Below are 57,671 nucleotides of genomic sequence, written 5' to 3'. Positions count from 1 at the left end.
GGTTCCGGACACGGGGTCTCGCGGCGGCGGGCACGGTCCTGACCCTCGGCATGCTGACCGCCTCGGTCGCGGGGGACGCGCCCCGCAACGCCGAGTACGGGGAGATCGAATGGCGTCCCACGGACGTCTCCCGGACGAACCAGGTGTACAAGCTCGGCGTCGGCCAGGGCGATCTCGACCTCACCGCGCTTCCGCTGGCCGCCGGGCAGCGCGTGACGATCGACGCCGAGGTCGTCCTCGGCGAGCTGGCGATCGTCGTGCCGTCGACCGCCCGGGTCCTTGTGGACGCGAAGCTGACGATCGGTGATCTGAGCGTCGAACGGCGGATGACCGGCGGTCCGCGGGCGAAGGTCGTCCAAGTTCTGGAGCCCGAAGGCGGACCGGGCGGCGACCCACCGGTGATCGAGCTGCGCATCCGCGGGAAGCTCGGCGATGTGAGCGTGCGCCGTGGCTGACGGGCGAGGGCCGGGCACGCCCGGACGGCGGCGATTCGACCCGGCCGGGCCGATCACCGGACTGTTCTTCCTCGCCCTCGCGGGCCTGTTCCTCGCGCGGGGCCTGTCGGACGGGGACGTGCCGGCCATCACGACGCTGGCCCCGATCGTGCTGATCGGCCTCGGTCTCGTCGGAACCGTCCGGGTCCTGACCCGTTCGCGCCGCCGCAACCTGCGCTGACGTTCGCCTTCTCAGTGGCCGTGGGAGGGTTCGTCCGGCCCTGACCAGTCGGCGTGCAGGCTGACCGCGTACGCGGGACCGGGGTTCGTCACCGTGCACGGCCCGCCGTGGACCCGCACCCGGTTGGCCCTCAGCGGCCGCTCGGTGACCCCGCAGTCCGCGAGGATCACCTCCGCCAGCTCCCCCGCGAGCAGCGTGCTGACCCGGCCGTGGACCGTCCCGCCATGGCCGGGCGGCCAGGTGGTGAGCCACAGCCGGTCGTCCAGCGGGACGCGTACCGGCGCGGCGGCGTCGAACACGACGAGCCGCCACCATTCCGCCGGACGCCGGGCGAGGTCGCCGACCCGGCTCGCGAGTTGACCGACAGTGGGCGGACGGACGGTGAGCGCGCGGCCGTGCGGATCGTCCTGGCCACGCATGGTGAGATCGGGGAACACGGAAGGTCCTTCGTGTGTGTACGTCAGCGGAACGAACGGATCTGGTTCAGCGACAACACGAAGGACACAGCGCGCTCGCCACGCGGCCCAGGGCCACGGGGCTGTGAAAGGAATCGCGCGCCGACATGCGTACCAGAAGACACTCGGTGGCCACGCTTGTCAAGCCGACGCGGACCGGAGCCCCGCGCGTCAACGACTGAGGATCAGGTACGCGATCGAGGTGAGGAGCAGGGTCACGATCAGTGAACCCAGACATCCCAGTCGAGACGAGAAGAAGAAGAACATACCGGAGCCCTACCCCGGAAGGCACAAAACTCGCACGAGTCCCCAGTCACTCCGCTGGTCAGGGGCATCGCGCTTACCCGGCGGAAAGGAAAATCGCTCGGATGGGTCTGTTTTAGGTCGAAAGCCGGAGAAGTAATGGCCGAACCTATTACGGTCGGCTAGGGGCCGCCTACAGAACGGGGCGGCCCACAGCGAAGGCCCAGGAGAGCGCCGTGACCCCCCAGGACAGAACAGACAGCGCAGAAGCCGCACATATGGACGAAGTGGACGTGCATCCGGACGTGCACCGCGCCACCGAGCCCGATGAGGAGGAGGTCCTCGCCGAGCTGTACGGCGACCCCGACACCGACGGGTTCTACCGCGGGGAGGAGACCGGTTGAGCGCCGCGGGGATGATCGCCGAGGCCCGGAAGACGATCGGGATGTCGGGCCGCCCGAACAAGATCACCAAGAGGTACGCGGCCAAGCACGGGGACGAGTTCCTCCAGGCCGACTGGTGCGACATGGCCGTCACCTTCTGGGCCCGGGAGAGCGGCAACGCCGAGGCCGTCCTGCCGGGCGGCGACCGCGCCTACACCGTCTGGCACGCCCAGGACTTCCAGAGGATCGGACGCTGGCACAGCGGGACCACCGCCAACGTCAACCGGGCGAAGCCCGGCGACATCGTGTTCTTCGACTGGGACGCCACCAACAGCGTCGGCGCGATCGACCACGTCGGCGTGGTGGAGAAGGTCCTCGGCGGCGGGCGGGTCCAGACCATCGAGGCCAACACCGACGACGCGGTCCGGCGTCGTGTACGGAGCTCCAGCGTCATCGCTGGCTATGGGCGGCCCGCTTACGGCGGGGGCCACTGGACGGAGGAGATCGTGAAGAAGCTGCCCCAGCTCAACAAGGGCGACTCGGGCGAGCACGTACAGAGCCTGCAAGGGCTGCTGATGGCCCGCAGCCACCCGGAGATCCGCATGACCGGGAGCTTCGACGACGCCACCGAGGCGGCCGTGAAGGCGGTTCAGCGGTGGGGCGGCGTCGCGGCCGACGGCATCGTCGGGCCGAAGACCTGGCCCGTGCTGCTCCGCGTCCACTAGCGGGCCTGCCGCCCCCCGCACCTCTCAGAAACCCGTACATATCAGGAAATAGCCCTCATGGAGGGCTAGTACCGGTTTTACCCGCGTCATACCTTCGTAGGGTCGCCTTCCACGGAGGTGGCCCGATGACGTGGCCCGACCCACGCGCCCCTCCCAGGGACGCCTCGCGCGAAGCCCGCTGTGAGACGTCCCTGGGAGGAAAGACATGCCACGTGTCCGTGTCGAGGTCGACGGCGCGACGTACGAGGACGACGTCGAGCCCCGCCTTCTTCTGGTCCACTATCTGCGCGAACGGCTGGGAAAGGTCGGAACCCCGGTCGGCTGCGACACCAGCAATTGCGGAGCCTGCACCGTCCTGCTGGACGGTATGAGCGTGAAGAGCTGCTCCGTGCTCACCGTCCAGGCGGACGGCTGCGACGTGACGACCATCGAGGGTCTCGGGAGTCCCGGCGGCCAGTCCCCACCCGCCACCGGCCGGTCGGTCCCCGCCGGGTCGCATCCTCTCCAGCGCGCGTTCCACGAGGAGCACGCGCTCCAGTGCGGCTACTGCACCCCCGGCATGATCATGGCGTCGCTGGACCTGCTGCGGGAGAACCCCGACCCGTCCGAGGAGGAGGTCCGGGCCGGGCTCGAAGGCAACCTGTGCCGCTGTACCGGCTACCAGAACATCGTCCGGGCCGTCCGCCGCGCCGCGAGGGAGATGCGGGAGCTCGCGGAGCGGGTGGTGACGCCGTGACCGTCCCCGAGATCGGCGCCCCCCGGAGGCGGACGGAGGACACCCGGCTCCTCACCGGCCGGACGAGATGGACCGAGAACCTCACCCCGGCGGGCACGCTGCACATGGCGTTCCTGCGTAGCCCCCACGCGCACGCGAAGCTCACACGGGTCGACACGTCCCAGGCCGCGACGCACCCCGGTGTGGTCGCCGTGTTCAGCGGAGCGGACCTCGCCGACGAGCAGGGGTCGTTGCCGTGCGCGTGGATCGTCACCGACGACATGAAGCATCCGGACCATCCGCCCATGGGGGTGCACGAGGTGCGGTACGTCGGTGAGCCCGTGGCGTGCGTCGTGGCCCGCGACAGGTACACGGCCGTCGACGCCCTGGAGAAGATCGACGTCGACTACGAACCGTTGCCCGCCGTCGTGGACATGGAGGCGGCCGTCGCCGAAGGGGCCGACCTCGTTCACCACGACCTGGGCACGAACAAGTCCTACACGTGGGTGTACGAGAACGGGGATGTGGAGGCCGCGCTCCGGGACGCCCCGGTCGTCATCGAACGCGAATACGTCCAGCAAAGGCTGATCCCGTCGGCGATGGAGCCGCGCTCGGTCCTGTGCGTGCCGGAGGGTGACGAGTTCACGCTGTACTCGGCCACGCAGATCCCGCACATCCTGCGGCTGATGCTGGCCGTGGTCACCGGCATCGCGGAGCATCGCCTCCGCGTGGTGGCCCCGGACGTCGGCGGCGGGTTCGGCTCCAAACTCCAGGTGTACGGCGAGGAGGTCATCGCGCTGCTGCTCGCCCGCAGGCTCGGCCGTCCCGTCAAGTGGACGGAGACCCGCAGCGAAGGGAACATGACCGTCCACCACGGCCGCGACCAGATCCAGCGCCTCACGCTCGCCGCCGAGCGGGACGGGCGGATCCGCGGTCTCAAGGTCGACCTGCTGGCCGACATGGGCGCGTACCTGATGATCGTCACTCCCGGCATCCCGCTGCTGGGCGCGTTCATGTTCAACGGCATCTACAAGATGGACGCGTACTCGTTCACGTGCACGGGCGTCTTCACGACGAAGACACCGACGGACGCGTACCGGGGCGCGGGCCGTCCTGAGGCGACGTACGCCATCGAGCGGTTGATGGACGAGCTGGCCAACGAACTCGGCATCGACCCCATCGAGGTACGACGACGCAACTGGATCGCGCACGAGGAGTTCCCCTACGAGACGATCGCGGGCCTCACCTACGACTCCGGCAACTACGAGGCCGCGACCGACAAGGCACTGGAGCTGTTCGAGTACGACAAGCTCCGCGCGGAGCAGGCCGACCGGCGTGACCGGCGAGACCCGGTTCAGTTGGGCATCGGGGTGTCGACGTTCACGGAGATGTGCGGGCTGGCTCCGTCCCGGGTGCTGGGTTCCCTGTCATATGGGGCGGGCGGCTGGGAGCACGCGTCCGTGCGCGTCCTGCCGACCGGCAAGGTCGAGGTGATCACCGGTTCGTCGCCGCACGGGCAGGGTCACGAGACGGCGTGGGCGCAGATCGCCGCCGACCGGCTCGGGGTTCCGTTCGAGGACGTGCGGGTCCTGCACGGTGACACGGTCATCGCGCCGAAGGGCATGGACACCTACGGTTCGCGGTCCCTCGCCGTGGGCGGGGTCGCGTTGTCGGCCGCGTGCGGCAAGGTGGTCGAGAAGGCACGCACGGTCGCGGCGCACCTGCTGGAGGCCGCCGAACAAGACCTGGAGTTCCGCGACGGACGGTTCAGCGTCCGGGGCGTGCATGAGGAGGGCACGACGCTTCAGGAGGTCGCGCAGGCCGCGTTCACCGCGCACGACCTTCCTGACGGTCTCGAACCGTCCCTGGACGCCGACGCCACCTTCGACCCGGACAACTTCTCCTTCCCGCACGGCACGCACCTGTGCGCCGCCGAGGTCGACACCGAGACGGGAATGGTGAAGCTCCGCAAGTACGTGGCCGTCGACGACGTCGGGAAGGTCGTCAACCCGCTCATCGTGGAGGGCCAGGTGCACGGCGGCCTCGCGCAGGGCATCGCGCAGGCGCTGTTCGAGGAGGCCGTGTACGACGCGGACGGCAACCTGACGACGACCACGCTCGCGGACTACCTCGTCCCGTCCGCCGCGGACCTGCCGACGTTCACGACCGACCGGACGGAGACGCCCGCGACGTCCAACCCGTTGGGCGTGAAGGGCGTCGGCGAGGCGGGCACGATCGCGTCCACCCCGGCGGTCGTCAACGCGATCGTGGACGCGCTCCGCCCCCACGGCGTGCGCGACGTGCCGATGCCGTGCACACCGGAACGGGTGTGGCGGGCCCTGCGCGGGGAGGCGGGTGCGCGATGATCCCGGCGACGTTCGACTACACACGGCCCGCGTCGGTGGACGACGCCGTCCGGGCGCTGTCCGACGCGGGCGAGGACGCCAAGCTGCTCGCCGGTGGGCAGAGCCTGATGCCGCTGCTGCGGCTGCGGCTGGCGTTCCCCGACGCGCTGATCGACCTCGGCCGGGTGGACGCGCTCCGCGAGATCCGGGACGAGGGCGACACGCTGCTCGTCGGCGCGATGGCGACGCACCACCAGGTGATCCGCGATCCGCTGGTGCGCGCCCACCTCCCGCTGCTCGCGCGGGCGGCGGAGACGGTCGCGGACCCGGCCGTCCGGCATCGCGGCACGTTCGGCGGGTCGCTGGTGCACGCCGACCCGGCGGGTGACCTCCCGGCGGTCGCGCTGGCGCTGGACGCGGTGTTCCTCGTCCGGTCGGTGCGCGGCGAACGGGAGATCCGTGCCTCGGAGTTCTTCGTCGACTGGATGACGTCGGCGATGGAACCGGACGAACTGCTCGTCGGAGTGCGGATGCCCAAACTGGGTTCCGGCTGGGGCGTGCACTACGAGAAGTTCCATCGGACGGCGCAGGCGTGGGCGATCGTCGGTGTGGCCTGCGCGGTGCGCCGCGACGGGGACGTCGTCGAGGACGCACGTGTCGCGCTGACCAACATGGGGCCGGTGCCGGTGCGGGCCGGTGGGGTGGAGAACGCGGTCAGAGGTCGGCCGGTTTCGGAGGGCACGTTCCGGTCCGCCGCCGAGCACGCCACCGAGGGCACCGAACCGCCGTCCGACCTGCACGGGTCGGCGGAGTACCGGTCGCATCTCGCGACGGTGCTCACCGCGCGGGCGCTGACGGCCTGCACCGCCTGATCATCCGTAGCCGTTTGATCTTTGGGGGCGGGGTACCCGGATCCGGGTGACCGCCCCCGACTGGCGACCGAATGGTCTGCCACCGTAAGGTCACGTCACGGGCAAATTCTCCGGACGATAAGGACACCGATCATGGAGCTCGACCACGATTTCACCGTCCCCGTGCCGGTGGATCAGGCCTGGCCGGTGCTGCTCGACGTGGAGCGCGTCGCGACGTGCATGCCGGGCGCGACCCTCGACTCCGCCGAAGGCGACGAGTACAAGGGCCGGTTGAAGGTGAAGGTCGGCGCGATGACCATCACCTATCGCGGGACCGCGCGGATCGTGTCCGCCGACGAGTCGTCCCGGACGGTGACGCTGGAGGCGTCCGGGAAAGAGGCGCGCGGTTCGGGGACGGCGTCGTCGACCGTCCAGGCGAAGCTGCACGAGGAGGACGGCACGACCCGCGTGACCGTCCACACGAAGCTGAACGTGACGGGACGGCCCGCGCAGTTCGGTCGCAACATCCTCGCCGAGGTCGGGGCCAAGCTCATCGCCCGGTTCGCGAAGGCCCTGGCGGAGGAACTCGAATCGTCCGAGGAATCCCCGGCGGGCAAGAAGTCGGACGGGAAGTCGGACGTTGAGAAGGACGCCCCCGCCAAGGCTTCCGCCCCGGCGAAGCAGAAGGACAAGCCCGCCAAGAAGGAAACGTCCAAGAAGCCCGCGAAGACGGAGACGTCCGAGAAGCCCGCGGAATCCAAGGCGTCCGAGAAGCCCGCCGGACCGAAGTCGTCCGAGAAGCCCGCGGAACCCGAGGCGTCCGAGGAGACCCCGAAGCCGGAGGCACGCGAGGAGTCAGCGAAGCCGAAAGCGCAGGACAAGCCCGCGAAGACCGAGAAGCGGGACGAGTCCGCGGAGCCGGTGAAGCGGGAGCGGCCGTTGCGGGTGGCGCGGGAGGAGGACGCGATCGACATGCTGGAGCTCGCGGGCCCGTCGGTGGCCAAGCGCGCCGCCCCCGCGGTCGGCGGTCTGGTCGCGGTGCTGGTCGCCATCCGGTTCGTCACCCGGCGGCGGCGCGGTCGCAGGAAGCGCTGAGGTCCGGCGCGGGGTCAAGCACCGGTCAATGATGCCCCGCCGGACGGCGATGCCGGTGGAACGTGCCACCGTCCGTGGCGTCGGCTGGTCCCGTGGACACCATCGAGCTCCGGCGGATCGCGCGGATCGAGAACGACAACTGGTGGTACCGGGAGCGCCGGGAGATCCTGTCCGCGGAGCTGCTGCGGTTCAGCGTGCCGGGCGCGGCCGTCGACATCGGCGCCGCGGCGGGCGGCGCCTCGCGGGTACTGGCCGAGCACGGCTGGGAGGCCACCGCGATCGACCTGAACCCGGCGGCGGTCGCGTTGGCGCGGGCGCGGGGCGTGGACGCGTACGAGGGTGACGCGCGCTACCTGCCGCTCCAGTCCTCCCGGTTCGACCTGGCGCTGGCCCTGGACGTCCTGGCGCACGTCGAGGACGACGAGCGCGCGGCCGCGGAGATCACCCGGGTGTTGCGGCCCGGCGGGACGGCGCTGGTGTCCGTTCCGTGCGACATGGCGCTGTGGTCGGCGCACGACGTGGCCCTCGGCCGGGTCCGCCGCTACACGCGCCGCGCGTTCGTGGAGCTGGTCGAGGGCGCGGGACTGGTGCTGGAACGGGTGTGGAGCAGGGGCGTGCTGCTGCGCCCGTTCCAGCGCCGTCTCCGGCACCGCACGGTCCGGCGCGAGGACCTCGCCCCGCTGCATCCGCTCGTCAACGAGGCGCTGCGCCTGACCGCCGTCCTCGAAAGGCGGTTGCCTATCTGTGGCGGTCGGCCGGGCACCACTCTGCTGGCGCGGGCCCGCCGCCCCGGCTGACGGGCGTCACGGGGCGGGGGCGTCCTCGGGATGGTCCGCGGGTTCGGCGACCCAACCGGCCAGCAGGACGAGACTGCTCGTCCGGTGCCAGACCAGGAAGCCGAACGGCCGGTCGAACGTGACGTTCAGGACCTGCGCCTCCGCCATCGGGGCGCCCGCGAGCACCGCCGTCAACGCCGTGACCGCCGACGCCCGGAACCCCTCCGCGGAGAACGTCGCGGTGACGTCCTGCGCCGCCGCGCCGACCGCCAGCGGCGTCCGGCTGATGCCCGGCAGGTGCCCGCGCCCGTCCATGGCGGAGACGGTCGCGAGCCCGAACACCTTCGCGCGGGCCAGCAGGTCGTGGTGAGCGGTGATGTCGAAGGCCGTGGTCGTGGCGCGCAGCGTGGTGTGCGGCTCGAACGAGGTGACCGTGTCGATCCGCAGGCCGGGCGCCTTGCTCGCGAGTGTCTTTTCGAGGAGCCGCTCACCGCGTCGGAGACGATGCTTGCCGTCGATGGCCTCGATCGCCGCGGCGAGCACGTCCCCGGGGGCGCGTTCGGGTTCGCCCAGGCAGAGGATGACGTCGACCTCGTCCTCACCCTGGGTGGTCAGCAGGGTGACCGGTCCCGCCGGTGTCTCCGGCGCGAGGGCGAGCCGGGTGACGTCCTGGCTGGCGTGGGTGAGGCCCGCCACCGGTTCGGCGCGTCCCGCCCATGGGCCCTCCTCGGGACGGAGCGGGACGGCGTCGAACGGTTCCCGCCACCGCGTGTCGACGCTCAGCGCGGTGGCGAGCACGAGCATGGTCTCGGGGCGGACCCGGACCGGCATCTCGGTGAACTCGCCGCCGGTGTTCCGCCGGGCCCACTCGTCCAGCGCGGCCTGGTCGGCGTCGGTCTCACCGGTCAGCTCGCCCCGGGCCTCGGCGGGAACGACCTTGCGCCACCACGGCTCCACGGGCAGTTCCGCGTGCGTCCACACGCCGAGCGCGGCCGCCTCCGTCGCGTTCTTGAGCAGGCTCACCGCCACGCGCGCCTGCCGGTCGGCCCCGGCCGCGTCGATGCCGATGGCCTCCTGCAACTCCGCCCGGCCCGGCTCGCGGGAGGCGGCGGCGAGGAACGCCAGCAGCGGCCACACCCCGGCGCCGGACAGGACGGTGGTCGTGCCGTCACAGGCCTCCCTGGCCCACCGTGCCGTTAAGGCGTTGGACGCGGGGACGAATTCTCCGCTCATGCGTTCACGCTCTCCTCTGCCATCGGCTGGGCGGAACGTTGAGCTTAGTGAAGATCGCTGCGAGATGTCCCGTTCTGTTTGTTGCGTTCTGTCAGCCCGCGCCGAGAAGGTCGCCGAAGATGTGGTCGACGGCCCTGGCCGACGCCTGGCCGTCGTCGTGCGGGCAGTACTTCACGAAGAAGCGGTCGTAGGCCTCGGCGTGGCGTTCCTCGGACTCGGGCGCCCGCTCGACCGCGTCGGCGACCTCCGCGGACGTCGTCACGATCGGGCCGGGCGCCTCCGCCTCCAGATCGAAGGTGAGGCCGCGCACGTGATCCCGGTAGGACGCCAGGTCGTAGGCGTAGACGACGATCGGCCTGCCCAGGATCGCGTAGTCGACCATGGCGGACGAGTAGTCGGTGACGAGCACGTCGGAGGCCAGGTAGAGGTCGGAGATGTCCGGGTATCGGGACACGTCGACCAGGAAATCGTCTGTGGCGGGACGGTCCTGTTCGGTGACGAGGTGATGCGCCCGGAACAGCAGAACGTGGTCGTCGCCGAGAGCGTTCCGCATGGTGTCGACGTTCAGTTCGAGGGAGAACCCGCACCTGCCGGGCGCGTGGAACCGGTCGTCCCGCCAGGTGGGCGCGTAGAGGACGACCTTCTTGCCGTCCGGGATCCCGAGCCGCTTGCGTACACCCGTTCCGATGCTCTCCCACTCGGGAGTGCTCAGGATGTCGTTGCGCGGGTACCCGGCTTCGAGGACCTCCCCCTCGTACCGGAACGCGCGGCGCATGACCTGTGTGGCGAAGGGGCTCGGGGACAGCAGCAGATCCCACCGGCCCACTTCCCGGTCCATCCAGTCGAACCGCGCCGTCCGGTGGTACGGCATGTCGCCGAGTTCGTGGCCGAGCCGTTTGAGCGGGGTGCCGTGCCATGTCTGGACGCAGGTCTGACCGTCCCGCTTGACGTACCACGGCGGCAGACCATGGTTGGTGACCACGTAACGGGCGCGTGCGAGGACGCGGTAGTGCTCGCGGCTTCCCGCCAGGACGGTTCGCGCGTTCCCGTCGACCGCGAACTGGCCGTCCTGGGAAATCCACACGCATTCCGCGTCGGGCACCCGGCGCGTCAGTTCCTCGTAGACGGCTCTGGGGTTGCAGCTGTACTGGGTGCCGCCGTGGCTGTCGAACACGACGACGTCCGAGAGCGGGCTCCGCAGATAGACGGGGTAGTCACGCTGCTGGAGAAGGAACTGTGCGTGTGGGCTGCGTTCGTCGTCGCCGAGGGCGGGACGGCTGCGAAGCCGTAGCGCGTCCGTCTGGTACACGCCGACCTCGAATTCGTGCGTTCCCACGTGCTGCCAGCCAGGAAGACTCGGGATCACGTCACGTTCGACGACGACGGCCACCTCTCCGGTACTCGCACGCGCCAGCAACTCCCATGTTCCGCTGCTGAGCGGCAGGTCCGTGCCGAACACGGCCATCGTCGCGGGCGTGAACGCGGCGGTGAACCGGCCGCGCTCCCAGGTGACGGTGACGCGGTGCTCGTCCCCTGAGCGGCGTCGCCGCAGGATGAAGTGGTCCGGTCGATCCACCGGGTCCGCGAAGTCGCCGACCAGGGTCAGGGCCCCGTTCGCGTCCCATTCCACCGCCGTCACCACCGGCCGGAAGCTGCGTTCCACACCGCGCAGGTTCCCGAACGCGGTCCGTGTGAGGACGAACTCCCGTCCGCGTTCCGGGATGGTCGGCAGGGCGTGGCGGGTCGAGGTGACGTTGCTCGCGACGGTGAGCCTCATGGGCCCGCCCTCGCCGGTCAGGCGGATGTCCCAGTCGATGGCGTCCCGCAGGTGCGGGCGGTGGCCCAGCGCGTGCTCGTGCCCGTCCGGGACGGAGATCAGGCTCCGCATGGGCAGTCTCGCGGTGAAGTCGAAGCCGGTGCCCGCCGCCATCCGCACCACGGTCGACTGGCGCAGCGTCACCTCGCCGCGGACCTCCGCGCCGCCGTGCCGCCGCGCGGCGACCACGGCGGCGCCCACGCCGAGGGCGCGGCGCGTCCATCCGGTCAGTTCGAGCATGTCGCCGTCCCCGCGGATGCCGGTGAGGACGGCCTTGGCGCGCTTGACGTGGACGACGAACACATCGTCGTCGCCCGCCGCCGGTTGGACGGCGACATGCTCGTCGACCTGCCGCGCGGCGGTCCATCGGACGGCCGGGTTCTCCGCCTCCAGCCGCCGGACGGCCTTGCGTCCCGCCGTCGACACCTCCACGAACAGTTCGTAGGTGGCGGTCCGCCACTCGTCGCCGTCCAGCAGGTAGTCGGGCTCCACCCGGACGGAGAAACCGGCCCATTCGTAGGAGACGGTCGACTGTTCGGCCTGGGCGGTGGCCTCCGGGTAACGGACGCGTTCCACCGGCAGGCGGATCTCCTTGCCCGTCCTGACGTCGCGCATCCAGACACGGATTCTGGAGTCCGTCGCCGACGCCACCTCGAACCGTTCGAAGTGGGCGTGCCCTTCGACGATGAGCGTGTCCACGTCCCATTCGACACGGTTCACCTCGGCGCGGAGGCGAACCTCGTCGGTGACGTCGTACACGTCTTCGGGGATGCCGCGTTCCACGTCGCCGTAGAAGGGGTAGCGGGCGTGCCAGCGTTGCCGGAGGCGACCCTGCTGGACGATCGGAACGTCCCGCAGTCCGACCTCCTCGAAGCGGAGCACCTCCAGGAGTTCGGGCAGCATCCGCGCACCGAGCAGATGGGTCTCCAGACGCCTGATCGACACGAGCGCGTCGGCGGCGGAACGGTCCATGGAGGCGACGACCTCGGCGCCCAGTTCGACGAGTCGTTCCCGCTCCTGCCAGGTGGCCCCGGGCAGGGCGAGGATCAGCGCGCGCACTTCGGTGTCCAGGGCGTACCCGTCGTGGACGGTGAGAAGCTCCGGCGCGTGGTCGGCGACGAGCCTACGGACGGTCGCCAGGGCGGCCATCCGGTCGGTGATGTCCGCCGGGTCGTGACGGAGCCGCGTCGCCGTTCCCGGACGGTCCCGCCAGTAGTAGACGGTCGTGTCGAGGACGTCCACGCCCTTCGCCAGGAGTTGGGTCTGCACGGCGACGAGCGCGTCCTGTGTGACTGTCGTCAGGGGAGCTTTGAAGCCGTGCGCGTCCCAGAAGGTGCGCCGGAACACCTTGTTGCGCACCGTCCTGTCCTGGAGGAGTGCGGCGTGGCCGGTCACGTGGGTCGATTGGACGGTCGTGGCGTAGGCCTGGGCGTGCATCGAGGACGGGTGCGTCTGCGTCCCGTCCAGACGCATGACGTTTCCGCCGACGAGGTCGGATCCGGTCGACTCAAGGGTGCCGACCATGAGTTCGTACGCGTACGGCGGCAGCGTGTCGTCACCGTCGACGAAGGCGAGGTACTGCCCCCTGGCCCGCTCGACGGCCGAGTCCAGCCCGCCGCTCCCCATCGCGGGCCGCGCGCAGCACGGCCGAAGGAGCGTGAAACGGTCGTCGTTGTCGGCGAACTCGGCGGCGACGGACGGAACGCCCCGCCCGTCCGCCGCTCGTCTGTCCGCCGGTCGCTCGTCAACCAGGAGCACCTCAAGGTCGCGCAGCGTCTGCCAGGCCAAGGATTGGAGGCATTCCGCCAGGTTTGTCCCGGTGTCGCGGATCGGGACGACGATACTGATCTGAGGTGACACGTGCGGCTCCGTGATGGGGTTGTCAGTGGGCGGGTCGGAGGATCCGGTCGAGCACTCGGGATGCGGCCTGACCGTCGTCGAGAGGGCAGTACCGCGCGGCGAACGCGGCCCGCGCGTCCCGGAACCCGGCGTCGAGCGCGGACGGCTCGCGCAGGGCGTCCACGACCTCCTGCGAGGTGCGCAGCAGCGGACCCGGGGCCTCGGCGTCGAAGTCGAAGTAGAAACCGCGCACATGGTCGCGGTATCGCTCCAGGTCGTAGGTGAAGAACACCATCGGGCGTCCGGTGACGGCGAAGTCGAACATGGCCGACGAGTAGTCCGTGACGAGGACGTCGCTGATGAGGAACAGCTCTGAGATGTCGGGGTAGACGGACACGTCGATGACGCAGTCACCGGCACGCAACTTCGGCCGGTCGGTGACGAGGTAGTGGGTGCGCAGGAGCAGGACATGGTCGCGACCCAGCGCCGTCCTGAACCGGTCGATGTCGAGTTCGAGGCGGAACGCCCGCTTGCCGATCGCCAGATGGAAGTCGTCCCGCCACGTCGGCGCGTACAGGACGACGCGTTTGCCTTCCGGGATGCCGAGGCGCCGCCGCACCGCCGCGCCGATCTCGGCCCGGTGGGGGCTGTTCAGGATGTCGTTGCGGGGATAGCCGCTGACGATGACGTCGCCGGTGTAACCGAACGCGCGCCGGAACAGCGGCACGGAGAACGTGTTCTGGGCGAGGAGCAGGTCCCATTGCGGGACGTCGTGCCGCATCCAGTCGACGCCCTCGGTGCGCTTGTACGGCATCTGCTTGACGTCGTATCCGAGTTTCTTCAACGGCGTCCCGTGCCAGCACTGCACATACGTCTGGTCTTCGTGTTTGGTGAACCACTCCTGCTGTGACCAGTTACCGAAGATGTAGCGGGCGCGGGCCAGTGCCTCGTAGTACTCGCGTGTACCGGTGAGAACGGTCCGGGCACCGGCGGGCTTGCCGAACTGGCCGTTCTCGGTGACCCACACGCATTCGAGGTCGGTTCCGCGTCGTCGAAGCTCGTCATAGATGCCGCGCGGGTTGCACGAGTACTGGCGTCCCTTGTAGGCGTCGAACACGGCCAGTTCGCGTACGGGCAGGTTCAGGTGACGCCGGTAGTGCCCGGACCGGAGACGGCTCTGCGCGTAGGCTCCGCGTTCGTCGTCGTCCAGGGCCGTCTCGATCAGGAGCTGCAACTGGTCGGTCTTCTGCGCGCGCACCGTGATCCTGTGCAGACCCGCCTCGAACGGCTCCGGCAGGTCGCGGAGCGTGTGGCGCCTGACGACGACCGGTCGTTCCTGTTCGCCGACGGTCGCGACGACGTCCCAGCGGCCCGCGACCAACGGACGGGAGAAGCCGAGCACCGGCATCCGCGCGGGACAGAACTTGGCGGTGAAGCGGTCACCGTTCCAGCGCAGCGTGACCGTGTGCTCCTCCGACGACCGCCGCCGCCGAACAACGAGCGCGCCCGGCCGTCCGGCGGGGTCGCTGCACGTCCCTCGTAGGTGCAGGTGACCGTCCGACGACCAGGACACCGCGTCCACGGCCAAGACCTGTTCCCGGGCCACCACGCGCAGCGTGCCGCGTCGCGTCCTGGCGAGCTCGACCTCTCCACCGGGGACACGGAACGCGGTACCGGCGGGGTCCTCGTCCAGGTAGGGCCGGACACCATCGGGCAGGGTGATCTCCCAGTCGCCCGGACGTCTCATCAGCTCGGCGACCGGCAGCCTGGCCCGGAACCCGCCGTCCCGGGCTTCGCCGTCCCGGGCACCGTCGTCCGGTGGGCCGTCCTCTTGGGCGCCGTCGTCCTGGGCGCGGGCGTCGCTGAGCGGTTCGACAGGGCCCGTCACGGTCGCCCGTCCGACCCTCGGCACCGCGACGATCGTCGGCTCGTCGCCGAGCGGGGCGTGGCTCCAGCCGTCCAGCCACAGCTCCCCGCGTTCCAACCGGCAGGACTCGACCGCCGCCGCCGTCCGCCGCACCTGGAAGACGAACCGCCTGCTTCCCGCGACGCCCTGGACGAGGACGCCGGGCGCGCACTCCCGGTCGTCCGGCCACTGTCGGCTGGTCAGCTTCGGACTAGAGAACGTGGTCCGTCGCCGCAGCCCCCGGTTGGTGATCTCGACGAACGGCACCCAGTCGACGTCTCGCCAGCGCCCGAACATCCGCAGCGACGACGGATCGATGTCGGCGACGAACCCGGACCAGTCATAGGACACCGCCGACTGCCGCGCCCGCGCGGTCACGTCCGGCCGCCGTACCCGCCGGACCGGAACGCGCACGAGGCCCCGCTTGTTCGACGCCACCAGCCACACGCGGATGCGGGAACCGTCCTCGGTCGAGGAGTCCAGATGCCGGATGTAGGCGTGGCCCTCGACGCGGAGCCGACCGTCCACCCACTCGGCCCGGTCGATCGCCGCGACCGGCCTGAGTTCGTCGGTCACGTCGTACACGTGCGGCGGGACGGCCAGTTCCTCGTCCTCGAAGAACGGGAACTCCGCGTACCAGCGGCGCCGCGGCCCCCGCCGCACCCTCGGCGCGTCCCCCGCCTTCCGGAGCTGCACGAAACGCAGCACCTCCAGCAGTTCCGGCAGCGTCCGCCTGCACAGCAGGTGCAGTTGCAGGCGCGTGATCGCCGGAAGCCGCTTCAGGACGCGCGGGCTGATGCGCCGCGCCAGATCCGCTCCGATTGCGACGAGTTCCTCACGCTGCGCGTCCTGGGTTCTGGGCAGCGCTTCAAGCAGGACGCGCAACTCGATTCCGACCAGGGCGTGCTCGTCGTAGGCGTTCAGAAGACGTGGCGCGTACTCGGCCATGCCGTCGCGCAGTGCGCGTGCGGAGGCCAGACGTTGCGTGATGTTGTCCCAGTCGTACCGTTCCTCGGTGATGGAACCGGGACGCTTGCGCCAGTAGTAGACCGTGTCGCTCAGCACGTCCACGGAACGGGCCAGGGCGTGTGCGCGCGCCGTGACCGGCGGGTCCTCGTAGTAGCCCTTCGGGAACTCCAGGCCGACCCGTTGCCAGAACTCCCGCCGGTACACCTTGTTCCATGGCGTCCGGTCACGCATGAGCAACGGCTTGGACGACACATGCGTCCTCGAACACGACACCGTGAACACACCGTCGTGCAGGTGCGACTGCCAGGTCCGGTCGGCGTCCATCCGCTGGACGTTCCCGGACGCGATGTCCGACCCCGTCCGCTCCAGCGACCCGACCAGCCGCGCGTAGGCCTCACGGTCGACCACGTCATCGGCGTCGGCGAAGGCCAGGTACTCCCCTCTCGCCTGCCGCACGCCCGCGTTCCGCGCGGGACCGGGCCCCTCGTGGTCCCGCGTCACCAGCCGGAACCGCGGGTCCCCGTCGCACATCTCCTTGGCGATCACGGCGCCGTTGTCGGTGGACCCGTCGTCCACCATGATCACCTCAAGGTCGCGCAGCGTCTGCCCGGCCAGCGATTCCAGGCATTCCCGGATGAACTCCTCGGTGTTGTGGAACGGCACGACGACGCTGAGCTTCGGGGACATGGGGCCTCCTCCTCGCCCCACGAGCATGGTGACCTTCCGCGACCATCTGAACTCGCATCGCGATTGCCAGGCCGTCCCCTGACACAGACTTGACCTCTCCTGGAGACCGTTGACCGCCGGGTGACCGTCCCGACGGACGGCTTCAGCGCGGGTTCAGGCCGGGCCGTCAGGCGAGCCGGACACCCGCCGGGAACCCCGTCTCGGCGACGGCGTCGCGGACGCTCTCGGCGAGCGTCTCGAACTCCCCGGCCCGCGGCGACGTCGACCGGAACCCGAGCCCGATCCGCCGGTGCGGGGCGGGCGCGGCGAACCGGTGCACCGACAGGTTCGGCGCGCGGCGGGTCTCCACGGGCAGCGCGGTCTCCGGGACGAGCGTCACCCCGAGCCCGCCCGACACGAGCTGCACCAGCGTCGCCAGACTCGTCGCGTAGGTGGCGGCCGCCCGAGCGCCGACCTCCCGGCAGACGTCCAGGGCCTGGTCGCGCAGGCAGTGCCCCTTGTTGAGCAGGATGACGTCCAGGTCGTTCAGCACGGCCCGCGAGACGCCCGCCGACCCGGGCGCCAGCTCGAACTCGGCGGGCGCCGCGAGCACGAAGTCCTCGTCGTAGAGGGGGATCTCGGTGACGCCCGACTCGGGCATGGGCAGCGCCAGCAGGACGACGTCGAGGCGTCCGGCGAGGAGTTCCGCGACGATCTGGTCGGTCTGCTCCTCGTGCACCGAAAGCTCCAGCTTCGGGTACTCCTTGGCGAGCCTCGGCAGGACGATCGGCAGCAGGTACGGCGCGACGGTCGGGATGACGCCCACGCTGAGCGGCCCCACCAGCGGCCCCCGGACGGCCCTGACCTCCTCGACCAGCCGGTCGAGCTCCGCCATGACCACCTCGGCCCGCCGCGCGACCCGCCGACCCGCCGGGGTGAGCAGGACCTTCCGGGTCGTCCGCTCGACGAGCCGGGTCTCCAGGGTGTCCTCCAGCGCGGCCACCGCCCCGGACAGCGCGGGCTGGCTCATCCGCAACGCGGCGGCGGCGTCCCCGAAATGCAGATGCTCGGCGAGCGCGAGGAACGCCCGCAACTGAGCCACCGTCGGTTTATTGATCGCCATCCCACCTCGAACTTTACCCGCGCCTCATCACGGAAAGTGACCCGCGCGGGTCGTTCGAGGGTGTCCGGACGAGTGACGTTCCCCACTCGGCCGCCACAGAGAGTGATGCCCACCGAGGCCGTCGCCACGAAGCCCCAGCTCACCACGCTGCGAGGTGTGATTGATAGGTAGCTCCTATGGCTGGTCGGAGACGGATCGATTTCTCTTCTCCAAGGAGCTACGGCACGCTGAGTGACATCGGCCGCCGAACCGGAGCACGGCGGCCCGCCGGCGCCTTCCTCGATGGAGGCGCATCCCTCAGCTACGACGAAGGAGCAACGTGCTTACTGTCGGTGACCAGTTCCCCGAGTACGAGCTCACCGCCTGCGTCTCGCTCGACCCGGACAACGCCTTCGAGAAGATCCACCACAAGTCCTACGAGGGCATGTGGCGCGTCGTGTTCTTCTGGCCGAAGGACTTCACGTTCGTGTGTCCGACGGAGATCGCCGAGTTCGGGCGTCTCAACGAGGACTTCGCCGACCGCGACGCCCAGGTGCTCGGCGCGTCCGTCGACAACGAGTTCGTCCACTTCGCCTGGCGTAAGGACCACCCGGACCTGCGGGACATACCGTTCCCGATGATGTCCGACCTGAACCGGGAGCTGTCGTCCGCCCTCGGCATCCTCACCGAGGACGGTGTGGCGCAGCGCGCGACGTTCATCGTCGACCCGAACAACGAGATCCAGTTCAGCATGGTGACCGCCGGTTCCGTCGGCCGGAACGTCAAGGAGGTCCTGCGGGTGCTGGACGCGTTGCAGAGCGACGAGCTGTGCCCCTGCAACTGGAACAAGGGCGAGGACACGCTCGACGCGGGCAAGCTGCTGGCCGGGGTCTGACATGGGAGTCGACGCGCTGAAGTCCGCCCTTCCGGGCTACGCCAAGGACACCAAGCTCAACCTGGGCTCGCTGACCTCGACCTCGCAGCTCACCGACCAGCAGCTGTGGGGGACTGTGCTGGCCTGCGCCTTCGCCACGCGCAGCGCCGTCGTCATCCGCGAACTGGCCGAGGACGCGGGCGACCACCTGTCCGCCGAGGCGTTCGAGGCGGCCAAGGGCGCCGCCTCGATCATGGCGATGAACAACGTGTACTACCGCGCCACCCACCTGATCGGGGACGAGACGTACGCGACGCTGCCCGCCAAGCTGCGGATGTCCATCATCGGCCGCCCCGGGGTGGACAAGGTGGACTTCGAGCTGTGGTGCCTGGCCGTGTCCGCCGTCAACGGGTGCGGACGGTGCCTGGAGTCGCACGAGAAGGTCCTCCGCGAGGCGGGGCTGTCGCGGGAACTCGTCCAGGAGGCGCTGCGCGTCGCCGCCGTCGTGAACGCGACCGCCGCGACCCTCGACGCCGAGGCCGTGCTGGCCCCGGCCGCCGTCTGACAACGCGACACGCGAAAGGCCCGGGTGCGAACCGCACCCGGGCCTTCTCACGCGTGGGGGATCACTCCCATTCGATGGTGCCCGGCGGCTTGGACGTGATGTCGACCGTGACCCGGTTGACCTCGCGGACCTCGTTGGTGATGCGGGTCGAGATCCGCCGCAGCAGGTCGTAGGGGAGTTTCGCCCAGTCGGCCGTCATCGCGTCCTCGCTCGTCACCGGGCGCAGCACGATCGGGTGGCCGTAGGTGCGGCTGTCGCCCTGGACGCCGACGGACCGGATGTCGGCCAGCAGCACGACGGGGAACTGCCAGATGTCGCGGTCGAGCCCGGCGGCGGTGAGTTCCTCGCGGGCGATCGCGTCCGCGTCGCGGAGGATGTCGAGACGCTCGCGGGTGACGGCGCCGATGATGCGGATGCCGAGGCCGGGGCCGGGGAACGGCTGGCGCCAGACGATCTCCGACGGCAGGCCGAGCTGCTCGCCGAGCGCGCGGACCTCGTCCTTGAACAGGCTCCGCAGCGGCTCGACCAGCGTGAACTGGAGATCGTCCGGAAGCCCGCCGACGTTGTGGTGCGACTTGATGTTGGCCGCGCCGGTGCCGCCGCCCGACTCGACGACGTCCGGGTAGAGGGTGCCCTGGACGAGGAACTCGACCGGTTCGGGCGCGTCCTCACCCACGATCTGCCGCGCGGCCTCCTCGAACACCCGGATGAACTCACGGCCGATGATCTTGCGCTTCTGCTCGGGGTCGGCGACGCCGTCGAGGGCCGCGAGGAAACGCTCCTGGGCGTCGACGACGTGCAGGTTCACCCCGGTCGCGGCCACGAAGTCCTTCTCGACCTGCTCGGGCTCGCCCTTGCGAAGCAGCCCGTGGTCGACGAACACGCAGGTCAGCTGGTCGCCGATGGCGCGCTGGACGAGCGCGGCGGCGACCGCGGAGTCCACTCCGCCGGACAGCCCGCAGATCGCCCGCTTCTGCCCCACCTGCTCCCGGACGGCCTCGATCGACTCGTCCGCGATGTTGACCATCGTCCAGTTCGGACGGCACCCGGCGCCCTCGTACAGGAACCGCCGCAGCACCTCCATGCCCTGTTCGGTGTGCAGCACCTCGGGATGGAACTGGACGCCGAAGAAGCCGCGTTCGCGGTCTTCCATGCCCGCGACCGGCGTCACGTCGGTACTGGCCGTCACGATGAACCCGGACGGCGCGCGGCTGACATGGTCGCGGTGCGACATCCACACCGGCTGCTCGTGCGGCAGCCCGGCGAACAGCATGCCGGGGGCCGCGACGGTGAGGGTCGCGCCACCGAACTCGGCGACGTCGGAGTTCTCCACCGTGCCGCCGAGGGCCTTCGCCATCACCTGGTGGCCGTAGCAGATCCCGAACGTCGGGACGCCGAGATCGAACAGCCCGTCCGGCGCGGCCGGGGCGCCCTCCTCGTACACCGACGCCGGGCCGCCCGACAGGATGATCGCCTTCGGTTTCCGGGCGAGCATCTCCGCCGCGGACATGGTGGACGGCACGATCTCGCTGAACACGTGGCACTCGCGGACACGCCGTGCGATGAGCTGCGCGTACTGCGCGCCGAAGTCGACGACGAGAACGGTGTCAAAGGACTGGTCTGCGACCACCAACAACGCCTTTCGCAAGGGCCGGAACGACCCCTTCAGTCTACGGGCCGCCCACCCGCGCCGACGCGCGCACCCTGTCGCCGCCGTCACAACATGCGATCCACCGATAACGGTCGGCATCCGTTTACCTTGATCACACTCGTGGGAAGACTTCGCTCTGATACCTGTTGATGACGCCCCGTGTTCACATGGTTCCCGTCCGCAAGCGTCCTCCCTAGGAGTGCCGTGAAGCTGCTCGCCGTCACCGCCCTGATCGCCGCCTTCGTCCCGGCCCTGCCGTCCGGTGCCGCGACGGGCGCCGCCGCGTCTCCGGACGACTGCGCGCACGCCGACGCGCGGCTCCGGCCGGGAACGCACGACCACCGGGAGCACAACGACCTGACTCCTCGGGAGGCCGCCGACGTCGAACAGCGCCTCGACCGGGTTCTGCGCGGGCTGGGCATCGACCCGGACCGTCAGTCGACCGGCGCCGCCCTGCGCGTCGCCGCTCCGCTCCACGTTCCCGTCTATTTCCACGTGCTCCACAACGGCGCGAAGGGCAACGTGTCCGCCGCGGCGATCGAACGTCAGATCAGCACGTTGAACGATTCCTACGCCGGACGGAACGGAGGCGCGGACACCCAGGTCTCCTTCGAACTCCGCGCCGTGACCCGCACCGACAACGCGGCCTGGTTCAACGACCCCGAACGGTACGAGCAGACGTACAAAGCCCGGCTGCGCAAGGGCGGCAAGAGCACACTGAATCTGTACAGCAGCCACATAGGCGGAGACCTGCTCGGCTGGTCGACGTTCCCGTGGAAGTACAAGACCGAGCCGAAGCTGGACGGTGTGACCATCCATTACGGCAGCATGCCGGGCGGTGCCATCGACAACTTCAACAAGGGGTTCAGCGCCACCCACGAGGTCGGCCACTGGCTGGGGCTCTACCACACGTTCCAGGACGGCTGCGGAGGCAAGGGCGACCGGGTCGCGGACACCCCCGCCGAACGCGACCCCACCAACGGCTGCCCGACCGGCAAGGACACCTGCCCCTCCCCCGGCGCGGACCCGGTGCACAACTACATGGACTACAGCTACGACACGTGCATGACGTCGTTCACCGCCGGTCAGGGCGCCCGCATCCACAAGGTGTGGAAGGCCTACCGCGCCTAGCCGCCTAGCCGCCTAGCCGCCTGCCGCCTGCCGCCTGTTCGTCCAGCCGTGCTGAGCGCGTCAGCGGTTGAGGATGAGGGCGGCGTCCTCCTCCGGAAGCCGGCGAGCGGCCTCCCGTAGCGTGACACCGGACAGGACACCGGTTCGGGGGAGGACCCAGGCCACCACCCATTCCGGGTCCTTCTTCGACAGTTCACGCAGGACCCAGCCGAGGGCCTTGCGGATGAAGAAGCCGGTCTCACCGAGCACGGCGTTCCCGAACCGGTCGAGTCTCTCCAGGTCGGGGTTGCCCGCCCGGACGCCCGCGAGGAGGGCCAGGACGGCCGTGCGCCGGATCCACATGTAGGGGTCGCGGACCCACGCGTCCAGGACGGCGCCCAGGTCCGGGTACCGGAGGACGAGCCCGCCGACGACCTTTTCCGCGAGAGCGTCCACGTACACCCAGCTCGCCGAGTCGCGGACGAACCGTTCCGCCAGCCGGACGTCCCGTGGCTCCAGCAGCGCGGCCCGCTTGACGAGGACCTCTATCGCGGCCATGCGCGCCTCATGCACCGGGCGCCCCTCGTCGGTCACGCCCCAGAGGGCTTCGGCAAGAGTGACCAACTCGTCCCGGGTCGGTTCGGTCCTTACCGCCGACAACGCCACCTTGCGCAGCGCCGGGACGGTCACGCCGATGTGGAACAGGTCGCTCTTCAGGTACCGCTTTTCCTTCTCGGCCCGAACCGGGTCCGCCTGTGCCCGCATCTCCGCCAGTACGCGCGCCACCTCGTGTCCCACGTCCATGCGGACACGCTACGCCGCGACGCTAGGGCGCCGTATTCAGCGTTGAGCGCCCCAATTCGTCCAGATTTGCCAAAGACGTAATGTTTACTCCGATCCACTCTGGTTCCAGCATTAACTCCGCTCCCCCGATGCGCGCGCCTCCACGCCCGCGCAAGCCCCCCGAGGAGTTCCATGAACCGCGCTGGAATCGTCAGCGTCGTCGGCATACTCGCCACCGCCACGGCGTACGCCCCCGCCGCCCTGGCCGCCCCCCTCGCCCCGGCCGCCTCGGCCGCACCGTCCGCCGCCTGCGCCGACCAGCCCGCGCAGGCCCGTGTTCGAGCCGGAGCCCACGTCACCGAACGCAACCAGCCCGGCCCGGCCCAGGTCGCGGCGATGGAGAAGGACTTCCGGTCCCGCCTCGGCAAGCTGCCGAAGAAGCGCACCAACGCGATCAACGTCCGCGTGCACTTCCAGGTCGTCTACGGCAGCGCAGGAAACGTGTCGGACGCGACGCTGAAGAAGCAGCTCGACGTCCTCAACGCCGCCTACGCCGGTAGTGGTGTGACGTTCACGCACGCCGCGACCAAGCGGACGCAGAACGCGGCCTGGTTCTCCGACCCCGAGCGCAACGAGCGGGCGATGAAGACCGCCCTGCGCCAGGGCAACGCGCAGGACCTCAACTTCTACACGGCCGACCTCGGCAACAGCCTCCTCGGCTGGGCCACGTTCCCGAGCAGCTACCGCAACTCGCCCGTGATGGACGGTGTCGTCGTCCACTACCAGAGCCTGCCGGGCGGCACGCTCGCCGAGTACAACGAGGGCGACACCGGTACCCACGAGGTGGGCCACTGGATGGGCCTCTACCACACGTTCCAGGGCGCCTGCTCCGGCGAGGGCGACCAGGTCGCCGACACCCCGGCCGAGGAGAGCCCCGCGTCCGGCTGCCCGACGGGCCGCGACACCTGCCCCTCCGCCGGAGTCGACCCGATCCACAACTACATGGACTACAGCTACGACGCCTGCATGACCGAGTTCACGCCCGGTCAGAACCAGCGCATGCAGTCCCAGTGGTCCACCTACCGCGCGCAGTGATGCGTGACGCGGCGGGAACCGTGAGGTTCTCGCCGCGTCCGTCCGCCGGGCGGTGGCCCGGTCAGGTGATGTCGACGATCGGAAGGCGCAACGCCCCCGGCGCACCGACCGGAACGACCGGGTTCTTCGGCGCCACGGGCCCGAGCCGCCGATAGGGGGCGCCGACGGCGGGACGCGGGTCGTCCTCACCCCGGTTCGGCCAGAACGCCATGGCCCGCTCGGCCTGCGCGGTGATGGTCAGCGAAGGGTTGACGCCCAGGTTGGCGGAGACGGCGGAGCCGTCCACGACGTGCAGGCCCGGATGCCCGTAGACCCGGTGGTAGGGGTCGATGACACCCGTCTCGGCGGAGTCGCCGATCGCGCATCCGCCGAGGAAGTGGGCCGTCATCGGAACGTCGAACAGGTCGCCCCACGTGCCGCCGGGGATGCCGCCGATCTCCTCCGCGACCAGCCGGGTCGCCTCGTGGCCCTCCGGAATCCAGGTCGGGTTGGGCTCGCCGTGCCCGGTGTCCGCGCGGACGTCCCACCCGAACGGTCCCCGCCTGGGCCTCAGCGTGATCGAGTTGTCGCGGGTCTGCATGACGAGCGCGATGACCGTCCGCTCCGACCAGCGCCGTACGTTGAGCATCTGGAGCATGTCACGGGGACGGCGCACCACCTGCCGGACGAACTTCACCAGGCGGGGCGTGTGCTTCTCGCCGGGCCGGTCACCGTCCACGAGCAGCGTCTGGAGACCGCCGAGGAGGTTGGAGCCGCGCCCGTACCGGACGGGTTCGATGTGCGTGTCCGGAGCCGGGTGGAACGACGACGTGATCGCGACGCCCGTGGAATAGTCGGGGCCCGGCCTGCCGCCCGCCCGGCCGCCGCCGAGGATCGCCTCCGAGTTGGTGCGGGTCAGGGCGCCGAGCCGGTCGGACAGGTTCGGGAGGCGGCCGGTCGCCTTCAGCTTGTGCAGGAGCTTCTGCGTCCCGTACGTCCCGGCGGCGAAGACGACCTGCCCGGCGGTGAACGTCTTGCGGTCACGTCCGAACGACCCGGTCCGCACGATCTCGACCTCGTAGCCGCCGTCCACCGGCCGCACGCTCGTCACGCGGCTGAGCGGCATCACCCGCGCCCCCGCCTTCTCCGCGAGGTACAGGTAGTTCTCCGTCAGCATGTTCTTCGCGCCGTGGCGGCAGCCCACCATGCACTCGCCGCATTCCGAACAGCCGCGCCGCCGCGGCCCCGCCCCGCCGAAGTACGGGTCGGCGCTCTCGACGCCAGGCCCCTCCCCGAAGTAGACCCCGACCGGCGTCGGAACGAACGTGTCGCCCCTGCCCATCCGGTCGGCGACCCGCCGCATCACCTTGTCGGCCTCGGTGGTCGTCGGGTTCTGGACGACGCCGAGCATTCTCCGCGCCTGCTCGTAGTAGGGCGTCAACTCGTCCTGCCAGTCGGTGATGTGCGCCCACTGCCGGTCCTTGAAGAACGGCTCCGGCGGGACGTACAGGGTGTTGGCGTAGTTCAGCGACCCGCCCCCGACCCCCGCGCCCGCCAGTACCATCACCCGGCTCGACTTCTTGCCGCGAATCAAATGGATGCGTTGGATTCCGGTGAGCCCGAGCGCCGGTGCCCACAGATACCGGCTGACGCGCCAGTTCGTCTTGGGCAGCTCCGGATACCGCGCCCCCGGCTCCCCGGTGTCGAACCGGCGACCCGCCTCGATCACCCCGACCCGGTACCCCTTCTCGACCAGCCGCAGCGCCGACACGCTGCCCCCGAACCCCGATCCGACGACGAGCACGTCGAAGTCCTGCCGCACGGCCGCCCCTACCTGATCCGCAGCTTCTTCATGACCTTGACCCCGTTCGCCATGAGGTCGGCGAACCGCTCGAAGCTCATGTCACCCGGAGGCGCGAGATCCAGAATGTGCTGGCTCGCCACGGTCTGCGCCTCGGTGAACTTCAGCAGGCCCTCCGCCCCGTGGCGGCGTCCCACACCGGACTGCTTCATCCCGCCCATCGGCGAGTCGTAGGACCCGTACGCGGCGCCGTACCCGTCGTTGATGTTGACCGTCCCCGCCTGGATCCGCGCCGCGAGCCGCCGACCCCGCGCCGGGTCGCTCGTCCACACCGACGCGTTCAACCCGTACGGCGTGTCGTTGGCTCGGGCGATGACGTCGTCCTCGTCCCGATACCGGTAGAGCGCGACGACCGGGCCGAACGTCTCGTCCGCCCAGACCTCCATCCCCTCGTCCACACCCTCAAGAACCGTGGGCTCATAGAACAACGGCCCGATGTCAGGACGGGGCTTACCCCCCACGAGCACGGTCGCGCCCTTCTCAACGGCCTGGTCGACCTGCCGAACCACCGCGTCCAACTGCCGCCGAAAAGTCAGCGACCCCATCTCGGCGTCGAAATCCAACCCGGTCCCGAGCCGCATCCCCTTGACCAGCTCGACGAACCTCGCCACGAACCGGTCATAGACGTCCTCGTGCACATACATCCGCTCCATCGAGACGCACAGCTGCCCGGCGTTGGTGAAGCACGCCCGGACGGCACCCCTCGCCGTGCGCTCCACATCGGCGTCCGCCATGACGATCATCGGGTTCTTGCCGCCGAGCTCCAGCGAGTAGCCGACGAGCCGCGGCGCGACCTTCTCCGCGATCGCCCTGCCACCCCGCGTCGAGCCGGTGAACGCCACATAGTCGGCGTTCTCCACCAGCGGGTCACCGATCTCGTCCGGTTCACCGACCACGACCTGCCACAGATCCCGGGGCAGCCCGAGCCCCACCAACAGATCCACGACCCACAAACCGGACAGACACGTCTGGGTGTCCGGCTTGTGGATCACCGCGTTGCCCGCCATCAGCGCGGGCACGACGTCCCCCGGCCCCAACGCGAACGGGTAGTTCCAGGGCGCGATCACCGCCACGACACCCTTCGGATGCCGCAGCTCCCGCACCCGCGTCAGCCCGGGCAGCGGCCCCTGCCTGCGCCGCGGCCTCAGCAGCCGCGCCGCCCGCCGCGCGTAGTACAGCGAGCACAACGCCACGTCGAGGAACTCCTCCATGGCATGGCGGCGCGCCTTGCCCGTCTCCAACTGGATCAGGTCGAGAATCTCGTCACGCCGGTCGACGAGCGCGTCCACGAACCTGAGGAACGGCTTGACCCGCTCCCCCACCGGCACCCGCGCCCACGCCGCCTGCGCCGCACGCCCACGCTCATAGGCCGCGAGAACGTCATCACTCGTCGAGACCGGAACGACCGCCAGCGCCTCCCCCGTGAACGGACGGGAGACCGTCGCCGTCTCCCCACCGCCCGAGGCGACATGCGACACCAGCCGATCGACCAACGTCTGGGGCAGCGCGCGCTCGACCGTCGGAGATGCCATGAACGCCAGCGTATGCCCCCCACCCACCCCTGGCTACCCGCTGGTAATGAGCCGCCTGGGCGATTTGCCAAGCTCCTCCCACTCCTTGGCCTCCCCCGTCCGAACGGAGCGTTCCAACCTAGGCGGACTTCCGCAACTCGCGGACTGACCATGCTCAACCGGTGTATTCCGAAGGAGGAGGAGATTCTCAGCGCGCGGCCCTCGAACGCGCGTGTCCGCACACGGAGGGGAGAACGCATGAGGGACACCCACGGCGGCCATCCCGAGGGTGACACGGCGCCCGCACGACCGTCCGACCGCCGCGAGCAGACCCGCACCGCGCTGCTCACCGCCGCCGAACGCCTCTGGGCCGAACGCGGCATCCACGGAGCCTCACTCGACGACATCGCCGCCGCCGCGGGCCTCACCAAGGGCGCCGTCTACTCCAATTTCACCGGGAAGACCGACCTCCTCCTGGCCCTGATGGAGCGTTTCACCAGCGACCCCACCCGCACCGACGTCTGCGACGAACTCCGCGCCGCCGAAAAGGACGGCGACGCCACGGGCCGCTCCTCGTCCCGCCACGAACCCGACGAACGCGCCCGCCAGCTCGCCCTGCTCCTCGTCGAGTTCTGGCTCTACGGCATGCGCGACTACGCCGCCGGTTGGCGCATCGCCGACTGGTACGCCGAACGCCGCGCCCGCCTGGCCAGCCAACTCGACCCCGACGACGCCATCGCCCCCCACGAACGCGCCACCCTCACCCTGGCCCTCGACTTCGGCTTAGCCTTCCAACACCTCCTGGACCCGGCCCGAGTCCCCGCCGACCTCTACAAAACTGGCAAAAACCTCATGCAAGGCCGCCCGAACTAGCCAATCTCCAGGTCAAATGCCGGTGAGCCGCTCAACGCCCGGCCGACCGACCGTCAACGCTGACCAGTGAGCCGTGGAACGGGAGGGTGGGCGTCCGGTGACAGAGCCCGAACCGGTGCTGATGGCACTGCACGAGCAGCACTACAAGCTGATGTGGCAGGGATTGAAGAAGCACGAGTTCCGCCGTCGCTACATGGAGGGGCGGCCGACCCGCTGGTTCGTGTACCTGACCGCGCCGCTGGCTCGGCTGACGGCGGTGATCGACCTGGGCCCGCCGGTGGTGGACGTCCCAGACCGGATCGCCGCCATCGCCGAGCAGGCCCAGGCCGGAAACGGAGCCAGGGTGCTGGAGTACCTCAAAGGGCTGGATCGGGGGTTCGCCATCCCGATCCTGCGCGTGAGCGAGTACCCCGGCCTGTCGATCGAGGACCTGCGCAACGAGCTGGGATCATTCCAGCCCCCACAGGCGTACATCCGGTTGCGCCGCCACGAACACCTGCTCGCGGTGTGCGAAAAGTTCGCGGCCGAGACTCCGACCCGCCAACTGTCGGTGCGTCATCGGTAGTCGGCGGTAGGCATCGGCCTCGACTGATCTCACCAGGCGTTGCCTGGAAACATGCGGTGTTTGAGGAGCTTGTCGATCTCCTCGGCCGCCGCCTTCACGTCCCCGCAGGGGGAGAGGTAGCCGCGCCTGCCGCGCCGGGCCTCGTGGTACGCCCACATCTGGTTCGCCACGGCACGGGCGTTCACGACGGTCCCCACGTGGCTGTGCGGGCTGGAGACGTACACCCAGAGCAGAGGCTCCCAGAGCATCGGCAGGGCGACCGGGGTCGGACACTCCTCGGGACGGTAGAGACGGACGGACCGATATCCCAACGGCTTGAGCGCGGCGCTGAGCGTGTCCAGATAACAGGCGGCCGTCGAACGTCCGAGGCGCGTGCGTAGCCTGAGCATGCGCCGTTCCATTCGAACGCTCAGCGGTCGAGTTTGGCCCATACGATCTTCCCTCCCTCACTGATCGGTCGGACGCCCCAGTCGCGCACCAGAAGCGACATTGCGAAGAGGCCGCGCCCCGACTCGGCGGAACCTTCGACCTCCTGAACGACGGGCATTTCCGCTCCCTGATCCCACACCTCCAAGACCACGGAGCCGTCCTGCCCGTCCTCGAAGATCCGGATAACGATCTGTCCGGTTCCGACGTGTTCGTAGGTATTGGTAACCAATTCGCTGAGAACGGTACGCCCCACATAGTCGTCTGCGATCCCTAGATCGCAGAAGCACTTGGCGAGGAAGTCCCTCGCGTACTTCGGCGCATTAACGGTGGGACTGAGGACCAGCGTGGACACCTCGGGAACCTGGGCGATTGCGGGCATCGGTACGACCTTTGCAGTCGATTCTTTGACTGCCCACATCAACGCACGGAAAGGCGTACCCTTAATGGTAGAAGCGCGAAGCAGCCGCAACTGACTAACAATTATTCAACGCCCAATCACCATGAAAGGAAGATCGACATGACATCTACCAGCGAAAACAGGATGCCGGTGGACCCCGAGCTGCTCGGATTCGCTAACGAGTTCAAGCGCAGGCGAGAAGCGGCCGGACTCAACCAGGCCCAACTCGCCCGGCTGGTCAGCGTCCAGCGCTCCTACATCAGCCACGTAGAGCGAGGACGCACCAAGTGCCGCAGGGACTTCACCATGCGAGTAGACCGGGCACTCAACGCGAACGGAGAGCTAGTCGAATCCTGGGACGAGCTAGTAGAAAAGATTAAATCAACGAAGTATCCGACATACTTCGTCAACTACCCGAAGGTCGAAGCGTCCAGCGCGCTTCTACGCGGGTACCAAACGATGCTCGTCGACGGCCTCTTCCAAACAGAGGCGTACGCGAGGTTCCTCCTCCCCCACGAGGAGGACTTTCAGAGCAGGATGCGGAGACAGGAAGTCCTCAAAAGGATCCCTCCACCGGTTATCTCCGTGGTAATGGACGAGAGCGTCCTCTACCGCGAAGTCGACTGCCCGAAGACCATGCGTGATCAGCTCGAGTACCTAATCGAGCTGTCACACCGCGATCGCATCAACATTCAGATAGCACCCATGGGGTATTACCGAGGCATCAGAACGTCGTTCGCCATCGCGACGCTGCCCGACCAGCGTCAGATCGTGTACACGCAGAAGGCGTACGGAGGCGAGACTACGACCAAGCCTCTCGAGGTTGAGCTAACGGTCGAGAGCTTCGTTACACTCCAAGCGGAGGCGCACTGCGTAAAGGAGACGCGAGCGCTAATTAGAAGGGTGATAGACGAGAGATGGACCTGAGCACCGCTACCTGGCACAAGTCCTCACGCAGCGGCGATGATGGAGATCACTGTGTCGAGGTCACCAGCGTCCCGAGCGTCGTTGCGCTCCGTGACAGCAAAGACCCGAACGGCGGCAACATCCTCTTGACCCACAAAGACTTCCGCCACCTCACCAACACCCTCAAAGACCTTTAGAACAACACCGCCAGAGACCGGGATAGACGAAATGAATGTGAGCACCGCCACCTGGCGCAAGGCTTCCCGGAGCAGTGACAAGGGCGACAACTGCGTTGAGGTTGCCAGCGTTCCGAACATCGTTGCACTCCGTGACAGCAAAGACCCAGACGGCGCCAACATCCTCCTGACCCACGAGGACTTCCGCCACCTCACCCACACCCTCAAAAACCTTTGATGTTCAAAGTCCCTGGGCCCGAAGCGGGTACCAGGGGCTTTCTGTTCGGTCAGGCGGTGGGGACGATGTCGGGGGCGCCTCGGCGGTGGGCGTTGGCTTCCTGGTCGTCTTCCTGGATCTGGGAGGCGCGTTCGGCCTCTACGCGCTTGCGGTAGTACTCGATTTCGCGGTCGCGTTGTTTCTTCGACCAGCCGAGGACGGGGGCGAGGAGGTCGGCGGCCTCCTGGGCGACGCCGACGCCGCGGTCCCAGGTCTCGATGGAGATGCGGGTGCGGCGGGCGAGGACGTCGTTGAGGTGGCGGGCGCCCTCGTGGCTGGCGGCGTAGACGATCTCGGCGCGGAGGTAGTCCTCGGCGTTGCCGAGGGGTTTGCTCAGGTCGGGCTTCTCGGCGATCAGTTCGAGGAGGTCGTCGACGAGCGTGCCGTGGCGGCGCAGGAGGTGTTCGATGCGGGCGACGTGCAGGCCGGAGCGGGACGCGAGGCGGTGGCGGGCGTTCCACATGGCCTGGAAGCCGTCGCCGCCGACGAGCGGGATCCGATCGGTGCAGGACTCGGGGATCTTGCCGTCGAGACCGTGGGCGACGGCGTCGATGGCGTCCTTGGCCATGACACGGTAGGTGGTGTACTTGCCGCCCGCGACGAGGACGAGGCCGGGGACGGGGTGGGCGACCACGTGTTCGCGGGAGAGCTTCGAGGTCTCTTCGGTCTCGCCGGTGAGGAGGGGCCGCAGGCCCGCGTAGACGCCTTCGACGTCGTCGTGGGTGAGCGGGGTGGACAGGAACGCGTTGACGTGGTCGAGGATGTAGTCGATGTCGGCCTTGGACGCGGCGGGGTGGGCCTTGTCGAGGTCCCAGGCGGTGTCGGTGGTGCCGATGATCCAGTGGCGGCCCCACGGGATCACGAAGAGGACCGACTTCTCGGTGCGCAGGAGGATGCCCGCCGCGGAGTGGATGCGGTCCTTCGGGACGACGAGGTGGATCCCCTTCGACGCCTTGACGTGGATCTGCCCACGACCACCGACCAGTTCCTGGATGTCGTCCGTCCACACGCCGGTGGCGTTCACGACCTGTTTGGCGCGGACCTCGCTGGTCGTGTTGCCCTCAAGGTCGCGAATGCGCAGGCCGGTGACGCGTTCCCCTTCGCGGAGGAAGCCGATGCACTGGGTGCGGGACGCGATCTGCGCGCCGTACTCGGCGGCGGTGCGGAGCGCCATCATGACGAAGCGGGAGTCGTCCACCTGGGCGTCCCAGAGCTGGATGGCACCGACGAAGGAGTCCTTGCGGAGGGACGGGGCGACGCGCAGGGCGCCGCGCCGCGTCAGGTGCCGGTGGTGCGGGACGCCTCGGGTGCTGCCCATCTGGAACGCCAGCGCGTCGTAAAGGGCCACCCCGGCGCCGAAGTACGCGCGTTCCCACACGCGGTGGGTCGTGGGCAGCAGGAACGGGACGGGCCGCACCAGATGCGGGGCGATCTGCTGGAGGAGGAGACCGCGTTCGGTGAGAGCTTCCCGGACGAGGTCGAAGTTGTACTGCTCCAGATAGCGCAGCCCACCATGGATCAGTTTCGACGAGCGGGAGGACGTGCCGGACGCGAAGTCACGCGCCTCGACGACCGCGACGGACAGGCCCCGGGTGGCCGCGTCGAGCGCCGCGCCCGCGCCGACGATGCCGCCGCCGACGACGACCACGTCGAACTCCTCACGGGCCATGCGGTCCAGCGCCGCGGCCCGTTCGGCCGGGCCCAGCCGGGAGCTACCCAGGCCCGTCACAGGTGATCCCGTCATCGCGATTCCCCCCATAGCGGTTCGGTTCCGAGCGGTTACCTACCCCAGAGTAGGGAGGGGGCCACACCGGGAAGCGCCGATTCCGCGTGGGTTCGGTCTCAGGGTGATCTCAGTCGGCGAACCGGCGGGGGGCCACCACGACCTGGACCCGCTGGAACTCCTTCAGCTCCGTGTACCCGGACGTCGCCATCGCGCGCCGCAGGGCCCCGATGAGGTTCATCGAACCGTCCGCGACATGGGACGGGCCGTGCAGGATCTGCTCCATCGTCCCGATCGTCCCGAGTTCCAGCCGGGTGCCGCGCGGGACGTCGCCGTGGTGGGCCTCGCTGCCCCAGTGGTAGCCGCGTCCCGGCGCCTCGGTGGACCGGGCGAACGGCGACCCGACCATGACGGCGTCGGAGCCGCACGCGAACGCCTTGGCGATGTCACCGCTGTTGACCATGCCGCCGTCGGCGATGACGTGCACGTAGCGCCCGCCGGACTCGTCCATGTAGTCGCGGCGGGCGGCGGCGACGTCCGCGACCGCGGTGGCCATGGGGACGGCGACACCGAGGACGGTCCGCGTGGTGTGCCCGGACCCGCCGCCGAACCCGACGAGCACCCCGGCCGCGCCGGTGCGCATCAGGTGCAGCGCGGCGGTGTACGTGGAGCAGCCGCCGACGATGACGGGGACGTCCAGGTCGTAGATGAACTGCTTCAGGTTCAGCGGTTCGGCGCGTCCCGACACGTGCTCGGCGGACACGGTCGTGCCACGGATGACGAACAGGTCGACGCCCGCGTCGATGACGGCCTTGTGGAACTGGGCGGTGCGCTGCGGCGACAACCGGGCCGCGACGGTGACCCCGGCCTCGCGGATCTCCTCGATCCGGCGACCGATCAGCTCCTCCTTGATCGGCTCGGTGTAGATCTCCTGGAGGCGCTGGGTGGCGCGCACGTCGTCCAGCGAGGCGATCTCGGCGAGCAACGGCTCGGGGTTCTCGTAGCGGGTCCACAGCCCTTCGAGATCGAGCACGGCGAGGCCGCCGAGCCGTCCGACGGCGATGGCGGTGGCGGGGCTGACCACACTGTCCATCGGCGCGACGACCAGCGGCATCTCGAACCGGTAGGCGTCGATCTGCCAGGCGACGCTGACCTCCTCGGGATCACGCGTCCGGCGGGACGGCACGATGCCGATGTCGTCGAAGGCGTACGCCCGGCGGCCGCTCTTGCCCCGTCCGATCTCCACCTCAGCAGCCACTGCGCCCCTTCTTCCTCGCCCCGGCGCCGTGCCGGTCATCGTCCAGCCGGGTGTTCCCGCCGACCGCGGGAACAGCCCCGCAAGAGCTTACGTCAGGGCGTGGGACGGTCGAGATCAGCGTCCCTGGTAGTTGGGGGCCTCCACGGTCATCTGGATGTCGTGGGGGTGACTCTCGCGCAGGCCCGCGGCGCTGATCCGCATGAGCCGCCCGCGTTCCTGGAGTTCCGGAACCGTCCGGGTACCCGCGTACCACATCGACTGGTGCAGCCCACCGACGAGCTGATGCGCGACGTTGGCGAGCGGCCCCCGATAGGGAACCTGCCCCTCGACGCCCTCGGGGATCAGCTTTTCCTCGGCGTTGACATCGGCCTGCGCGTAACGGTCCTTGGAGAAGGAGGCGCCGCGTTCCCGGTTGCGCATGGCGCCGAGCGAGCCCATGCCCCGGTACGACTTGTACTGCTTGCCATGGACGAAGATCAGCTCGCCCGGCGACTCCTCGACACCCGCCAGCAGCGAGCCGAGCATGACGGTGTCCGCACCGGCCACGATGGCCTTGGCGATGTCACCGGAGTACTGAAGTCCACCGTCACCGATGACGGGCACACCCGCTTTATTCGCTGCCCGGGACGCCTCGGCAATCGCGGTGAGCTGCGGCACGCCGACGCCCGCGACGATCCGGGTGGTACAGATCGAGCCGGGCCCGACACCCACCTTGACCGCGTCCGCACCGGCCTCGACCAGAAGCTCGGCCCCTGCATGCGTGGCGACGTTCCCGCCGACGACCTCGACGGACGAGTTCGCCTTGATGGCGGCGATCGTGTCGGCGACGCCCTTGGAATGCCCGTGGGCGGTGTCCACCACGATCACATCGGTGCCCGCCTCAATGAGCGCCCTGGCACGCTGGAGCGCATCCTGCCCGACCCCCACGGCCGCGGCGACGAGAAGCCGCCCGTCCGCGTCCTTGGTCGAGTCGGGATACTTCTCGCTCTTGGTGAAGTCTTTGGTAGTAATGAGGCCCTTGAGGCGGCCATCGGCGTCCACGAGCGGAAGCTTCTCGACCTTGTTGCCCTTGAGCAGTCGGAACGCCTCGTCCCGGGTCACCTCCACCGGCGCCGTGACCAGCGGCATCGGCGTCATGACCTCCCGCACGGGCCGGGACGGGTCGGTCTCGAACCGCATGTCCCGATTGGTCACGATCCCAACCAGCACACCCCGAACATCCGTGACCGGCACCCCGGAGATCCGGTAACGGGCACAAAGCTCCTCGACATCGGCGAGGGTCGCGTCCGGCAGACACGTCACCGGATTGGTGATCATCCCCGCCTCCGACCGCTTGACGCGATCGGCCTGCTCGGCCTGCTCCTCGATCGACATGTTCCGGTGCAGCACCCCGATCCCGCCCTGCCGCGCCATCGCGACCGCCGTCCGGGCCTCGGTCACGGTGTCCATGGCCGCGGACAACAGCGGTATCCGCAGGCTGATACGACGGGTCAGCCGGGTCGTGGTGTCGACCTCTCCGGGCTGTAGATCGGAATAGCCCGGCAGCAGCAGCACGTCGTCGAAGGTCAGCCCCTGCGGAAGGAACTTGTCGGACTCGGCGGGGTTCATGACTACCTTCCCGTAGTGGTAGCGACGTCGGGCCAGGTCACGGCGACCCTGTTCCCATGGTAGGGCGTTGGCCCGCGCCGGGACGGGCTGTTGCGCGGGCGGGTACGTGTCCTTGATGACATCCCGCAACAAGCACGCCAACCCTCACATTCCCATACATTCCGTAACCAATTCGACACGGAACGGCCTGGGGGTGCACCTCCCCGCGCGTGGCGCAGTAGCGTGGGTGTGTGCACGACGACGCTCCGCTCGACCCGTTCGCCGGAGACCCGGAGGACCCGGCCGCGGCGCTAGGGGACCCGGGCGACGACGCCGCTCCGCTCAGCGTGACGGAGCGGGAAGACGTGCTGGCCGACCTCGCCGACCTGGAGGTCTTCCGAGCCCTGCTGGAGCCCCTCGGCGTGCGCGGCCTCACCGTCGACTGCGGCGACTGCGGCAAGCTCCACTACATCGACTGGGACCTGCTCCACGGGAACCTCCGCCACCTGCTCGACCAGGGCCTTCCCCGCGTCCACGAGCCGGCCATGTCCCCCGACCCCGTCGACTACGTGAGCTGGGAGTACGCCCGCGGCTACGTCGACGGCGTCATCGACAGCGAAGAGGGCCGCGACGAAAACTGACGTCACGACACAGGCAGCCGCACTCCCCGACTGTCCGCCTCCGCCCTCAACTCAAGCGAGCGAGGCACCGTCCCGCGCGGCACGTCGAAGACCAGAACCCCCCGCACCTCCGCCCCCGGCTTGACCTCCCAGACCGGCCGCCTCTGCCGTCCCACGACCAGCGTCGAGCCGCGATACTCGGCCTCTTCTTCCCGCAACCGCTGCACCCCAGCCTCGAACCGCGCCTCCACGGACCCCGTGTTGGCAACGGCCAACGAGACCCGGCACAACGTCCCCCGCACAACAACCCGCCGAACCTTGCCCCCACACCGAAACTCGGTCGCCGTCAACCTGAGATCCCGGTCCATCACCGCAGAGTCGAACGCACCGTCCACCGGACGGTTCATGTACCTCTGAACGGCAAGCCCACCCACCCCCGCCCCAACAGGCATTCCGACCACCACAAACGCCAAAACAACACGCGCGCCGACCGTCCCCTTCCCAGCAAGCCGAATGTCCCGGACGGCCAACCACGCGATCTGCACCGAAACGAGAACATCAAGAACCCCGACCAACGGCAGCACCCACCCGGCAGCCGCCCTCCGATAGCTACTGACCACCAGCAGACAAACACCCACCGCCAGCACCTGAACCCCAACGATGGAGCCGACCGCCTGCAAGGTCCGCCACACCGCCCCGACAGGCCGCCCACGCTCCGGAACCGACCGCTGAACAACAGGCCACCCGTCCGCCCCCACAGCATCCGGCCGAGTACTCCGAGACTCCAACACCCCGCGAAGCATACGGACCTTCGAGAAAAACAACGAACCCAATACACCCACTCCAAAGCACCAACCCCCCAGGAGCCGGCCACCTCAGCGCACCCCATGTCCGATTTTGTGCAACGCATCCGAACCACAAGCTTGCATGCTCCAACCACGGGGGACGATGCTTGACACCGCAGGTCAGGGACGCGAACAGGGAACCTCCGAGGCCCAGTGATCTTTCCTGTGCCGTTGCACACGAAAGGCAAGGGATGAAAGAGCAGCGCAGCGAAAAGCTTCAGCTCACCCCCCGAAAAGTTCTCCCCTTCCTCCTAGGCATAACCGGCATAGCCGCCGCAGCCTTCCTAATGACGACCCTAGGCGGCGATTCCAAACCGCCCACCCGAGAGGTCAAGGAACTCCCCGGACCATCAGCACCGTCACCGTCAACGGTGGAAGGCCCACGCCTGGCCAAAGAACGCAAGTTCACCTACGCCGACTCAGCCTACGGCAAGTGCCTAATGCAGCACGGCATCAAGAAACTCCCACCCCTAACCGAACCCTTGGCACTCAACACAAACGACCCCACAGTCGCCAAGGCAACCCAACAATGCAAGAGCCTCGCCCCCAGGTCCCCCACCTCCACCCCTACCCCCACCAAAAGTTGACGCCCCCGGACTGCGCGCTTCGCAGGCCGACGCGCTAAGATGCGCCTACGAGACATGCCTCATGCCGACACGCCGGAGGATTCCTCGCCCCAGCGTCGCTGATTCGGATGTGCCCGATTGGGACACCCACCGACACGACCCGGTACCAGCTTCATTCGACGCCACTTACCCGTTACCCACTGAACTTTCACTCCCCGCGCCGCGATCACGCAACCCGCGCATTCATTGCACCCCAAGGCACCGGCACTGAATGCTTACCTGTAGAGTCACCGAACAGGTCCGTCGAGGATGAAAAAAATCCTTGCCCACCAGTCGCATCAGCGGGCTCTTCATGCGATCCGGTCATACCGCGGCCTCCTCCTGAACGCTCGACAAGCGCGACGTCCCTCCGCGCCTACACGAGCGAGCACGGCCAGCTGGGATGCGTTGTCCAGGCACCAGCCGGTCTGAACGAACTCAATCAGCTAGAGGCCATATCGAGCCCGGCGGAGCGAGACCGGGCCCTAGGTAACCTCGGCCGGTGCCGGACGGTGGGGAAGGTGCTCTCGATCGTGTTGGTGGTACGTTGCCGCCAAGGCTCAGCCCGGGGAAGCCGTGGAAGGCCAGCGGCTCCTCAAGTAATCGCCGATCTTGACGACACCCTTAAGGTACTAGGCGCCATTGGCTTCGCGGAACACTATGACGATCGCGCAGGCGTAGAGGATTCCAGATTCCAACGCGATGGGTTGGCCATGTGGGATCTGCGTTTCGTCAGGCATTCAGTACTACTCCTCAGAGATTCCCGTCCCGTCTGGAAGGTACTTCTCTCCCTCGTCACCAAGAAAGTTTGCTTGGAGTGCCTCCGCCAAGATGACACACGCGCGGATAGCTTCGATATCTTGAATCCCTGTAACTTCAATGCGGAAATCGTACCAACTCAAGGTGACATCGCGACTAGGATCGCACTTCAGAGCATAGATGTTCAGTGTCCCGAAATTGGTGAAGGTTATACTGCTATCCAACTCCAATTCCAATGACTGGTTACCTCGAGCGAAAGATTCCCACTCCTCCAAAGTAATGGGGTATTGTTCACTATCGAACCAGCTATTGGCTCGCGTAATATGAAAATCGTAGCCCACATCATCTCCAACACTTTTATCGAAAAGACCTAACCGAGCATGCCGCCTTCCGCGTCCTTGATCCAACCGTGCCCGTTCGTTGAAACCATAACCCACGCAGCACCGTGATAGTAGACATAGAAATGCTGCGAGACAGAGCCCAGTGGCATTTCTCTACTAAAATCATGAATGGCTTTGACAATGAACACGGTTTCCCCAGTGCGCAGCCAATGATCGAACGCGTAAGGCTCCAGAGTCAAACGGAGCATGTCGTTTTGTACGCCGCACGCTCGGGGTCACGGCTGAGATCCAGCAAAGGGCTGCTGCGAGGCCAAGGAATGCCAGGTAGTTGCGGGGGTTGCGTTCATAGCGGTGGTTGAGTCTGCGGTAACCGATCAGCCAGGACAGGGTGCGTTCGATGACCCATCGTCGGCGGCCTAAACGTTGGCTGGATTCGATGCCTTTGCGGGCGATGCGGGCGCCGATGCGTTGGCCGCGTGACCATTGGCGCAGGTCGGGCTGGTCGTAGGCTTTATCGGCATGCAGGCGCTGGGGTTTGAGGTAGAGCTGCGGGGTCAGGGTCGTGTCTCGTGTGGTGGCCGGCCACCATGGGCTTCAGGCCGTGGCTGTCGTGGACGTTAGCGGCCGAGACACCGACGACCAGGGGCAGTCCGTTCGCGTCCGACAGGACGTGCATCTTGGAACCCGGCTTACCCCGGTCCACGGGGCTCGGACCGGTGTGTTCGCCCCCTTTTTCGCCCGCACGTGCGCGGAGTCGAGCACGACCCGCGAGACATCGACCAGGCCAGCATCATCCAGCCGATGCAGCACCGCCTCGTGCAACCGGCCCCACACCCCGGCCCGCGACCAGATCACAAACCGGTGGTGCGCGGTCGATTTCGAGATCCCAAAGCACGGCGGCAACACCCGCCACGCGCAACCGCTGACCAACACCTACACGATCGCCGCGAACACCGTCTCATCAGGGGTGTCTGGCGTACCACCGCCCTGGGGGCGCACCCTCGACGGCGGAATCAACGGTTTGGCGATCTCCCATAATCCGCCCGGCACGATCCAACTCCACGTTCCCTGACCCATACCGAGTCCAACGACCAACCACCACATAGGACACGGTCTTAGTGGGCCGGTCGCCAATGAGATTCTACCAAGGATTTTCGTCGAGCCAATGACGCGCTGCGATACGTTCCGTAGGGTGATGGTATTCATCAATTGCCACCGCCGCGGCGAACCTACGAAGAACCGACGAGCGATGTGGCGTTGGTATCGTAAAGCAGCTAATCACGCTTTCCCATGTACTTCCGCAAGAAAGAACCTGTCCATCAAGCGACAACATGCGAAACTCTGGGCGACAAAAATCACTACCCAGCAAGCATGCCGCTCCATTTCCCATAATGTCCCAGACACTCTGCAACTCTACGCAGAACCACTCAGAGGGAGCGTCCTCAGAGGATGATAGGAGCCCTACCAGAAACCTACGGTCGACCTCAGTGAACAGACAAGCCTCAAGAGATAAACAATACCAGCCCGCGTTCGCCTTCTTAAGCGCTTGAGAATCCTGCTTGTCCACCTCAAAATCAATGCGCCCATCCTCGGGGGGAACGCACGGTGCTTGACTGGTGACGACGGGAGGTATAAGACCGCTCGGGTCAACGCATTGATTCACAAGTGCAAGACCTGCCGAAGCCAAGGATTCCCGTAGATTCATTTCAACCTAACGACAGATTGTCAATTCGGCATTGATACGTAATGATTGGGCGGTTTAGCGTAGGATAATTGACTATCGAGTCACAATTGTGGCGGGTCACAAATCCAAGCGAACCGTCACTTCAAACGCGAACTAGACTAGTGACTTTCTCCGGACGCGTCGGCGCAGATGGCCCAACACTGAACGACTCCCCAGTTTGTCGGGAGCTAAAGGCCGCGAACAGTTTTATTTGTTAAAAGACAGGAAGATTACAGGCCCAAAATCGTTAGCAGAGATGCCCCAGGCTCGTCTTTTTGGACATCCATGGGTATCTCAATAACGTCCTGCTTAGACAGCTCATATCCCCGTCCATCCAGAGCTTTATTCCAGACAGATACCGTGCATTTTTGTGACCGTTTAGAGACAAAAATGCAGCGAGGGTGGGCATCTTTGTAAAAATCGTTCTCCGAATCAACTCCCACTGATGCGAGGACAGGCCACTCCGCATCCTTCGGTGCACGTCCCCTGCGCGATTGGCTCAAAGCTGAACCAACAGCAGCAGTCAAGGAAACCGATGAAAAATTGGCCAAGACTATCGGCGCGAGGTCACTCCAATTACCTCTTTTCGACTCATAAATCGGAACTATTATCAGTTGATCTCGCCAGCCATACACACAACATCTTTCGACATGGGAAAACTTCAGCGTTCCATCCATTTAACGATAATCCCTCGTCTTCTTCCCTCCACAATCATATCATTCAAAGCCTTCTCCTGCTCCAAATCCACCTTACCGCGCGGAACCACAATCTCTAGTACCTTTTTCCTGTGTAGGCGGCCGGGTTGTTGTAGCCGTAGTGGTAGGTGGTGTGAAGGGGGTGCCGGGTTCGGGTTTGACCGGGTCGGTTGCCGTGAAGGTTCCGGTCGTCGCGTTGTAGTCGCGGGCCCGGATGTCGTGCAGGCCGGTGACGTTGTCGAGGTACTGGCCGTGGAATTGCAGCGGGTTGGACGTGTAGGTGCCGCTGGTGGAGATGGGGGCGCCGAAGGGGTCGAGCTGGGCGGAACCGGTGAGGGTGAGGGCGTCGTCGACGGTGGTCGCGGTGTCGGTGATGGTGCCCTGGGCGTCGGCGAGCAGCCATGTGGGGGGTGCGTTGGCGGGAGCGTCTGTTAACGCGGTTCCCAGGGAGCTGACCGGATCGGCCCACCACTGGTGGGTGATGGTGCCGGTGGTGGTGGTTTCGGCGATGCGGACCGGGAGGTCGCCGACACCGTCCCATTGCCAGCCGGCGTCTTGGATTCCGTTGATGGCGCGGCTCGTGCGGTTGCCGTTCTCGTCGTAGGTGTAGGTGACGTCGCGGCCGTCTTCGAGGCCGACGCCTTGGAGGTTGGCGTCCAGGCCGTAGGTGAAGGTTCTGCTGCCGTTCGCGCCTTGCTGCTCTTGGAGGTTTCCGTTGTCGTCGTAGGTGTAGCGGACGACAGGTTGGCCGTCTGCGGTGGCGCTGTCCTGGATGGGGCGGTCGTCGCTGTCGAAGGTGGTGTGAGTGGTGGTGGTTGAACCACCTGCGGGCTTGCGAGTGGTCAGCTTTCGGTTGCCGTTGGGGTCGTATTCGTAGGCCGTGTAGGGCGAGGTGTCGGTGCACTCGGCGCCGTCGGCCTGGCAGAACTTGGTGATGCGGCCGTCGGTGTCGTAGGTGTAGATCGCCTTTGTGCTGGTGGTGCCGCGGGTGGCGGTGACGGTTGCGGGTGAGCCTTGGGGGTTCCAGGTGAGTTCGTGTTTGACCAGGGGGGTGGTGTTGTTGGTGTGGGTCAGGTCGGTGAGCTGGCCTGCTCTGTTGTAGGCGTGGGTGGTGGTGGGGCCGTTTGGCGGGTGGTCCTTTTGAGGGCGCCCGCTGGATCGTAGGTAACGACGAGGCGAAGCTGAAGGCGTTGTTCGCCAAGCTCGCCGAGCACGACCGTGTGTTGATGGTGGTCGACCAGCCCGCCTCGATCGGCGCGCTGCCCGTCGCGCCCGCGTTCGACGAGCCTGCCGTTGTCGTCCCAGTCGTAGACGAACTGCTGGTCTCCGCGCGTGAGCTTGGTGACGTGCCCGGTTCCAGGCGTCTTCTCGGTTTTGAGGCGTCCGGCGGGGTCGTAGGTCAGGGTCTGCACGCCGCCACGGGGATTCTTGATTTATTCATCAATCGAGGAAGCCCAAGATTTCTGGCAAATCCAGAAGGGCTTGTTTGCGAATATCATTCGGTTCCGTCTCTGCGTAACGGACAACTAGATCAGCAAACTTGGTCATCCCCTCTTTATCCATACCGTCAAGTATGGCGGATACCGGCTCTAGTAGGCTGGTAGCCACATCCGGATCCATTTCCTCGTCGTCGGTTAGATTGATGGAAATGATCAAATTCGAAAGAGCCTGTACCGCGATTTCGAAACCGTTCATCTTTGTGGCACGATCCTTACCCTGATGTTAGTAATGTTCAGCCTTCCGAGTATGCGACGCGCATCTTTAGCCGCCCGCTCATTCGGCACCTCCCATCGCCCCGTCATTCCATTTTGCTCAAGTGCGAGCGATTGATTCTGTGCTTGGCGATAGGTTTTAGGGTAACCTTTAACATTGAGCTTTCTGTCGATCATGACTCTGTTTTTGAGGTCTACGCCGTCGAATTTGACGATCGAAAGACTGTTGCGGTTAGCCCCATAATAGTGGAGTGCCGGAGCCTTTCCTCTCACGGCACCTAAAGCACCATCATCGTAAGCTCTGGCAGCCGAGTCCATCGTAGCGTTCTCGTTGACCCAGTCAACCTCCCCATCACAGTTGTGAACGAGTGCCGAGATGGGGCCAGAACCCACGTAGAAGGTGTCGTCGACCCCGACGTCGAGATTGTATACTGTAGCGTACTCAGTCCACTTCGAAATATCACGGATTTGTACGCTGGTTCCAGTATGCGTTTGCAGCCACTGTCCCGCTTTGAGGTCTGCGGCGTCTGCCCATCGTTCTGCTTCTGGCAACCAGAATGGATGCTCATCCGTCGCTACGATGCTCGAATTGCCAGCCCCCTTGAGGAACAGAGCCCCGCTTGCAACCCCCAATCCGGTCTTTTTTTGCTTGCCAAGAGAAATGAGCACCAGATTCTTTTGGCCTCGACTTACGATTGTTTCGCGTACAATACTTCCTCTACTTTTCCCAGTGCGAAGATCTGACGATAGGACATATTCCCCTCGCGTTACCCGTTCAATTGACTTCCGTTTTCCGTCGGCCAGCGTCACCATGGTTCCGGCGACAAAACTACTGCCCCGCAGACAACTGGTAGGCGCGACCTTCAATTTCCTGTTTCGATACCACGGGCACTTGGTGAGTGATTTTCTAATGGGGCCCCATGCCTTTTCGAGGCCCTTTCGGCTCCAGTCTTTGACGATTCGAGCTTGGAGTGCGCGTCGTGCCGCGGCTGCGGCAGCCGCTACAGCAGCGCTTCCCGCAATGCCAATGGCAGCGCCGAAACCGAAGTCTGCGAGACCTTGGCCCAAGCTATAGTTGCCGCCGCTGGTGCCGTAGCCGTAGGCGGCGGCTCCTAGTCCGCCGCCGATGCCTGCGCCGATTGCGCCACCGAAGCTTCCGAAGGCGCCCGCGAGCGCTCCGCTTCCTGCGGCCCAGGCGGCGCTTTTGCTCCACCAGTTGCCGGTGGAGATGCCGTGGCTGACGTAGCCGATTCCGCCGCCGACGACGGCTCCGATTGCGGCTTTGGCGAGGAAGCCCCATTCGCCGGCGGGGTCGGTGTAGGCGGCCGGGTTGTTGTAGCCGTAGTGGTAGGTGGTCGTGAATGGAGTGCCGGGCTTGGGCTTGACGGGGTCGGTTGCCGTGAAGGTTCCGGCGTCGGGGTTGTAGTCCCGGGCTCGGATGTCGTAGAGGCCAATTGCGTTATCGAAGTACTGGCCATGGAACCTCAGTGGATTGTCTTTGTATGACCCCTCGCTCCTGGTCACACCTCCGAAGGGGTCAAACTGGGCGGATCCGGTGAGGGTGAGGGTGTCGTCGATGGTGGTCGCGGTGTCGGTGATGGTGCCTTGGAAGTCGGCGAGTAGCCATGTGGGGGGTGCGTTGGCGGGGGCGTCTGTTAGCGCGGTTCCCAGGGAGCTGAGGGGGTCGGCCCACCACTGGTGGGTGGTGGTGCCTGTGGCGTTGATTTCGGCGATGCGGACGGGGAGGTCTCCGACGCTGTCCCATTGCCAGCCGGCGTCGTGGGTTCCGTTGATGGCGCGGCCGGTGCGGTTGCCGTTCTCGTCGTAGGTGTAGGTGACGTCGCGGCCGTCTTCGAGGCCGACGCGTTGCAGGTTGGCGTCCAGGCCGTATTGGAACGTCTTGGTCCCCGCCGGCGTGGTCTTCTCGCGCAGGTTGCCGTTGTCGTCATAGACGTAGGCAACGGTGGCCGGTCCGCCTGGTGTCGCGGAGTCTTGGATGGGGCGGTCGTCGCTGTCGTAGGCGGTGTGGGTGACGTTTGTGCGACCGCCAGCAGTCGGGGCGTCATGGACGGTGTGTTTTGTGCGGTTGCCGTTGGGGTCGTATTCGTAGGCCGTGTAGGGCGAGGTGTCGGTGCATTCAGCGCCGTCGGACTGGCAGAACTTGGTGATGCGGCCGTCGGTGTCGTAGGTGTAGATCGCCTTTGTGCTGGTGGTGCCGCGGGTGGTGGTGACAGTCGCGGGTGAGCCCTGGGGGTTCCAGGAGAGCTCGTGTTCGACCAGTGGGGTGGTGCCGTTGGCGTGGACCAGGTCAGTGAGCTGGCCTGCGCGGTTGTAGGTATGGGTGGTGGTGGGGCCGTCCTGGCGGGTGGTCTTCTTGAGTGCGCCCGCTTGGTCGTAGGTGTAGTCGATGGTGAGGGCGGTGGCACCGGTCAAGGTGGTGGAGGCGATGCGGCTGTCGTCGTCGTAGGTGTAGGACTGGGAGCGGTTGCCGGGGAGGTTGCGTTCGACGAGCCTGCCGTTGTCGTCCCAGTCGTAGACGAACTGCTGGTCTCCGCGGGTGAGTTTGGTGACGTGTCCGGCCTGGTCGTAGGTGATCGCGGCGGTTTTCGGCCCGGCGGCGGTGGTCTGCGTGATCTCGGTGGGGCGGCCCGCCTGGTCGTAGCGGTAGGTCAGGTCGGGGCTGTTGTCGCTGTAGTTGATCGAGGTCGGGCGGCCTAGGTGGTCGTACTCGTAGGCGATTTCGCCTGCGGGGAGCTTCTTGGTGGTCAGGCGGCCGGAGGCGTCGTAGTCGTAGGTGGTGGTGCGGTCGCCTGGGGTTGTTTCGGTTTTGAGGCGTCCAGCGGGGTCGTAGGTGAGGGTTCTTACGCCGTTGCGGGGGTTCTTGATTTCGGTGACCTGGGCGGACTTGTCGTAGGTGTAGGTCGTTACCGCGCCGGTCGATGTGGTGACGGTTTTGACGTTGCCCAGGGGGTCGTGGGTGAAGGTCGTCGAGTTTCCGGCCGGGTCGGTGGCTTTTGTTTGTTGGCCGGCCGGGTCGTACGTGGTGGTGGTTTCGCGGCCGAGGGGGTCGGTGATTTTTGTTTGGCGGCCGTCGGCGTCGTAGGTGAAGCGGGTCTTGTAGTCGTTGGGGTCGGCTCCCGGGACGTTGCCGCGGGGGTCGACGGTGGCGGTGTGCTGGCCGTCGGCGTTGTACTCCTGGGTGGTGACCGCTCCGCCGCCGGTCTCGGTCTTGATGAGTTGACCGGCGTCGTCGTAGGTGTTGGTGATCTGGACGCCGCCGCCGGTGCGGGTCTTCTCCCGGCCCATCGAGTCGTAGGTGATCGTGGTTTCGGCGCCGTCGGGGCCGATGGTTTTGATCACTCGTCCGGCGTCGTCGTAGACGCTACGGGTCTTGGCTCCGTCGGGTGTGGTGGTGGTGACGGGTTGGTTGCGCAGGTCGTAGTCGACGGCGGTGATCAAGTACTTGGTGGGGTCGTCGGGGTCGACCTGGCGGGTTTGGATCGGGTTGCCGGCGGCGTCGTAGACGTAGGTGACGGTGTAGCGGCGCTTGGTTTCGGCGGTGGCGCCGTCGACGTTGCCAGCGGGGTCGGTCTCGGCGAGGAGCTTGCCGGTTTCGTCTTCGTAGGTGTAGGTGGTCTTGCCGCCGTCGGGGGCGATCGTGGCGATCTTGCGTCCGGCGTTGTCGTATTCGGTGCGGGTGACGCGGTTGAGGGGGTCTGTTTCGGTGAGGACGTCGCCGTTGGCGTTGTAGGTGTAGGTGGTCTTGCCGCCGTCAGGGGCCGTGGTCTCGGTCAGTTGGCCGGCGTCGTCGTAGGTGTTGGTGGTGGTGCGGCCGAGGGGGTCGGTCTCGGTGAGGACCTGGCCGGCGGCGTTATAGGTCCAGGTGGTGGTGTGCTGGGCGGGGTCGGCGCCGGGCTCGTTGCCGAGGGGCGTCGTCTCGGTGAGTTGGTTGTGGCTGGTGTCGTAGGTCCAGGTGGTGACCTTGCCGCCGGGGCTGGTCTGCTTGATCCGGTCGCCCGCGTCGTTGTACTCGAAGGTGGTCGTGCGGTCGAGCGGGTCGGTGGACGTCTTCACCTGGTCGTTGGCGGTGTAGGTGAGGGTGGTGGTGCCGCCGTCGGGGGCGGTGGTGGTGACCAGGCGGCCCCGGTCGTCGTAGTCGTAGGTGGTGGTCTTGCCGAGCGGGTCGGTGTGGCTGGTGACCCTGTTGTCGGAGTTGTAGGTCCACTCCTCGAACGGCGGCGACTCGTCGTCGGCGGTGGCGGGGAGGGTGCGTTTCAGCAGGTTGCCGCGGTCGTCGTAGGACGATTTGCTCAGCGCCTGGCTGGTGTCGCTTTCGGCGATGACCTCGTTGTTTGGCCCGTAGTAGGTGTTGGTCGCACGACCGTCGGGTCCTATTTGGGAGATCAGGACGTTGTTGTCGTAGACGTCCTGGCGGGTGGTTCCGTCGGGGAAGGTGACGGTGGCCGTTTGTGTCTCGGCGTTCCAGGCGAAGGTGGTCGTCGCGCCGGCCGCGTCCTTCTGGGAGATGACCCGCTTGGTCTCGGGGTCGTAGGTGGTTCGGGCGGCGGTGCGGCCGAGCGGGTCGGTGATGCCGTTGACGAACCCGGTCGCCGAGTCGTACGAAATGGTGGTAGTGGCGCCGATGACGTCGGTGAAGCCGGTCAGGCGGGCGCGTCCGGCGGTGTCGGTGTAGGCGTAGGAGATGGACTTGCCGTCGCTGCCGGTGACCTTGACGATCTTGCCGTTCGCGGCGCCGCCCGTGCCCCAGGTGAGGATGAGGGTCTGCCCGGCCTGGTCGGTGATCGTTTGCAGGCGGCCGCCGGAGTAGGTGAGCCGGACGCCGTTGCCCTTGTCGTCGTAGTCGTGGGTGAGCTGGCCCGTCGTGTTGAACCTCAGGGTCTCGCCGTCGAGGTTCTTGAGCTGCCAGCCGTCGGTGAGTTCGGTGAGGGTGGCGGTGATCGACGGGTCGATGGCCTTGTACAGGCCGGTGTCGTTCTTGGCGAATCGGGATTGGCCGCCCGTGCCGTTGCGGAAGGTGACGACCTCTGTGGTCACGCCGTCGTTTGTTTCGGTGGTTTTGGTGACTCCGGCGTTGTAAGCGAAGGTCCAGCCCTGTGAGAGGGGCCCGTCGGCCGGGTCGAGGCTGTTATAGGTGCGGGTCCAGTCCAGGGGCTTGCCGCGGCCCGGGAGTTCGAGGTCGTCGAACTGCTCCATCAGGGCGCCGGTCGCGGTGTTGACCGGGTCGGCGGCGAGCCGGGTGTTGACCATGCCGGACCCGTCCCAGCAGGAGCAACCCCAGGTCTGCTGGAGTTTCTGCGGACGTGGGCCGCCGTAGCCGGTCAGGCTGATCGAGCGCAGGAAGACGCTGCGGCCGGAGAACGTCTTGTCCGCCAGGACGCCGTTTCCGTTGGTGTAGTCCTTGGTCTCGTTGTGCGCCCAGTTAGCGATGGGTTCGCCGTTGTGCTGTAGGTGCTTGAAGTTCGTGCCGTCCGTGCCGAACTGGTAGATCCGCCTGCGATCGTTGTAGTACGGCTTGAAGGGCTCGGTCTCCGAGTCCGCCTGCTTCATCAGGTGGTTGTTGTGGAACACGTTGTTGGGCCCGGACGAGCCCGACCACTTGACGGCCTTCTTTCCGGCGGCCCACCAGATCGGATACCACTGCGAGTCGTCGGGAGCGGACCCGCCTTCGTCACCACAGTTGGAGGTGCAGTTGCCGGGTCTGTTGGCGTAGGGGACCGAGACCTCGTTCAGCTCGAAGAGGTTGTTGCGTTCGTAACCGCCGTGCAGGTTCAGGTCCGAGTCGAAGCTGTTACCGATCGCGACGTTGCCCGAGGCGGACCACTGGAAGGTGAAGTGCCGCAGGTCGCGGGTGGTGTTGCCGGCGTAGAGGGAGTCCCAGACGCGTGAGCCGCGGAAGTAGCCGTTGCCGCCCTTGCCCTTGTTCCAGGAGCCGTTGAGGGAGTTGTCGGTGATGGTGAGGTTGGCGGCCTCTTCGGTGACGATCGGGTGCGACCCGGTCATGTCCGAGCGGACGCCCTTGACCCACGAGTTGGCGGCCCACTTGAACACGATGCCGTGCATGGCGGCGTCGGGGGCCATGTTGCCGTAGTTGTTCTTGGCCTTGGCCTTGTCCAGCCCCGGCATGTCCTGGGTGAAGCTGAAGTTCTCGAACCCGACGTTGGTGATCAGGTCGACGATGGGGGACGCCTTGGAGTCGAAGACCTGGCCGTCGATGGGCTCGGACCCGTCGGCGACCGAGTTGATCGGGACGTCGTACTCCAGCGGCTTGTCCAGCGTGAGGGTCCGCTCAAGAGGGTCACCGGCGGTGACCATCATCATCTGCTGCCGCATGTGCAGGTTCTCGAGCGGGTGCTGGGTGGGCACCGCCTTCATCTGCTCGTAGAACTTCCTGCTGTTGGCCACCCGGACGTTGACCATGCCTCCGACCTTGAACCGGTCGAAAACGGTGATCGGCGCGGCGGGGTCAAGTTGGATGACCTTGTCGCCCTTGCGGGCCGCGTAGCCCGGGTCGCCGTTCTTGGAGCCGAGCTTCACGCCGGCGCGCCAGTGGACGTTGACCGAGCCCTCGTACAGGTCCTTGCGGTTGGCCGGGGCGCTGTCGTAGGCGGCCTGGTACTCGGGGGCCACCTTTTGGGACTGGACGCGGAACAGGCCGCGGCCGGGCCAGATCCAGCCGCCGGTGGCGCCTTCCTGCCAGGTCATGTTGTCCAGGTCCCAGCGCTCGCCGTTCTTGATGACGTCGTAGCGGGTGTTCTCGTCCGGCCGGAAGACGATCTTCGTGCCGGTGCTTCCCGTGCCGTGGCCGCGGATGCGCAGGTGGTCGGCGTCGACCGAGATCTGGCGGGTGACGTTCAGCGTGCCCCTGGGCAGCGTGATGATCGACATTTTGAGCTGGGAGCCCGTGGGGGAACAGTGCTGCCGGATGTCGTTGATCGCGCGCTGGATGCCGGAGGTGTCGTTGCCGCCGTCGTTCGGCACGACGTTGTAGTCGTTCTCGAGTTCGGCCGGGGTGATGCGGCACGCGTCCTCGTCGCGGAGGTACTGCGAGGCGTCCGGCAGGACGCTGCCGCCGCCGTACCCGACCTTGGACCAGTCGTAGAGTCCAGCGACCTTGTTGCGCCGGTTGTCGGCGGTGGCCCACAGGCGCCGCAACGCCGGTCCGGGCTCGACCACGATCTTGGCCGGTACCGCCTCCGGCGGGTCGGTGGGTCCGCCGCCTTCCCCGACGGTGAAGTCGGCGACCAGTTCCAGGGGCAGCCCCTGGTCGCTGGTCCAGCGTGCTTTCAGTTTGTGGGCGCCGTCGGGCAGCGACACTTCCCACTGGTAGGGCGCCGTCTGGTCTTTGCCCGCGTAGGAGTCGTCCACCAGGAACGTCACGCCGTCGGAATTGACGGTCCCCGCCTCGGCGACCGTCGCGGTGAACGGCGACGGCAGCGTCGCGCCGTTCAGCGGAGCGTCCTTGGCCTGCAAGTACGGGTTGGTGGCGGACCCGACCGTGAAGACGGCCTCGACCTCGGTCTGCGTGCCCGACGCGTTCTTCCAGCGCGCCTTCAGCCTTCGGGAACCAGGGGCGGCGATGACCGTCCAGTTGTAGGGCGCCGACTGGTCCCTGCCGACGTAGGAGTCGTCCACCAGGAACGTCACGCCGGCGGTGTCCACGGTGCCGGGGCTGTCGAGCACGGCCTGGAAAGGCGATGTGACGGTCGCCCCCTGCAAGGGTTGGCCGTTGGCCTTGAGCACCGGGTTGGACGAGGACCCGACGGTGAACTCGGCGACGATCTCCACGGTCGAACCGCCCGAGTTCTTCCACCGCGCCTTCAGCTTGTGGGCGTCCGGAGCCGTGACCGTCCACTGGTACGGCGCGGTGGCGTCCTTGCCGGCGTAGGAGTCGTTCACCAGCCACGTGACCCCGGCGGTGTCGATGTCGGTGGCGTCCATGACCGTCGCGGTGAACGGTGTCTGCACCGTCGCCCCGTCCAGCGCCTGCCCACCGGCGGCCAGGTAGGGCCCGGCGGCCCAGGCCGCCGTCAGCTGCGCCGGTATCCCCAGCACCACGACCAACAGAACCGACACGACAGCGGCGGTTACACGACGGAGGATCACGCTCGGCACCCTTCAACCGACGGCGCACACGCGCCGTCCAGGACCTAAAGCCGGAAGTCGGGCCGGGCCGCGGCGATCCAGAGCCCGGCGGTGAACGCCTACTGCTGCGGGACGGAGGTCAGAAAGAGCGACGAATCTTGGAAGGTTCCGCTGTCATGCACACCGTGGCCGCCGGTATGGTTCTGCTGCTCGTCGTCGAACCGGTCGCCGAGCGGTTTATCGCTGGCCTCGGGCGTCACCGTGAAGCCGGTTTCGAGTGTCTGCCGATTTCCCTCTAGGCTGTTCCAGGGAAGCGTGCTCTCGTGCGGAAATGCATCGTCCATCAGGAAGTTCGCAGCGTCGCCAACTCCGCCGAGGCCGGTCGGTTCGGCCGTGAAGGGCGTTGTGACCACGCCGTACTGGAGAGGCCTTTCGGTCGCCTTGTGGCGTGAGGCTTCAGCCCACGTAACTGATATCGAGTGGCCTAAGCCAACAGGCCCGGCCGCGACAATCTCCGAACGCCAGCGCGCACGCATCGAACCGCCGCCTCCACAGGTCGATCAAGTCCAGGTCAAGCATCAGCGGCGGGTTCCCGTTTCACAAGATCCGCAAGACATCGCGTTGCACAAAACCGGACAAAAGGTGCAGGATTGTGTTCGCGCAGATGGGCGCCGGCGGCTTGGGGAACTCAGCTCGCGGGGGCGAAAAAGGCACGTGCCAACGCTGTGACCAGCGCCGATGGGACCGGGTTCATGAACGAGGCCGGGGCGCGTAGCCCTCGTCTCGCAAGATCGGCCAACAGCGTGGTCCACGCCTCCACCGACTCGGCCGAGCCCGGGGCCAGGGCCATGAAGGTCGGTCGCCCATCGCGCATCACGCCGCCGGCCACCAGCACCGAACCATCCGCAGCCGCGAAGGGCGCCGCCCCGAAGAATATTGATCCGGGCTCGCGGCCATCGAACCGGCGTCGTCCCCACGCTTCACATTCCTGGACGACCCGGCCACTGATCAGCGCAAGCGTCGTCGGCGACACCGCGAGGGGCGTCGTGCCGAGCGAACGGGTGAGGGCGTCCTGGACCTCGGCTGCCGTCAGACGCCTCACGTGCGCGGCGACCACGAGGGGAGCGAGCGGCTGGACGTCGATGGTCTGCATGCCGTACAACCTCGACACGAAACCACCACCGCCGCGGAGTCGCGGCCACCAGAGCTCGACCGGGCCCGCCGTGGTCCTGATCATGACGACCCGATGACCGCTTCGAACGCCGGGTGCCGGTCCGCTCTTGCCGACCGTCCGCTGCTCGCCGCTGTCACGTCCCAAATAGAGTGCGACTTCCGCGTCCAGCGTGGCTTGGAGCACCAGCTGTGTGCTCAGCCGCCCGACTTCCGTCACCACCTGCGACGGTTCGTGAACGCCGTCAAACAGCGAGTCAAGTCGCATCAGAATTCTGTCCACCGGACGAGTCCTCATCAACCACTCTCCAGGCGAAGCGCGCGGACGACGCCCACGGCGCGAACAATGAACCCGATGAGCCACCGGATGCTGGAGGACAGTAATCGCTGAACAATGAAAGATCAACTAACATCACTGCGCTAGAAATCACAGGACGGACCGCCGACTCATGCGGCAGTGAAAAGTTGAATACTCCGCGTTATTCGCCAGGCGCCGCCAGCAGAAGACGAGTTCGCGGGCATGCCCCATTGAAGAGATGTTGCGTCCCGGAGAAGCCCATGACATGTCAACGCGCCGAGGTACCTCGAATCTGGAGTCCAAATCGCATGACAACGAGCGATGGCACCATTACGGCCAGACACGCAGAGACGCCAAACATGTTATACGAAATTCGACGAGAGTTGAACTCACTTGTCAGGGTCGAGAGCCTGAAGATTGTCTGCCGGGGAGGGCGCTAGGGCTTGTTTCGCCGTAGCCTCAGCCCGCGCCGAACGCGTTACCCGGCCGGTGGAGCGACGCCGTAGGCGAGCGCAACCGGGCGGATCGCGAAGCGATGCCGCGTTCGCCCAGGCCCGGTCACGCAGCGAGCCGCCAGGCGAGCGCAGTGGGCCGGGCCTGCAATCAACAGAGCACGCCTTAGTCGTTGCGGCAGTGGTGGCAGTGGTCCAGGTATGGGTGGGTGCGTTCTTTCGGGTGGCTTCGGATGCCGGATGAGGGGGAACGCGGGGACTTGTCTCCGCCGTAGGGGCGGCGGGGGGCTTCGGCGGTGCCGTAGCCGCCGGGTGGGGCGGAGTAGGCGGACATGCCTGGGGGGTTCTGCGGGCGCGGGTGGGCCGGGGGTGCGGGTGGGAACAGGTACCTCGGGCGCGTCCTGGTCTGGTCGCGGTCCTTGCGGGGGCCGGACGGTTTGCGTGGGGCGGCCGGGCGGTCGGTGTCGGCGACCGGGCGGAGGCGCGGGCGGGGGGCCTCGGCGTGGAAGCCGGCGTCGGTGTCGGTCGCCGGGGGCTTCTTGGCGTCGGCCGGTGGGGCGGCGGGGCTTGTCGGGGCCGGGCAGGCGGCGGGGCGGTCTACGGCGCCGCCGCCGGCGGCCGCCACTCCGGTGCTGGCGAGGACGGCTCCGGCCACGCCCAGGGCGACGATGGTGCGGGGGCCGCGGCGGCGGGGACCCGAGCCGGGGCCGGGCGGGGTCGGGGGCGGGGACGCCTCGGGCGCGGGGTCCTGGTCGTCCACGTCGGTGATCAGGGCGCTCAGGAGGCGTACGGCGGGGTCGTCGGTGTGGCGTGGTCGGCCGGTGTCCGTGCCCTCAGGGAGGGTCGCGGAACGGGCCGTGGAACCGGCAGCGCGCCGGGCCGCCAGGGAGTCGATGATCGCGTCCGTTCGGCGTACCTCGCTGAGGTCGGCGGGTGCGGTTCGTGTTCCGCTCGCCGGCGCGGGGGGATCGCCGGAGTTCGAAGGCTCGGTTGGACCCGGGGCGCCCCGTATGCCAGTGAAGGGGCCGCGCTCCGTCAAGCGATCGACTCCTCTCTGGCCATCGCCCGAAGCCGGGCCAGAGCCCGGTGCTGCGCGACCCGTACCGCCCCCGCGGACATGCCCAGTACATTACCGGTCTCCTCGGCCGACAGGCCCGCCACGACCCGCAGCAGCACCAGCTCGCGCTGGTGGTCGGGAAGGCGCGTCAGCAGGTCGCGGGCGCGCTGGGCCTCGATGTAGCGGACCACCGTCTCCTCGGGCCCGGGACGGTCGTCGGGACCGTCCGGCAGGTCCTCGGTCGGCACGGCCGCGCGGACCGCGCTGCGCAGCGCGTCAGCGATCTTGTGCGCGGCGATGCCGAAGACGAACGACGCGAAGGGACGGCCCATGTCCCGGTAGCGGGGCAGGGCCGACAGGACGGCGATGCAGACCTCCTGGGCGACGTCGTCGGCGATGTGGTACTGCCCGGAGACCCGTCCGAGACGGGCCCGGCAGTATCGGACGATCATGGGACGCACCTCGGCGATCAGCACCTCGATGGCCCCGGGGTCACCCTGGACGGCGAGGTTCGTCAGCTCCTTGAGGTCTCCGTCCGCCGTCTTCGTCGCGCGCAGAACCCTGATCCCACGGCCGGTGTCGTGGGGTGGTGGAGGGGCGGGCCCTCCCGAGGGCTCGGCAGTGCGCGCGGTCATGGTCCCGGCGTAGCATCCCTCGGTCACGTCAAGCATGATGCCCAGCACTCCCGGGCGTGTCTCCACCGCCATTGACAACGGAATGGTCACAGTGCTGGAGCAAACCTGGGAATACTACGTACGGACATCGAAAAACTACTGAGAGTCTCGGATTTTGCAAGCCGGATGTACCGGACGGACGACCTGAAATAGCTCAAGGAGCTAGTTAATAGGTAATTCCTACATAGATAGGCGAGACCCCCGTCCGGGTGGACGGGGGTCTACCGACGATCGCCGGACGGGACGAGCCGCGCGCCCGTCCGGCGGACGGTCTCAGTGGCCGTGGCCGTGCCCGTGGCCGTGACCGCCACCGGCGGCCTCCTCGGGCTCCTCCGGCTTGTCGACCACGAGCGCCTCGGTCGTGAGCAGCATGCCCGCGATCGACGCGGCGTTGGTGACCGCCGAACGGGTGACCTTGACCGGGTCGATGACGCCCTGGGCGATCAGGTCGCCGTACTCCTGGGTCGCGGCGTTGTAGCCGTGGCCCTGCGGCAGGTCGCGCACCTTGGAGACGACGACGTAGCCCTCCTGGCCGGCGTTCTCGGAGATCCAGCGCAGCGGCTCGTCCAGCGCGCGGCGGACGGCCTCGGCACCGGTCGCCTCGTCGCCGGACAGGCCGAGGGTGTCGAAGCCCTCCTTGGCGACGTGCACCAGGGCGGCGCCGCCACCGGCGACGATGCCCTCCTCGATCGCCGCGCGGGTCGCGGAGATGGCGTCCTCCAGGCGGTGCTTCTTCTCCTTGAGCTCCACCTCGGTGGCGGCGCCGACGCGCAGCACGCAGACGCCCCCGGCCAGCTTGGCCAGGCGCTCCTGGAGCTTCTCCCGGTCCCAGTCGGAGTCGGAGTTCTCGATCTCGACCTTGATCTGGTTGATCCGGGCGGTCACGTCCTCCGTGGAGCCCTCACCGTCGACGATGGTGGTGGCGTCCTTGGTGACGGTGATGCGGCGGGCGCGGCCGAGGTCCTCCAGGCCGATGGAGTCGAGCTTGAGGCCGATGGCCTCGCTGACGACCTGGCCGCCGGTGAGCGTGGCCATGTCGCCGAGCATCGCCTTGCGGCGGTCGCCGAAGCCCGGCGCCTTCACCCCGACGGACAGGAACGTGCCGCGGATCTTGTTGGCGACCAGCAGCGCCAGGGCCTCGCCCTCGACGTCCTCGGCCACCACCAGCAGCGGCTTCTTGGTCTGGGCGACCTTCTCCGCCAGCGGCAGGAACTCCTGCACGTTGGAGATCTTGCCGTCCACGATGAGCACGTAGGCGTCCTCCAGGACGGCCTCCATGCGCTCGGGGTCGGTGACCATGTGCGGCGACAGGTAGCCCTTGTCGAACTGGAGGCCCTCGGTGAACTCCAGCTCCAGGCCCATGGTGTGGGCCTCCTCGACGGTGATGACGCCGTCCTTGCCGACCTTCTCGAACGCCTCCGCGATCAGCTCGCCGATCTGCGGGTCCTGCGCGGAGATGGTCGCGACGTGCGCGATCTCGCCCTTCTCCTCGACCTCGCGGGCCGTCTTGAGGAGCTGGTCGGACACGTACTGGGCGGCCGCGTCGATGCCGCGCTTGAGGCCGAGCGGCGACGCGCCGGCGGCCACGTTGCGGGTGCCCTCACGGACCAGCGCCTGCGCGAGGACGGTCGCCGTGGTGGTGCCGTCGCCCGCGATGTCGTTGGTCTTGGTCGCCACTTCCTTGGCGAGCTGGGCCCCGAGGTTCTCGTAGGGGTCCTCCAGCTCCACCTCGCGGGCGATGGTGACGCCGTCGTTGGTGATCGTCGGCGCGCCGAACTTCTTGTCGATGACGACGTTGCGGCCGCGCGGGCCGATCGTCACCTTGACGGCGTCCGCGAGAGCGTTGACGCCGCGCTCAAGAGCCCGGCGAGCGTCCTCCTCGAACTCCAGGATCTTCGCCATGCGGATTCTCCTCTTTCACGCGATTCGCCCCGGATCGGCCCGCCGAAGGCGGCGCCGACCGGGGCGGGTGCATCACGTTCTCGGTGATTACTTCTCGATGACGGCCAGCACGTCGCGGGCGGAGAGGACGAGGTACTCCTCGTTGTTGTACTTGACCTCGGTGCCCCCGTACTTGCTGTAGAGCACGACCTCGCCGACCTTCACGTCGACCGGGACGCGCTCGCCCTTGTCGTCGACGCGGCCCGGGCCGACCGCGATGACGGTGCCCTCCTGGGGCTTCTCCTTCGCGGTGTCCGGAATGACCAGGCCCGACGCGGTGGTGGTCTCGGCCTCAAGCGGCTGGACGACGATACGGTCCTCGAGCGGCTTGAGAACAACCTTGGTGGCGGTCGTCACGATCTGACCTCCCCTTCGATTGGTCCTCGGCCGGCCACGGCGGGCCGGCCAGCACATGTGGCAGAAGAGGCGACCCTGGACCGGCCTGCCGTCGCGGGTGCCAGACCGACCTTCGTCGCTTGTGTTGGCACTCTCCATACGAGAGTGCCAGTCATGGAGACTATGCCGTGCCCGGTAAGCAGTCAACACGGACACGGGGAGCGCCCCGCGGCCGCCTCCTGCCATTCACCGGCGGCTAACTTCCCTCCATGGACATCGTGTCATTCCGGGCTTTGCGCGGCCCGTCCGGCCAGGCGCTTCTCCGTGAGGCGGCGAATCTGGACGTGAGCGAGAAGGCGCTGTTGACGGCGGCGTCCCGTTTGCGCGAACGGCACGACCCCGCGCTCGTCGCCGCCGCCCTCACGCAGGTGCGGTTGCGCGAGCGGGCGCGGGCGAAGTTCGGGGACGACGCCGCCCGCATGTACTTCACCCAGGCGGGCCTCGAACAGTCGACGCGGGCGAGCGTGGCGGCGCATCGGGCACGACGGTTCGCGGAGCGGCTGCCCGGAGCACGTGTGCTGGAGCTCGGCTGCGGCATCGGAGCCGACCTGGTCGCGCGGGCTCGCGCGGGGCTGCCGGGGGAAGGCGTGGAACTCGACCCGTTGACGGCCGAGGTGGCGCGGGCGAACGTGTCCGCGCTGGGGCTGGACGATCTCGCCATAGTGCGTGTGGGTGACGCGACCGGGGAGGAGCCGAATCCCTTTGATGCCGTTTTCGCCGATCCTGGGCGACGCACCGCGCGTGGCCGGGTGTTCGATCCGCGTTCGTATGAACCGCCGCTGGACGTCGTCCTGGACATGGCGGGTCGAGTGCCGGCCGCCTGCGTGAAGGTCGCGCCCGGCATCCCGCACGAGGCCGTCCCGGAG

46 protein-coding genes and 2 pseudogenes (2 of these 48 running past the window's edge) are annotated in these 57,671 nt (G+C 67.6%); 20 read left to right on the top strand and 28 right to left on the bottom strand.

Translation table 11 applies throughout. The features are described 5' to 3' along the window. Both D0T12_RS06545 and D0T12_RS06540 read left to right on the top strand, forming a co-directional pair. On the top strand, positions 1-455 hold the final stretch of the coding sequence (locus D0T12_RS06545; protein WP_158581428.1) for a PspC domain-containing protein. 859 nt of this gene lie to the left of the window's left edge; only the last 455 of its 1,314 coding nucleotides appear in the window; the start codon falls outside the window, past its left edge; the stop codon is at positions 453-455. Beyond that, a complete protein-coding gene (locus tag D0T12_RS06540) occupies positions 448-675 on the top strand; it encodes a hypothetical protein (protein WP_117398497.1) in 228 nt (75 codons plus the stop codon). Before D0T12_RS06545 ends, D0T12_RS06540 begins: the two co-directional genes overlap by 8 nt. 11 nt (positions 676-686) lie before the next feature. Here D0T12_RS06540 and D0T12_RS06535 read toward each other — a convergent pair whose 3' ends face one another. Next, positions 687-1,112, bottom strand: a complete 426-nt coding sequence (locus D0T12_RS06535) for a cupin domain-containing protein (protein WP_199487323.1) — start codon at positions 1,110-1,112, stop codon at positions 687-689. A gap of 539 nt (positions 1,113-1,651) precedes the next feature. On the opposite strand from D0T12_RS06535, the gene D0T12_RS36980 reads away from it, so the two are divergent. The 7 genes from D0T12_RS36980 to D0T12_RS06505 all read left to right on the top strand — a co-directional run bounded on the left by D0T12_RS36980 (position 1,652) and on the right by D0T12_RS06505 (position 8,284). Beyond that, complete coding sequence (locus tag D0T12_RS36980) at positions 1,652-1,777, top strand: hypothetical protein (protein WP_267900390.1); 126 nt, start codon at positions 1,652-1,654, stop codon at positions 1,775-1,777. Continuing rightward, positions 1,774-2,481: a peptidoglycan-binding protein gene (locus tag D0T12_RS06530; RefSeq protein ID WP_233525870.1), complete on the top strand. Its 708-nt coding sequence runs from the start codon at positions 1,774-1,776 to the stop codon at positions 2,479-2,481. The genes D0T12_RS36980 and D0T12_RS06530 overlap by 4 nt, the downstream gene beginning before the upstream one ends. Before the next feature lie 205 nt (positions 2,482-2,686). After that, complete coding sequence (locus tag D0T12_RS06525; protein ID WP_117398495.1) at positions 2,687-3,217, top strand: (2Fe-2S)-binding protein; 531 nt, start codon at positions 2,687-2,689, stop codon at positions 3,215-3,217. Continuing rightward, a complete protein-coding gene (locus D0T12_RS06520) occupies positions 3,214-5,562 on the top strand; it encodes a xanthine dehydrogenase family protein molybdopterin-binding subunit (protein ID WP_117398494.1) in 2,349 nt (782 codons plus the stop codon). The genes D0T12_RS06525 and D0T12_RS06520 overlap by 4 nt, the downstream gene beginning before the upstream one ends. After that, on the top strand, positions 5,559-6,413 hold the full coding sequence (locus D0T12_RS06515; RefSeq protein WP_117398948.1) for an FAD binding domain-containing protein: 855 nt from the start codon (positions 5,559-5,561) through the stop codon (positions 6,411-6,413). Before D0T12_RS06520 ends, D0T12_RS06515 begins: the two co-directional genes overlap by 4 nt. A gap of 132 nt (positions 6,414-6,545) precedes the next feature. Continuing rightward, the gene (locus tag D0T12_RS35815; protein WP_199487322.1) at positions 6,546-7,487 is read left to right on the top strand and encodes an SRPBCC family protein; all 942 of its coding nucleotides are present in this window, start codon (positions 6,546-6,548) and stop codon (positions 7,485-7,487) included. Between the two features lie 92 nt (positions 7,488-7,579). Continuing rightward, entirely contained in the window at positions 7,580-8,284 is a 705-nt protein-coding gene (locus tag D0T12_RS06505) for a class I SAM-dependent methyltransferase (RefSeq protein WP_117398493.1), read from the top strand. Between the two features lie 6 nt (positions 8,285-8,290). Here the strand turns inward: D0T12_RS06505 and D0T12_RS06500 are convergent, their stop codons facing one another. The 4 genes from D0T12_RS06500 to D0T12_RS06485 all read right to left on the bottom strand — a co-directional run bounded on the left by D0T12_RS06500 (position 8,291) and on the right by D0T12_RS06485 (position 17,815). After that, positions 8,291-9,496, bottom strand: coding sequence for a serpin family protein (locus tag D0T12_RS06500; protein WP_117398492.1), 1,206 nt, complete (start codon positions 9,494-9,496; stop codon positions 8,291-8,293). A gap of 91 nt (positions 9,497-9,587) precedes the next feature. Beyond that, positions 9,588-13,172 (bottom strand): bifunctional glycosyltransferase/CDP-glycerol:glycerophosphate glycerophosphotransferase, encoded by a 3,585-nt coding sequence (locus tag D0T12_RS06495; RefSeq protein ID WP_158581427.1) that lies wholly within the window; start codon positions 13,170-13,172, stop codon positions 9,588-9,590. Positions 13,173-13,194: 22 nt separating this feature from the next. Next, positions 13,195-16,713, bottom strand: a complete 3,519-nt coding sequence (locus tag D0T12_RS06490; RefSeq protein ID WP_117398488.1) for a bifunctional glycosyltransferase/CDP-glycerol:glycerophosphate glycerophosphotransferase — start codon at positions 16,711-16,713, stop codon at positions 13,195-13,197. A 166-nt stretch (positions 16,714-16,879) separates the two neighbouring features. Continuing rightward, positions 16,880-17,815 carry a hydrogen peroxide-inducible genes activator gene (locus tag D0T12_RS06485; RefSeq protein WP_117398486.1) on the bottom strand — a complete coding sequence of 312 codons (936 nt, stop codon included), beginning with the start codon at positions 17,813-17,815 and terminating at the stop codon, positions 16,880-16,882. 319 nt (positions 17,816-18,134) lie between these two features. Between D0T12_RS06485 and D0T12_RS06480 the strand changes: the two genes are divergently transcribed. Beyond that, positions 18,135-18,689: a peroxiredoxin gene (locus tag D0T12_RS06480; protein ID WP_117398484.1), complete on the top strand. Its 555-nt coding sequence runs from the start codon at positions 18,135-18,137 to the stop codon at positions 18,687-18,689. Position 18,690: 1 nt separating this feature from the next. Next, positions 18,691-19,233 carry a carboxymuconolactone decarboxylase family protein gene (locus tag D0T12_RS06475; protein ID WP_117398482.1) on the top strand — a complete coding sequence of 181 codons (543 nt, stop codon included), beginning with the start codon at positions 18,691-18,693 and terminating at the stop codon, positions 19,231-19,233. Positions 19,234-19,294: 61 nt separating this feature from the next. On the opposite strand, the gene guaA is transcribed toward D0T12_RS06475, so the two are convergent. After that, on the bottom strand, positions 19,295-20,869 hold the full coding sequence (guaA, locus tag D0T12_RS06470) for a glutamine-hydrolyzing GMP synthase (protein WP_117398480.1): 1,575 nt from the start codon (positions 20,867-20,869) through the stop codon (positions 19,295-19,297). 219 nt (positions 20,870-21,088) lie between these two features. Between guaA and D0T12_RS06465 the strand changes: the two genes are divergently transcribed. After that, complete coding sequence (locus tag D0T12_RS06465) at positions 21,089-22,015, top strand: zinc metalloprotease (protein ID WP_233525869.1); 927 nt, start codon at positions 21,089-21,091, stop codon at positions 22,013-22,015. A 60-nt stretch (positions 22,016-22,075) separates the two neighbouring features. Here the strand turns inward: D0T12_RS06465 and D0T12_RS06460 are convergent, their stop codons facing one another. Beyond that, a complete protein-coding gene (locus D0T12_RS06460; RefSeq protein WP_117398478.1) occupies positions 22,076-22,798 on the bottom strand; it encodes a DNA alkylation repair protein in 723 nt (240 codons plus the stop codon). 171 nt (positions 22,799-22,969) lie between these two features. On the opposite strand from D0T12_RS06460, the gene D0T12_RS06455 reads away from it, so the two are divergent. Then, the gene (locus tag D0T12_RS06455) at positions 22,970-23,872 is read left to right on the top strand and encodes a zinc metalloprotease (RefSeq protein ID WP_117398476.1); all 903 of its coding nucleotides are present in this window, start codon (positions 22,970-22,972) and stop codon (positions 23,870-23,872) included. Between the two features lie 61 nt (positions 23,873-23,933). Here the strand turns inward: D0T12_RS06455 and D0T12_RS06450 are convergent, their stop codons facing one another. Both D0T12_RS06450 and D0T12_RS06445 read right to left on the bottom strand, forming a co-directional pair. Next, a complete protein-coding gene (locus tag D0T12_RS06450; protein ID WP_117398474.1) occupies positions 23,934-25,673 on the bottom strand; it encodes a GMC oxidoreductase in 1,740 nt (579 codons plus the stop codon). An 8-nt stretch (positions 25,674-25,681) separates the two neighbouring features. Beyond that, the gene (locus tag D0T12_RS06445) at positions 25,682-27,244 is read right to left on the bottom strand and encodes a succinic semialdehyde dehydrogenase (RefSeq protein ID WP_117398472.1); all 1,563 of its coding nucleotides are present in this window, start codon (positions 27,242-27,244) and stop codon (positions 25,682-25,684) included. Between the two features lie 237 nt (positions 27,245-27,481). Here D0T12_RS06445 and D0T12_RS06440 point away from each other — a divergent pair, with 237 nt between their 5' ends. Next, complete coding sequence (locus D0T12_RS06440) at positions 27,482-28,096, top strand: TetR/AcrR family transcriptional regulator (protein ID WP_117398471.1); 615 nt, start codon at positions 27,482-27,484, stop codon at positions 28,094-28,096. Between the two features lie 97 nt (positions 28,097-28,193). Further along, positions 28,194-28,661, top strand: a complete 468-nt coding sequence (locus D0T12_RS06435) for a hypothetical protein (RefSeq protein ID WP_199487321.1) — start codon at positions 28,194-28,196, stop codon at positions 28,659-28,661. 29 nt (positions 28,662-28,690) lie between these two features. Here D0T12_RS06435 and D0T12_RS06430 read toward each other — a convergent pair whose 3' ends face one another. Further along, positions 28,691-29,050 (bottom strand): hypothetical protein, encoded by a 360-nt coding sequence (locus D0T12_RS06430; protein ID WP_147339414.1) that lies wholly within the window; start codon positions 29,048-29,050, stop codon positions 28,691-28,693. A 20-nt stretch (positions 29,051-29,070) separates the two neighbouring features. Further along, positions 29,071-29,469, bottom strand: coding sequence for an ATP-binding protein (locus D0T12_RS06425; protein ID WP_117398469.1), 399 nt, complete (start codon positions 29,467-29,469; stop codon positions 29,071-29,073). Positions 29,470-29,607: 138 nt separating this feature from the next. Here D0T12_RS06425 and D0T12_RS06420 point away from each other — a divergent pair, with 138 nt between their 5' ends. From D0T12_RS06420 to D0T12_RS06410, 3 genes are read left to right on the top strand one after another with little or no spacing between them, the layout of a single operon-like run. Continuing rightward, a complete protein-coding gene (locus D0T12_RS06420; protein WP_117398468.1) occupies positions 29,608-30,414 on the top strand; it encodes a helix-turn-helix domain-containing protein in 807 nt (268 codons plus the stop codon). Then, complete coding sequence (locus tag D0T12_RS06415) at positions 30,405-30,590, top strand: DUF397 domain-containing protein (RefSeq protein ID WP_117398467.1); 186 nt, start codon at positions 30,405-30,407, stop codon at positions 30,588-30,590. The genes D0T12_RS06420 and D0T12_RS06415 overlap by 10 nt, the downstream gene beginning before the upstream one ends. Before the next feature lie 31 nt (positions 30,591-30,621). Continuing rightward, complete coding sequence (locus D0T12_RS06410) at positions 30,622-30,807, top strand: DUF397 domain-containing protein (protein ID WP_117398466.1); 186 nt, start codon at positions 30,622-30,624, stop codon at positions 30,805-30,807. A gap of 49 nt (positions 30,808-30,856) precedes the next feature. On the opposite strand, the gene D0T12_RS06405 is transcribed toward D0T12_RS06410, so the two are convergent. From D0T12_RS06405 to guaB, 3 genes are all read right to left on the bottom strand, one after another. After that, positions 30,857-32,590 carry a glycerol-3-phosphate dehydrogenase/oxidase gene (locus tag D0T12_RS06405; protein WP_117398945.1) on the bottom strand — a complete coding sequence of 578 codons (1,734 nt, stop codon included), beginning with the start codon at positions 32,588-32,590 and terminating at the stop codon, positions 30,857-30,859. A 109-nt stretch (positions 32,591-32,699) separates the two neighbouring features. Further along, a complete protein-coding gene (locus D0T12_RS06400; protein ID WP_117398464.1) occupies positions 32,700-33,815 on the bottom strand; it encodes a GuaB3 family IMP dehydrogenase-related protein in 1,116 nt (371 codons plus the stop codon). Positions 33,816-33,941: 126 nt separating this feature from the next. Then, positions 33,942-35,435, bottom strand: coding sequence for an IMP dehydrogenase (gene guaB / locus D0T12_RS06395; protein WP_117398462.1), 1,494 nt, complete (start codon positions 35,433-35,435; stop codon positions 33,942-33,944). Between the two features lie 230 nt (positions 35,436-35,665). On the opposite strand from guaB, the gene D0T12_RS06390 reads away from it, so the two are divergent. Beyond that, the gene (locus D0T12_RS06390; RefSeq protein WP_117398460.1) at positions 35,666-36,055 is read left to right on the top strand and encodes a DUF5319 domain-containing protein; all 390 of its coding nucleotides are present in this window, start codon (positions 35,666-35,668) and stop codon (positions 36,053-36,055) included. Positions 36,056-36,057: 2 nt separating this feature from the next. Here D0T12_RS06390 and D0T12_RS06385 read toward each other — a convergent pair whose 3' ends face one another. From D0T12_RS06385 to groES, 14 genes and pseudogenes are all read right to left on the bottom strand, one after another. Beyond that, positions 36,058-36,714 carry a DUF4352 domain-containing protein gene (locus D0T12_RS06385; protein WP_158581426.1) on the bottom strand — a complete coding sequence of 219 codons (657 nt, stop codon included), beginning with the start codon at positions 36,712-36,714 and terminating at the stop codon, positions 36,058-36,060. 1,224 nt (positions 36,715-37,938) lie between these two features. Continuing rightward, positions 37,939-38,078, bottom strand: a pseudogene (locus tag D0T12_RS37355) (IS256 family transposase); the annotation flags it as partial. Between the two features lie 152 nt (positions 38,079-38,230). Then, positions 38,231-38,680 (bottom strand): hypothetical protein, encoded by a 450-nt coding sequence (locus tag D0T12_RS34780; protein ID WP_147339413.1) that lies wholly within the window; start codon positions 38,678-38,680, stop codon positions 38,231-38,233. Between the two features lie 198 nt (positions 38,681-38,878). Then, positions 38,879-39,661: pseudogene (locus tag D0T12_RS06380) on the bottom strand (IS5 family transposase); the annotation flags it as partial. 1,395 nt (positions 39,662-41,056) lie between these two features. Further along, complete coding sequence (locus D0T12_RS37350; protein WP_407642055.1) at positions 41,057-41,377, bottom strand: RHS repeat-associated core domain-containing protein; 321 nt, start codon at positions 41,375-41,377, stop codon at positions 41,057-41,059. 695 nt (positions 41,378-42,072) lie between these two features. Next, on the bottom strand, positions 42,073-42,414 hold the full coding sequence (locus D0T12_RS06360; RefSeq protein WP_117398454.1) for a hypothetical protein: 342 nt from the start codon (positions 42,412-42,414) through the stop codon (positions 42,073-42,075). Positions 42,415-42,442: 28 nt separating this feature from the next. Next, a complete protein-coding gene (locus D0T12_RS06355; protein WP_117398452.1) occupies positions 42,443-42,697 on the bottom strand; it encodes a hypothetical protein in 255 nt (84 codons plus the stop codon). Next, positions 42,694-50,838, bottom strand: coding sequence for an RHS repeat-associated core domain-containing protein (locus tag D0T12_RS06350; RefSeq protein WP_147339412.1), 8,145 nt, complete (start codon positions 50,836-50,838; stop codon positions 42,694-42,696). Before D0T12_RS06350 ends, D0T12_RS06355 begins: the two co-directional genes overlap by 4 nt. 98 nt (positions 50,839-50,936) lie before the next feature. Next, complete coding sequence (locus D0T12_RS06345) at positions 50,937-51,353, bottom strand: hypothetical protein (protein ID WP_147339411.1); 417 nt, start codon at positions 51,351-51,353, stop codon at positions 50,937-50,939. Positions 51,354-51,505: 152 nt separating this feature from the next. Further along, positions 51,506-52,270 carry a transposase gene (locus D0T12_RS06340; protein WP_158581425.1) on the bottom strand — a complete coding sequence of 255 codons (765 nt, stop codon included), beginning with the start codon at positions 52,268-52,270 and terminating at the stop codon, positions 51,506-51,508. A gap of 633 nt (positions 52,271-52,903) precedes the next feature. Beyond that, positions 52,904-53,497, bottom strand: coding sequence for a hypothetical protein (locus D0T12_RS06335; RefSeq protein ID WP_147339410.1), 594 nt, complete (start codon positions 53,495-53,497; stop codon positions 52,904-52,906). A gap of 275 nt (positions 53,498-53,772) precedes the next feature. Continuing rightward, positions 53,773-54,429 carry a sigma-70 family RNA polymerase sigma factor gene (locus D0T12_RS06330; RefSeq protein WP_407642041.1) on the bottom strand — a complete coding sequence of 219 codons (657 nt, stop codon included), beginning with the start codon at positions 54,427-54,429 and terminating at the stop codon, positions 53,773-53,775. 312 nt (positions 54,430-54,741) lie between these two features. After that, a complete protein-coding gene (groL, locus tag D0T12_RS06325; RefSeq protein WP_117398443.1) occupies positions 54,742-56,370 on the bottom strand; it encodes a chaperonin GroEL in 1,629 nt (542 codons plus the stop codon). Positions 56,371-56,457: 87 nt separating this feature from the next. Then, positions 56,458-56,766, bottom strand: coding sequence for a co-chaperone GroES (gene groES / locus D0T12_RS06320; protein WP_067629509.1), 309 nt, complete (start codon positions 56,764-56,766; stop codon positions 56,458-56,460). A 248-nt stretch (positions 56,767-57,014) separates the two neighbouring features. Here groES and D0T12_RS06315 point away from each other — a divergent pair, with 248 nt between their 5' ends. Then, positions 57,015-57,671, top strand: partial view of a class I SAM-dependent methyltransferase gene (locus tag D0T12_RS06315; protein WP_117398442.1) — the 5' portion only. The gene runs 561 nt beyond the window's last position; 657 of the gene's 1,218 nt are visible here — the first part of the coding sequence; the start codon lies at positions 57,015-57,017; the stop codon falls past the right edge of the window.

This window comes from Actinomadura spongiicola, from assembly GCF_003432485.1.
Lineage (GTDB): Bacteria > Actinomycetota > Actinomycetes > Streptosporangiales > Streptosporangiaceae > Spirillospora > Spirillospora spongiicola.
This window is presented reverse-complemented; position numbering and strand designations above follow the sequence as displayed.

What these genes read in the sequence shown, in the direction of transcription:
- D0T12_RS06485 (WP_117398486.1), bottom strand. Translation starts at nt 17,815, where the DNA reads ATGGCGATCAATAAACCGACGGTGGCTCAGTTGCGGGCGTTCCTCGCG.
- D0T12_RS06430 (WP_147339414.1), bottom strand. Translation starts at nt 29,050, where the DNA reads ATGCTCAGGCTACGCACGCGCCTCGGACGTTCGACGGCCGCCTGTTAT.
- D0T12_RS06425 (WP_117398469.1), bottom strand. Translation starts at nt 29,469, where the DNA reads ATGCCCGCAATCGCCCAGGTTCCCGAGGTGTCCACGCTGGTCCTCAGT.
- D0T12_RS06500 (WP_117398492.1), bottom strand. Translation starts at nt 9,496, where the DNA reads ATGAGCGGAGAATTCGTCCCCGCGTCCAACGCCTTAACGGCACGGTGG.
- guaB (WP_117398462.1), bottom strand. Translation starts at nt 35,435, where the DNA reads ATGAACCCCGCCGAGTCCGACAAGTTCCTTCCGCAGGGGCTGACCTTC.
- D0T12_RS06525 (WP_117398495.1), top strand. Translation starts at nt 2,687, where the DNA reads ATGCCACGTGTCCGTGTCGAGGTCGACGGCGCGACGTACGAGGACGAC.
- D0T12_RS06405 (WP_117398945.1), bottom strand. Translation starts at nt 32,590, where the DNA reads ATGACGGGATCACCTGTGACGGGCCTGGGTAGCTCCCGGCTGGGCCCG.
- groL (WP_117398443.1), bottom strand. Translation starts at nt 56,370, where the DNA reads ATGGCGAAGATCCTGGAGTTCGAGGAGGACGCTCGCCGGGCTCTTGAG.
- D0T12_RS36980 (WP_267900390.1), top strand. Translation starts at nt 1,652, where the DNA reads ATGGACGAAGTGGACGTGCATCCGGACGTGCACCGCGCCACCGAGCCC.
- D0T12_RS06515 (WP_117398948.1), top strand. Translation starts at nt 5,559, where the DNA reads ATGATCCCGGCGACGTTCGACTACACACGGCCCGCGTCGGTGGACGAC.
- D0T12_RS06355 (WP_117398452.1), bottom strand. Translation starts at nt 42,697, where the DNA reads ATGAACGGTTTCGAAATCGCGGTACAGGCTCTTTCGAATTTGATCATT.
- D0T12_RS35815 (WP_199487322.1), top strand. Translation starts at nt 6,546, where the DNA reads ATGGAGCTCGACCACGATTTCACCGTCCCCGTGCCGGTGGATCAGGCC.
- D0T12_RS06330 (WP_407642041.1), bottom strand. Translation starts at nt 54,429, where the DNA reads ATGACCGCGCGCACTGCCGAGCCCTCGGGAGGGCCCGCCCCTCCACCA.
- D0T12_RS06475 (WP_117398482.1), top strand. Translation starts at nt 18,691, where the DNA reads ATGGGAGTCGACGCGCTGAAGTCCGCCCTTCCGGGCTACGCCAAGGAC.
- D0T12_RS06415 (WP_117398467.1), top strand. Translation starts at nt 30,405, where the DNA reads ATGGACCTGAGCACCGCTACCTGGCACAAGTCCTCACGCAGCGGCGAT.
- D0T12_RS06410 (WP_117398466.1), top strand. Translation starts at nt 30,622, where the DNA reads ATGAATGTGAGCACCGCCACCTGGCGCAAGGCTTCCCGGAGCAGTGAC.
- D0T12_RS06490 (WP_117398488.1), bottom strand. Translation starts at nt 16,713, where the DNA reads ATGTCCCCGAAGCTCAGCGTCGTCGTGCCGTTCCACAACACCGAGGAG.
- D0T12_RS06455 (WP_117398476.1), top strand. Translation starts at nt 22,970, where the DNA reads ATGAACCGCGCTGGAATCGTCAGCGTCGTCGGCATACTCGCCACCGCC.
- D0T12_RS06420 (WP_117398468.1), top strand. Translation starts at nt 29,608, where the DNA reads ATGACATCTACCAGCGAAAACAGGATGCCGGTGGACCCCGAGCTGCTC.
- D0T12_RS06345 (WP_147339411.1), bottom strand. Translation starts at nt 51,353, where the DNA reads ATGCGTGCGCGCTGGCGTTCGGAGATTGTCGCGGCCGGGCCTGTTGGC.
- D0T12_RS06445 (WP_117398472.1), bottom strand. Translation starts at nt 27,244, where the DNA reads ATGGCATCTCCGACGGTCGAGCGCGCGCTGCCCCAGACGTTGGTCGAT.
- D0T12_RS06440 (WP_117398471.1), top strand. Translation starts at nt 27,482, where the DNA reads ATGAGGGACACCCACGGCGGCCATCCCGAGGGTGACACGGCGCCCGCA.
- D0T12_RS06460 (WP_117398478.1), bottom strand. Translation starts at nt 22,798, where the DNA reads ATGGACGTGGGACACGAGGTGGCGCGCGTACTGGCGGAGATGCGGGCA.